Origin of the sequence: Prevotella sp. AM23-5 (genome assembly GCF_003473645.1) — a bacterium.
GTDB classification, from domain to species: Bacteria; Bacteroidota; Bacteroidia; order Bacteroidales; family Bacteroidaceae; genus Prevotella; species Prevotella copri_A.
The window spans coordinates 1-57,671 of the sequence record NZ_QUCG01000016.1 but is presented as its reverse complement, the minus strand read 5'-3'; the positions used below and the strand labels follow the sequence as shown (position 1 = coordinate 57,671).

The following is a 57,671-nucleotide window of genomic DNA, read 5'->3' as shown; positions in this document are numbered from 1 at the left end:
CGCCTTCATCTGTTCGATGTCTTGCAGATTCAGAGGAACGGCCTGCTCCCAAAGCTGCTCAAATTCCTGCTTGCAATATTCCACATCATCATAATCTTTCATCGCCACGTTCAACTCATATCTGTTACTAGGCATGATTCCCATACCGGAATCGGATAGATTAGAGGACCCCATGATAACCCAGCCATCAGAGTTTGGATTATGGTTTTCCGGGAGAAGAAGATAGAATTTGGCATGGAGGTTTTTGCTTCGATGGATACGCATCTCCAGTTTTTTGTCGATGATGTCCTGGCAAAACTGGAGGATACCTCTCTCCGTCTGCTCATCATAGCCTGCGTTTTTCACTTCTTCAACGAAATCGTGAGAATAGGCATCGACGACAGCTTGTTCATCAATCTGGCCGAAAAAGAGTTTGGATTGCTTACGGAATATGTTGTCGATATTGATACCTACCAATATCTGTATCTTTTTGACCTGTTCAAATTCCTCACGAAGCTTGAAATAGCCCGAACTTCGGAAATATCCTACTACTGCCTGAAAGGTATGAAAGTCAAGCATGTTGTGGGCTATTCCCTTGAACTTCTCGAACAGGGAATTATCAGGAGTATTATTAAAAAACTTAGTGCTCATCTGTCTGTATCTCCTTAGGCTATTGGCACTTCCGCCATTCCCCCAAGCAGAAACATTCTTGTTAGTTTGTATGGTTGCTACCAAAACAGAAATGGCGTAGGGAATCTATCACTCGCATTACCCTTGCCTTTCGAGGTCCTAGGAAAACCTTATACACCAAGGATAAGAAGCAACAGAAACCTACGCCAAACTTGCATATATAATAGCACAGGATGTACCCTATCCAAACGAATGGAAAGGGCACACCTATGCCTGTGTACATACACACATAAAGCGAAGGCGCCTACCGCTGTCTTCATCTGAGTGTAACTTTTGAAATTTCCTAGGTTTCGAAAGATCAGAAGAAAACGTAGTACACGTCTTTCTTAATTATGATAGGCCAAGCCATGGACTTTTACTTAGCCAGCGACTCATCGCCAGCCATCCACAGCAAGACAACTGCAAAAGTACGAAAAAGAATTGGCTTCACAAAATTTTAGGTCTTTTTTCTTGCATATCTCATTTACTTTTCTTATCTTTGCCACCAAATTAATAACAATAACATTAAAAAGGAGGTTATTATGCAAGCAACAAAGAACAATACAAAGGAGGAAACCATCAGAAAGTTTAAACAACTCCTAAAACATAAAGAGGAGATGCTCGAAAGAGCAAAACAATATGATGGCATTGACATTTATGCTAAATTTGCAAACGCATGAAAGAACTGTCTCTACATCACATTAACAGCAAATCACCTTATCGAGTTATCTGCTCAGATAAGGGTGATTATCTGTTTGCAACAGACAAGGGGATTAACTATACCATTTCTTTTACGGAAGAGTTTTCTCTTGGCGGTTGTATGAGCTATCAATTTTGCATACACAATGACAATAAAATCCATGACTCATACGATAATAAAATAAGCACAACGATTATTGCCATCATTGAGGAGTTCTTCCTTCAAAACTTGAATGTCTTACTATATATTTGCGACACAAGTGACAACCGTGAAGAAGTTAGAAATCGTTTGTTTATAAGATGGTTCAAGGAATATGCAGACCCACAAAAGTATACCATCCAGTCTGCTAACACAACCATTGAAGGTCAAGGATTCTACTCTTCTATCATTGTAGAAAACAGAAATCCACTATTAGATGATATCAAAGCTGATTTCGAAAAGTCGGCAAATGATTTAAAAGAGAAATAGTTCGACCTGTACGGTTGAAATTACCCAATACGCCCTGAAAGGGAAGAAGCTTTCAAAGAACCAAGCAATAAACAAAGCTTTTGCCCTTACAGGGCGTCTTATTGATTGCTATTATACCCAGGGCGATGCCCTGGGCTAAGAGCTTTTGGGCTTTCAGCCCGTTTCAACCGTACAGTTAGAAATAGTTTCTTGCAAATCCCAATAAAATAGTTGATGATTTACTTCTTAAACAGGCATCTTATACTCATGTCTCAGCCTCCAGATAGTTCATCATATCCTCCAATATATCAAAGTTCTTGACATTCTCCTTTTTTACTTCGAGGATGGCCTTATCTAATTCTGATTGTGACTTTTTCTTTTGTAACGTTGTATTCATAACACGATTAAACAATTAAGTTTGCTGCATTTATTCTTTTCTCTTCACCCAAACCTTGTGGCTGCCGCTGCCCATCGAACCTATCGGCGAAGTTCGGTCGGCGGTGATTTCCTTCAGTTCCATAGAGGCGGAAGTGCGGCTCAGGTTGTTGATGGAGGCATAATCGCCTAGGGTGAGGACTCCGTTCTTATCTATCACCTCCAGGGCACGGGCGATGCGCTCTTCCTTGGAATAAAGCTGCTTGCGAATCACCTTTACGCCACCCATATCTCGTTCCAGACCGCGATCGGTTTCCAGCTTCACACTCTTGAGAAAATCAGGAGATGCCTTGAAGTTGATGTCCTTCACGCCCACCTTACGATACGTCATCTTATCCTCTTCACTCTGCATTTCCGTAGGCTTATCGTCCTCGAAACCGAGGGAGAGGGAGAAGGTACCGATACCTTCCAGATTCACATTGTAGCCCATGGAGAGCATTTCTACCAGCATATCAGCCACATCTAGCAATACTGCCTCCGTGGTACTTTCCGAAATACCACGATGGTAGCCCTGCATCCTCTTGATGAACTCTTTTCTGGATAGTGTCCGATTGGTCACCATCTTGGGATAGACTCTGCGCTTGCCTGTGTTATGAACATCGGGCATCTCTTGCAACTTGTACTTTGTCATGACGATTCCTTTCTTATAAAGATTGTTATCACTCCTTATTGCAACAGCCACTATACCTAAGTGATTTCTTATTCACCATTCATCATAATGGTTCCCGTCTCTAAGGATAATTGTTACTAACCCTAAGGATAATTGTTACTAACCCTAAGGATAATTGTTACTACCCCTAATAGAAATCTCCGTTCAATAGTATTGAACCTACATTCAAAAGTATTGAACGCACATTCAAAAGTTCTGAACGCACATTCAAAAGTATTGAACGAAACTTTCTACTAGGCAAAAGTACATTTTTTCCTAATAACAACCAAGACTTTTCCTAAGATTAACACAAAATTAATACTGGAAGGAGGGAGAAAGGAGATAAGAGGAGGGAGAAAAGAAATAAAAGGTATAAGGAAATGAGATAAGGGGCATAAATGAAGAAAAGATGTTTATTATTTGGTGGTTTCACCATTTATTCGTATCTTTGCCAACAAAGAGAATATCACTTAAAAGAAAGGCGAGCAATTATGGCAAGAAAACTATATCCGATAGGATTACAAACTTTCGAACGAATCCGAGTAGAGGATAAGTTCTACATTGACAAGACGGAATATGTATATCGTATGGCACATACTGATGGTACTTATTTCTTCCTGAGCCGTCCACGCCGTTTCGGAAAGTCGCTGTTGCTAACTACCATGCAGAGCTATTTTGAAGGAAAGAAGGATCTTTTCAAAGGACTCGCCATCGAAAAGCTAGAAAAGGATTGGATAAGCTATCCGGTGCTGCATTTCGATATGAGCATGGGCAAACACATGGAGATAGCCCAGCTGGAAAGATATTTCGACCAGCAACTTGCAGAACAAGAGCAGAAATGGGGCATTACGAATCCGGCTGTTGATGCCAACGTCCGCCTCATCTCACTTATCCAGACTGCCTATAGGGAAACGGGCAAGCAAGTGGTAATACTGATTGACGAATATGATGCCCCTTTGCTTGATGTGGTGCACGAGGATGAAAAATTGGAAGAACTTCGCAACGCCATGCGCAATTTCTACAGTCCGCTAAAAGGATGCGAGAAATTGCTCCGCTTCGTATTCCTCACAGGCATCACCAAATTCTCTCAGCTCAGCATCTTCAGCGAATTGAACAACATCACCAATATCAGTATGGACGAGCCGTATGCCGGCATTTGCGGAATTACGGAAGATGAACTGGCGAACGGAATGCGGGATGACATAGAGGCACTTGCAGAAAAATTAAACCTGTCGTATGAGCAGACGTTAGCTAAGTTAAAGGATAATTATGACGGCTATCATTTCACATGGCCTTCTCCTGACGTTTATAATCCGTTCAGCTTATTAACCTGCTTTGCCAAGCAGAAGATTGATTCCTACTGGTTTGGTTCCGGCACTCCTACTTATCTGATTAATATGATGCGCAATTTCAACTTTCTGCCAGCGAACCTGGGCGAGAGTATGGAAGCTGGAAAGGATGACTTTGATGCTGCCACGGAAACCATGACCACCATCATGCCGCTGCTCTATCAGAGTGGTTACATCACCATCAAGGATTACGATGAAGAAACGGAACTCTATACCCTAGCCATTCCTAACAAGGAAATAAGAGTTGGATTGTACAGAAGTTTGTTGCCTCATTATCTGACCTCAAAGACGGCGATGTGCAATACCACCATCGCCAAGATGTCGGTGCTTATTAAACATGGAAAGATAGATGAAGCCTTACAGTTATTGAAATCGTTTTGGGAGACGGTGCCTTATTGCGACAACACCCATTACGAAGGTCATTACCAGCAAACGATGTATATCATCTTTGCCTTGCTCACGAATTTCAGGATTATAGTGGAGCAACATACGTCAAAGGGTAGAATTGATATAACCATGGAGACAGATGATGCTATCTATGTAATGGAGCTGAAGTTTGGAAAGACTGCTCAGGAGGCTCTTGAGCAGATAGAAAGCAAGCATTATGTCAATACCTTTGCCATGAGCGGCAAGGAAATTATCAAGGTAGGTATGAGTTTCAATATCAAAGAAAACAACACCATCGTGTTCGATTGGAAATCACAACAAATTTAGATGATAAAAATGATAAAAACGAAAAGCGTGCAGGCGACAATGATGTTGCCTGCACGCTTTTTCCTTTTATATTCATCTTATTTATTATTCATCCTACAGCCACGCTCCGAATCTTGCACTTGGCAATGGGGCGGCGAAGTAATAGTTCTGGTCGTTATTCTTATCCAGGAAATTCACCTGCTTCATGCCGAAGAATGGCAGGCCCTCTGGGAAGAGGCGGGCAAAATCGGTTACACCTCCAGAAAGAGCAGGACTGCCTGCCTGATATTCGAAATTCCAACTCTTGTCGAATGCCAATGGAGCACCCTGGGCTACATCATCAATTTCGCAATTGATATTCATCTTCTCGCTCTGAGTGAAGTTCTTGAAGAGAGGGTTGAGCTGACCTGCCACGCTGCTCTTGATATCGGCATCAAACCAGATGCCGAGTTCTGCATCCTTCGCCATCTGCGCTACGCCTGTCTCTGTAGATGCAAAGTAGTAGTTTGGTGTAAGACGACTGTGCTCCATATCAGCACCATCCTTCTTTGGCTGCTTCAGTCCGAAACGGGAATCGTAGATGAGGTTGTTCACGAAGACTGGCTTCGCTGCCTTCTCTACCCAGACAGAACCACCCTTCTTGTTCTTGGAACGGCGCCAGCCGCAGTTGACGATGGTGTTGTTGTAGGCGGTCATCTCAGAGAGAGGGATTACCTCGCTATTGCCGGCATTCGAAAGCTTGAAGGCGTTGGTGCAGGCGTTATAGATGATGTTGTTGGCTACATCGAGCTTGCAGCCCGCCTTCACGTTGATGGCCTCACCGCCATCGGCTGCATTTCCGCTATCGGCAAAGATATTGTTGATAATCACGCCGTTACCACCGGTAAAGTAAGTCTGGTCGTTGTAGTTGTCATGGAAGAAACTGTTGGCCATCACAAACTTGCCGTTCACATTACAGAAGTGGAAGGCTGGCACACCGCCATCGATGGTGGTCTTGAAAAGCTTGTTCTGGAAAGAAGCTGAACTCTCGGTAGGAGTAGCACCGGCATAGGCCACATCCACGTGGTTGAGCACCACCTCCTCAGAATTATATCCGCAGATGATGCCGCCCCAATCAGCAGGCTTCCTGGTATCAGAAGTAAAGACTACCGGTTTTTCGGCGGTTCCCAGGCAATAGAGATTGCCCAATACCACGATTTCTACCGGCACCTGAACCTCTGATTTGCAGGTAACGGTTACGCCCGGCTCAATGTAGAGCGATGCTCCTACAGGAATCTCAACGCTCTGGCTCAGGGTAGTATCCTTGGTCCAAACCACAGAACCGGCAGGATATTCTGCCACCTTCGTTGTGATGACATCCTTAGAACCCTGGTTCTCATTGCCATCACTTCCATTACCGCCATTATTCACGTAATCGTATGGATTGATATTATCGTTCTCGCAAGATGTGGAGAACATTGCAGCTGCTGCCATCAACAGCAAAGCAGCAAAAGTATTTATCTTTTTCATTTTTACAGTTTCTTGTTTTATAATTTGTATCTTACTCCCAGCAGGAAGGTTCTGCCATACTGATAAGTTCCCACGATGGTCTTATCGCTCTTCTGACCCTCATACTCCAGGTTGCTCTTGTTCACGGTCTTCAAGTATCTCTCGCGCTTGGCATCGAGCAGATTGTTTGCCTTGAAGAAGATGGAGATGCCGTTCTTGAATTGCTTCTCGGCACTCAGATCGAGACCGAACATCGCCTTGTCCCACTGGTCGGCATCCTTGAAAGGAGAAACCAGGGCGAGCTTGGTGCCCGTGAAGGAAGAGGCCAACTGAGCGTTCCAGCCATTCTCCGTATCCTTATATAATAAGGAGATGTTAGCGGTATGAGGAGCCTGGTTAACCAGCGGACGGGTCTGGGTTACGCCCGTCTTATACTCGGCACTACCCTCCTGGTACTCACGCTTCGAGGTGGTGATTTCTGAATGGGTGTAAGTATAATTCGCCTTCACTCCGAAGTGGCGGATGTACTTGATCACATCGATTTCGAAGCCCATGTTCTTGGCATTACCCAGGTTATCCGGCATGTAGTAGGCATCGGTTCCGGCGCCAATCTTGCCATCCGATGTTACGAACACCTGCTCTATAGGGTCTTTCAGATACTTATAGAATACGCCGGCAAGAATCTGCTCGGTCTTGCTTGGGAACCACTCCCAGCGCAGGTCGATGTTGTCGATGCGGGCACGCTTCAGGTTTGGATTACCCTTTTCCTGATACTCCTCGCCCTGAATCTGATAAGGCACTATCTCGTAGAAGCCCGGACGGTTGATGGAGCGATAGTAAGAGAGACGCACGTTCATCTTCCTGGTTGGCGTCCACTTGATGGATGCCGATGGCAGATAATCCCAGTAGCTCTGCTCTCCCACCTGTCCCATGTTGCGGAAGTGCTGGAGCATGGTGTAAATCTGGTTGGTGTGCTCGGCACGGAAACCGGCATTCAGTTCGCCCACCTCGCTCTTCAGGGTTACCATGGCGTAGGCACCGCCGATGTGCTCCTTGGAATCGTAGTTGAGCTGCGAAGCCTGAGAATAAGGGGTCTTGCAAACCCAATCGATGTTGGCATACTGGTCTAATCCGTTGCCATCCAGTTTCTGCGAAATGTCGGTAGGATTGAAGATGTAAGAATAATATCTGTTGCTGCGTTCCTTTCTGCGATACTGTGCGCCCGCCTTCCAGAGAGCCTCCACAGAGTTGGCGAAATGGGTATCGTAAGAGAGGTTGATGTAACCCGCCCAATCGGTATCCTTGTTGTGCTGGAATCGGCGCTCAGCACTCTTAGGCAGGGTCTTGGTGATGTTCTTTTCGCCTTCCCAGATGGAACCCGAAACGGCATCGCCGCCATTCTCGGCAGTTCTGCTGATGGAGTTGGTCAGGGTAACGTAAGTTCTATCCGGATCTTCCTCCTTAGCCTGCGAGAATACGCCCGACCAATCTACGGTAAAATCCTTGGTAAGATGATGCGTACCCTTCAGATTGGTGGCGAAGATGCTCTGGGTGGTTGAGAGAGAGCGCACCTCATCATCCTGGGTGTAGCTGTCGGCTCCGATGTATTCGGTGTTGACGCTATTGTTGTATCTGGTGCCCTTGGAATTGGTGCGCACATACATGTTGTACCATTCCAGCTTGTGGCCAGGCAGGGTTAAGTCGAACTTGGCATGAGCACCCGCAGTAAGGTCGTGGATGCTATAGTAGCGATGCTGCAGATTGGAAATGTACATGGCCTGTTCGCCTGAAGCCATCTTTACGGAATTGTAGGTGCGCTCGGTACCACGGAAAACATTCTGCACGCTTCCGGCAAGCATCACGCCCAGGCGATCGTTCCAGAAGCGGTTGCCGATGCTCAGACCTCCTATGAAGTTAGGAGCAGGAAGAGAATGACTCTTCAACTGAACAGGACCGTTCTTGAAATCGCTCATCTGCGCCTTGTAGTCTTTTCCGAAAGCCTCGTAAGGAGATTTCTTTGTATAATCAGAGCGGTTGCTGGTAAGATAATCCCTGCCATCCTTCCAGAAATAATCACTTGCTCCGATGGCAGCATTCGCCTGAATCTGGAAGCGGGATGGGGCATCCTTCATCACCATATCCACCACGCCGCCGGCTGCATCGCCTTCCATATCGGCCGTCAGGGACTTGGAAACCACGAGGCGGTCCATCAGGTCTGAAGGGAAGATATTCAATGGGATGTAACGGTTTTTATCATCCGGACTAGGAATCTTCACGCCGTTTACCAGGGTGTAGTTGTATCGCTTGTCCATGCCTCGGAGGATGGCGTAGGAAGCCTCGCCCGATGCATCACGCTCCATGGTGACACCTGATACTCGCTGCAGAACGCTCGCCACGTTGACATCAGGCGAAAGCTGGATGCTCTGCTGACTCATCACGTTGAGCACGTTGCCGGCATTCTTCACGGTTTCTATGGCGCTGCGGTCGCTGCGGTATTCACGATGACCGGTAACCACCACTTCGCCCAACTGCTTCAGGTCTTCATCCATCGCGATGGTCAACTGTCCATTCTTTCCCTCTTTTCCATCCTTGGAGAAGTCTTTAGCCACATCCACTACCATCTCCCTGGTCTTGTACGACATGCAGGAAACGATGATGGTAAACTTGCCTTTATCAGGCAATTCATGCAGGGTGAAAGTACCATCAAGTCCCGTGGTGGTACTCACGTTGGGCAGCTCCTTTACTCGGATTACGGTTCCGATGAGGGGCTCGCCCGTTTTGTTATCCTTGACTACACCATCCAGCGTGTGTGCCTGGATGGCGGAAGTTGCAGCGGCAAGAAGCGCCGCACTCAGCAAAAATCTTTTCATCTATATCACTATTGAATTCTTCACTCTTCATTCTTCACTCTTCACTTACTTTTGCTTTTTACTTACTTTTTGTAATCGTGTGAATGATTTTTCCATCCTTGTCAATCATCGACATTCTGAGCTGCTTCTTATCTGCTGTAAAAACAGAGAAACCATCGGCAGGACTGCAGAACACGGTGCCATCGATAGGCTTCACAGGACGAGCCAGAGATGAAGAGGAATTGACTACGTAGTCGATGTTGTCGCCCTTCTTCTGGATGTGCTGGAAGTTGTGGATGTGACCGCAGGCATAAATTGCCACATTATTATATTTATGGAGGATAGGCAGGAGGCGCTTCTGCATGTCGAGGCGCTCGCTCTCCTTCTTCGTGGTATAGGCGTAGATAGGATGATGGCCTACCACAATGACCCAGTCTTCCTTGGCATTCTTCAGGGTTTCGTCGAGCCAGGAGAGCTGAGCCTCAGCATCCTGCTTGCAGGCATCAGGATAGATTTCCGCATTCTTGCGGTAAGAATCGATAAGGGGTGTGGTGTCGAGGAAGATGACGCGCACGGTGGTTCCCTTGTGGTCGAACACCTTGGTGTAATATTTGGCAGGCATCATCCAGCGGCGGCTCACCTTGCCGTAGTCCATAAAAGCCTGGGTATTACCACGATACTCATGGTTGCCGCAAACCGGGAACCAGTTGAGCATCAGGTCGGGATGAGAATAAACCCATTCGTAATTGGTAAGCCACAGAGGATCCTGGGTGGAAGCCACGCCATTGAAATGGTGGATGTCGCCCACGGCAAGTACGCATTCCGGATCTACCGTACCCGCCATCTCGCCCATCAGTTCGGCGATAGGCTTCTGGTCGTAGTAGCCGTTGCGTCCCATATCATTGGTCATGTAGAGGGTGATTTCACCCTTCAGTTTCTGCCATTCGGCAGCATTCGCCTTCCAGTTAGGATTCTGCGGAATGGCGGTTGCTGCACTCTGAGAACAGGTTGTTAATGCTGTGTTTTGAGCCTGAGCAGTCAAGCCTCCGCCCAACAATAAAGCCGAAGCCAAAACTACAGTAGCTACTCTACCTTTCATCATAGCAAAGCCATTCATGCTGCTATGCTTACCCGATACTTTCTTTTCCATTTTTCTTTATCTGACTATAATACATTATTAAATATTGGTGATATCTTTCCCCTTCCGGGGTGGTATCTGTTATATTTCGGGTGCAAAGGTAGGGGTATTATGTGTCAATGAGGTTACAAGGATTTTAATTAGCAGATAAAAGATACTACAATCTTATTACGGGAGTTTCCCCCGATGCTTTTAGGGAAAATCATACGCTGGTTTATGGTTTTCCCTTTGCTTTTTTCAGCTATTCTCTCTATCTTTGCACCAGAAATAAATAAATGCAGTAATAACCCTTTAAAGAGAAGATCGTTATGAAAAGAATGATTATGACATTGGTTGCAGCATGGATGATGATTGCATCTATGAATGCTCAGAGACTGACAGATATTCAGGCTGAAGCCCGTTTTATCACAGATAAGATGGTGGTGGAACTGGGATTGAGCAGCGTTCAGCGCAACAGCATCCTGAACATCAATCTCAATTATCTCAATGGCATCCAAAGCTATCGCGACATCGATGCCTACGGCTGGCATTACCGCAACAAGCAGCTCAAGCGCATGATGACCGCCAGACAATGGAAGAGATTCAAGGACTCTTACTATTTCTATCGCCCTATCGGCTGGCAGAATCATGTGTATGTTCACCATATTTACACCAAGTATCCAAAGCATAACTGGGGACACGACAAGCGCCGCCCTCGCCCAGAGTGCAGCTACGGAAGACCGGGATGGCCAGGCGGTACCCATATAACTTATGGACCTGGAAAGCCAGACAAGCATCACAAACATCACAAGCATCACAAGCACGACAAGAAGTGGAAGCACGACAAGAAGAAGTGGAAGCACGATAGAGATTGGGATGATGACGATGATGATGACGATGATGATGATGATTGAGATAATGACTGGGATGATGACTAAGATTAAGATGAAATTAAGACAAACATTCGATGATAAAACAGAAGAAATCCAAGCTAGAGATCATTCTCCGGCTTGGATTTCTCGTTAAATAAAAACTAACTATGCCGACTAACTAATAACTAATCATTAATAATTACCATTCATTAATTACTAATCATTAATTACTAACAAAACGTCTTCCACAATCTGCTCATCGAGCAGGCGATTATCCGAAAGCAACTGCTGCACATCATATCTATCGTAGAGACCCTTTCTGATGCCGCCCACCATCACCTTCATTTCTGAAGTGCCATAGTAAGAGGCGATGCGCTCTCCGAAGCCGCCATCCTTCGATCCATCCTCCAGGGTTACCACCAACTGATGGTTTGCCTTCAGACTATCCAGCGTCTCGGCATCCACCTCATTCAGATAACGGGGATTGATGAGCGTTGCATCGATACCCTTATCAGCCAACAAGCGGACTACATTCTCGCCCTTCTGATAGAACGAACCGGCGGCGATGATTGCTACCTTCTCGCCCTGGTGCATCACCTTGTACTTTGCCTCGTAGCCATACTCAGCATCAACGGCTTCTGACGTATGAACCACGCCATTGCTTGGCACGCGGATGGCGATAGGTTTCTTATCCTGCAGAATGCTCCAGCGGAGCATGGCGAAATACTCCTCGCAGGTGGTTGGAGCCAGATAGATGAGCCCCGGAATGCTGCAGAGCATCGGAACATCGAAAAGGCAGATGTGGGTAATGTCGTTCATCGAGTTCACTCCGCCTCCTACCACGTTGATTACGGCTGGGTTGGAATTGATGCAGAGGTCTTGCGCAATCTGGTCGTAGGTACGTTGGATGAAGGTGCTGTAAACGGTCCATACCGGATGCAATCCGCCCTTCGCCATTCCCGAAATAATGGCCACCGCCTGCTCTTCGGCGATTCCCATATCAATGTGCTGCTTGCCAGCCAACTTTCGCTTATCGGCAGTAAAACCACCTGCGGTAGGAGTACCGGCGGTTACGGCGATGAGGGTCTTATCCTGCTTCATCTCGCTGAGCATCCAGTCAGAGAATAAAGTGCCGTAATCCTCTGTTGGAGCAACCTCCGGAATGGTTCCATCGGCATTCTTTCTTGGTCGGCTGCCATCTTCCAGGTTGAAAGGCATTCCCCAATGCCAAGCCTCCTTGTTGGCTACAGCTGGCGCAAATCCATGACCTTTTTCTGTGTGAATGTGAACCACGGTAGGCTTATCCGTATCCTTCACGCTCTCGAAAACCTGGATGAGTTTTTCTATGTCGTTACCCTCTTCCAGATACTTGTATTCAAAGCCCCACGCCTTGAACCAGTTGTGCTCGCAGGTGCCGTTGCTCTGGCGCAGGGCACGCAGGTTCTTATAGATTCCTCCATGATTTTCGGCGATAGACATTTCGTTGTCGTTCACCACGATGATGATGCCCGTGCCGAGTTCCGAAGCCTCATCCAGTCCCTCGAAAGCCTCGCCGCCCGAAAGGGAGCCGTCGCCGATAATGGCGATGATGTTCTCATCGGTACCCTTGACGTCGCGCGCCTTCTGCAAACCGGTGGCAAGACTCACGGAAGTAGAAGTATGTCCCACCTCAAAGTTATCATACTCCGGACATTCGGCAGGAGAAGAATAGCCCGAAATGGCATTCATGTCATCCACATCGCCGAGGAATCCCGCAGCTCGTCCGGTGAGCACCTTATGCGGATAGCATTGGTGGCTTACGTCAAACACGAGCTTATCCTTTGGCGCATTAAAAACGTAGTGAAGCGCCACGGTAGCCTCCACGAATCCCAGGTTCGGTCCCACATGACCGCCATGCTTGCTTACACGGTTCAGCACAGCCTGTCTGGTTTCATCAGCCACCACCTGCAGCTCCTTCAAATCCAGCTTCTTCAAGTCGGCTGGCGACTTTATCTTCTCAATATACATTTTCTTATATTTATAATTATGATTTCCGGGTGCAAAGATACAAAGAATCCAGAAAACATGCATTACCCAAACTACAGAAAATATGAATGATTTTCCGGAAAACTCATCTGGGAAATCAGCCTGCTGCCTTATCCCTATCCTTCAGAATTACAGCCATGTTATCCAGCGCCCAGTCTATCAGATGATCCATAATAGGAATAAGGGTTTCAGTACGGGGTGTGAGAGAATACTCCACTCTTGGCGGAACCTCGGCATAAGCCTTGCGGGTAACGTAGCCATCAGCCTCCAACGACTTTAACGTGCTGGTAAGCATTTTCTGCGAAATATCCGGAATCAGCTTACGCAGGGCATTAAACCGGAGGGGACCATCCTGATGAGATTTCAGGGTGTAGATTACCAGTAGCGACCACTTGTCGCAAACGCGAGCCAGGACATTACGGATGGGACAGTCCTGCACTACCATTTCTTTTATCATTCTTGCCATAATCAATCTTCTTATATTCTACTATAATATTCTGCAATAATCTATAATATTCTGCAAAACTCTGCAATATTCTGCAATAGGCTACAAAAGTAACTAATATCCGGAAAGATACCAAACATACCAAGTTAATCTAAGTTAATGCTTCTTTTTTCTTTCTCCCATTCCCACGCAATAGTTACCTCCCGGTAACCATCTTACCCCCAAGTGCCTTCTTGCAGGAACCAGTTTTTTTCAGTATCTTTGCAACGCAATTCAGAAATAAAAGCTGAAAGCAGAAGTATTCACAAATTCACAATAAGAAATAACATAAAGTGAAATAAAGAAAGAAAAATATAAATATTAAAAAATAACAGACAAGATGAAAGAAACAAAGATTATTGCAAAGGCTGAAAACTTCACAGCCACAGATTTTGGTAAGATGAGTGAATTCAAGGACTACACTTTAGAGTTGGGGCCTGAGATTAAGATTCCCGGAAAGGTATTCGGAGGTCAGAGCGTGAACGCTACTGGTGGCGAGTTCTCATTCCAGAGCTTTGCTCCTGGCACAGAGACAGGCTTCCTCCATACTCACAAGAACCACGAGGAACTGTATTTCTTCCTCAACGGCAAGGGCGAGTTCCAGGTGGATGGCAAGGTATTCCCAGTTCAGGAGGGAAGCGTGGTGAGAGTAGCACCAGACGGCAAGCGCTCCGTTCGCAACAACGGTACAGAACCGCTCGTGATGCTCTGCGTGCAGTATAAGGGCGAAACCTTTACAGCCGAAGATGCAACCGACGGCGTGATTCTGAATGATAAGGTGGAGTGGTAGGAACTACTCCACCCAAGATGCGCTTGGATGAACATACGCCGTCTTTTCTGGTTTGACTGCCAATTAAGTTTCCAAATTGCAAAATAAGTAGTTCAAAGAGCGAATAGCCCCATTTTGAGGCATTTTTAAGGCTGTAGTTGCGTGCTAAAGTTGTTTGACCAACTAATGAACACTTAACTATTCGCCAGAGTTAGTTAACGCCAACGGCAGAATATAACTACCCAAGGCTATTGTTTAATTTAAATAGAACCCACTTTTTCAAGTGGACTCATACAACAAATCATGAAGAAAAAAAATGTTATAATTCGACTGATTCGCAATGCAACTTTGCGAATTCATTATGCTGGAAAAGAGATACTTGTTGACCCCATGCTTGCCGAAAAAGGCACTTTGCAGTCGGCCCTCGGAGTATATAAGACACCAAGAGTACATCTTACGATGCCGATGAATGAAATTACGGATGGTCTGGATATGGTATTGCTGACACACAACCATATTGATCATTACGACCCGACAGTGAAACAGCATTTAGCGAAGAACATCCTGTTCCTGACACAACCGCAGGATAAAGAGGGTATTAAGCAGGATGGTTTTACCAATGTAGAAAGCATTGAAAAAGACAAAACCATTGGAGATTTAACCATTCATCGCATCCAAGGGCACCATGGCTTCGGACAGATTGGAGAAATGATGGGGCCAGTATCCGGCTATGTGCTTACCGCGTCTGGTTTCCCTACCGTATATATAATGAGTGACTGCAAGTGGGAGGAGTGTATCCGTCAGACCATAGAACAGTTTTCTCCCGATTACATCATAGTGAACAGTGGAGGTGCAATATTCCCTGAATTTTCTCGAACAGAAGGTTCTATTATTCCCGACGAACAGGAAGTTATGACCATGCTTGATGAACTTCCCGCTCACATCAAACTAATAGCAGTCCACATGGAAGCTACCGATCATGGGCAGACCACACGCGCAATTCTGCGTAACGAGGCCATGCATCACGAAATAGAAATGAGTCGCCTGATTATTCCTGAAGATGGAGAAACAATAATATTATGAGCGTCTGTATCAAATCACTTATAACGATGAAAACGTATGGATGGGAGTTACTGTGACTAGGGCTTCCGAGAAGAAACGGCTGAAGGAATTAAAAGGTCACATTCGCTCTAAACATTATCATGCTACTTTTGAACCTCTCTTCGAGGATGTTGGTGAGATAGATTTGGAGGGTTACGAATGGATTGTTATAGGAACGGAAACAGACAAAAGGAAAGGGAAAGTAGATGCCAATCCTGAATGAGTACGTCATATTGTAGAACAGGCGAAAAGAAATCACATTTTGGTATTTATGAAAGAAGACCTTTTGCCTATCATGGGAGAAGACCGAATGATTCAAGAGCTACCAGAACAATTTATAGAAAAAATATGGAAAAGGAAATAATCAGAGAAATAGATGTACAGAGTGTCATGACCAAATCTTCGCTGCCGGTCGGCGGGTATTCGGTCAATCCCTATGTAGGCTGTCCACACGCCTGCAAATATTGCTACGCCTCGTTCATGAAACGTTTCACAGGACATACCGAACCGTGGGGAGCATTCCTGGACGTGAAGAATTGGAAACCGATAAAGAATCCACACAAATATGATGGCGAGCGTATTGTGATAGGTTCTGTGACGGATGGTTACAATCCGTATGAAGAATCTTTCCGTCGTACGCGTAAATTGCTCGAAGAACTACATGGAAGTAATGCCGAGATTATGGTTTGTACGAAATCCGACCTCGTCCTGCGTGACCTCGATCTATTGAAAGGTTTTCCTAAAGTAACGGTATCGTGGTCGGTCAATACGCTTGATGAGCGGTTCCGCACGGATATGGACAATGCCGTGAGCATAGAACGTCGCCTGAAAGCGATGCGTCAAGTCTATGAGGCAGGCATCCGTACCGTATGTTTCGTTTCACCCATATTTCCGGGAATAACCGATGTGAAGGCGATTATTGGGGAGGTGAAAAATTATGCCGATTTGATATGGCTTGAAAATCTGAACCTGCGTGGACAATTCAAAGGAGGAATAATGACGTATATTCGTGAGAAATATCCCGAGTTCTTTCCGTTGTACGAAGAGATATACAACAAGAAAAAACTTGATTACTGGCAGGCTTTGGAACAGGACATATCCCAGTATGCACAAACACAAGGCTTTCCCTATCGGGTGAACGATTTGCCTTACGGACGCTCCGAAAAAGGTAAGCCTGTCATCGTGAACTATTTCTATCATGAGAAAATCAGGCTCAAAAACAAAGGGTGAATGCCGTAAAAGGATAATGGATATGGTCAAAGATGAGCCCGGACCCGATGATATCTCACATCAGGTATGAACAAAAATCCGCGATAAGGACAACCCACGCCGATTGACATTGTCGCCAACAATGACAGTGGTTTATCGGGGATTATTATCCAAAAGGAGTAAGTTTCTCAGATTTTATTTGTACTTTTGCCATGTCATTTATCGAATTCTCTTGTTTTTTTTGCAACACTAATATAAGTGAATTCTTTGACATAACAAAATCCTGAGCAACTTTTTGTTGCTCAGGTACTTAAAAAATATTATAAACTATAGTGTTGCGGAATTAAGGGATGCTCAAGCTTTTCCTTTTTCTTGAGCTTCTTCACCACTTCGGAATAGCTGTGGCGAATCAGGGCCTGGATGAAATCATCTTCCAGCGTGCCATAAAGGTTTACCTGATTCCAGTATTTCTTATTCCAATGCCATGCGCCTTCTATTTCGGGATGGACTTCCCGAAGTTCGAGGGCGTAATCGGCGTTACATTTCATCGTAACCCACTCGGGGCGCTCCAGGTCAACACAGGCAAAGATCTTGCCCAAAATGCGAAACGCCAAGGTCCGCTCATCAAAAGGAAAAGCCTCGGTTACGAGGGGAAGCGAGAGGCAATACTCTCTAACAGATTCTATATTCATTATTTCTTCACATCAAATTAATTATACATTTCGTCACATTATATTTTAATTCTACTTGCTGAGATGCAGCTTATCCATAAAACTTTCTGAGATGCAGCTTATAATTTCTCTTTGCTCAACAGAACTTACAACCATTTTTCTATTGTTTTTTGAACTTTAGGTGAACGATAAGGCTTATATTTCTGATAATCTATCTGAGATAAATCTGCATGGTCTGTATCATTCCAATCGGTCGTCGCAGAAAGCGTAGCAGCCAGTTCTGCATCAGATTTTCCAGCACGATGAATTCTACGATGTTTTCTCTGATGTGTCAACATATCCAGACACAACACCAAGGTTACTTTGTCATCAGACGAAGCAACAGCATCCATCACCTGATGGCGCAAAGCATCAAGCTGATGAGCAGAAGAAGTACGAACTGTTACCGGTTCTTCAACCTTATCACCAGAACCTTCTTCAAATGGGTTTATATAAGGTTTTACATCCATAATCTTAATCGTTTAAATTCAGATGCAAAGGTAAGGTTTTCTCTTTAAAGTACAAAGATTATTAGAACTTTTTTATTGTAATTGCCTCATTTATTCCTAAAATGCCGAATTACTTTCTACAACTTAGTTATTTTCATGATAGCTTGCAATAACTTCATAAATCTTGCAGCCTCGCCCCCATCCATCTGAACATGATGAAACTGGAAGGAGATGGGGAGCGTGGTTCGGAAGAAACCACGGCGATAACTCCCCCACATCAGCATAGGGTTGCAGAACAAATCCGTGTATTGATTCACGATACAATCAAGCTCCGTTCCTATCATCGCCGATGTTCCCACCACCATCGCATCCTCTAAAGAAGATGATTTGCATTCAGCAGCAGCCTCAGAAGTCAGACGGAGATAATCTTCATTAAACTTCTGAATATCATCAGAATAAGGAATGTCGCAGGAATTGATTCCTCCCTTCTTATTTTCCACAATTACGTTAATGGCGATAGAATCGTATTGCATCAATCGCCAGGATGAGCCGGATATTTTTTCCGGAAGAAGATAAAACTCCCTGGTTCTCGATGCAGCACAACCTATCGCCCAGCACAAGACCATATTGAATTTCCATCCCCTCTTCCTGCTTATCTTCAAAATTCGGGAAACGTCGAATGTCTTGGTCAGGGTTACCATCGGCATCGGCGACGACATCCATAATTCGAATGCCGCCGCCCTGGAAGTTTCTCTTGCATTTATCTCTTTCTTCATAACATTCTTCTTCTCATCAACTTTATTTCAAATCATACTTTATCCTCATTTTCTCCTTTATATGATAAGTTTTTTGCATCCCATTTGATGTAATGCGACTGCAAAGATAGGCATTTTTTTTAAAATAAAGGAATAAAACGAGAGTTTTTAGAGAAGATAGATTACTTTTTGATGGATAAACAGATGAAATTAAAAAGAAAAACTTTAAAATAACTCCCTTATGAGATATCTAAAAACAATCTTTTTGTAACTTTTTCAAGAAAATATTTGGTAGTTTCATAATTTTATTGTAGATTTGCAGCAGATTTTTAAAAGAAGGAGTGACTATGCAGAAGAAAAAAGATAAAAACCTGATGAAAACGGATGTGAAGCCGATGAAAAAAGGACTGCTATCCCAAATATTCCATCTCTATTACGATGGTTTCAGGACGATGACCCTGGGCAAGACGCTCTGGACCATCATCCTCATCAAGCTTGCCATCATCTTCCTGGTGCTCAAGCTCTTCTTCTTTCCGGATTTTATCAATACGAATTCCAAGAACGGAGACAAGGCTGGCTTCGTATCCAAGGAAATTCTGAACAGATAAAGCTCTGGATTTCAATCCCATACTATCGAATATTATCGAAAGAAATAAAATACAAAAACATTATATAATAACAATTTTAAAACCATTCAACTATGATGACAAATCTTTTGTTAGACATTACATCAGCCACCATCGACTGGTCGAGGGCGCAATTCGCACTCACGGCCATCTACCATTGGCTATTCGTGCCCCTCACCCTGGGACTGGCAGTAATCATGGGCATTGCCGAAACATGCTACTACCGCACCAACAAGCCGTTCTGGAAGCACGTAACCCGTTTCTGGCAAAAACTCTTTGGCATAAACTTCGCCATGGGTGTTGCCACGGGAATCATCCTGGAGTTTGAATTCGGAACCAACTGGAGCAATTACTCCTGGTTTGTGGGCGACGTATTCGGCGCTCCCCTCGCCATCGAAGGCATCCTGGCATTCTTCATGGAGAGCACCTTCGTGGCGGTGATGTTCTTCGGCTGGGATAAGGTGAGCCGGGGCTTCCACCTAGCCTCCACCTGGCTCACGGGACTTGGAGCCACCATTTCTGCCTGGTGGATTCTCGTAGCCAACGCCTGGATGCAATATCCTGTGGGGCAGGAATTCAATCCCGACACCATGCGCTTCGAGATGACCTCGTTCCTGGATGTGGCACTCTCGCCATTCGCCATCAACAAGTTTACCCACACCGTCACCTCCTCGTGGATCATCGGCGCCACCTTCGTAGTAGCCGTAAGCTGCTGGTATCTCCTGAAGAAGAGAGAAACCCAACTTGCCAAGGCGAGCATCAAGATGGGTGCCGGCGTAGGACTCATCGCTACCCTGCTGGCTGCGATGACCGGCGATAACTCCGCCTATCAGGTGGCACAGGTGCAGCCGATGAAACTGGCTGCGATGGAAGCCTTATATAATGGTGGAAAGGACGAGAGCCTTACGGCGATAGCAGCCGTTCACCCCTTCCGGCAGCCCGATTACGAAAGCGAGCAGGAGCCAGCCATGCGCATCGCCATCCCTAACATGCTCTCGTTCTTAGCCACCCGCACAGCCGATGGCTACGTGCCAGGCGTGAACGATATTCTCAAGGGTTACACCCGCGAGGATGGTACCCGGGAACCATCCGTGCAGGAGAAGATAGCCCGGGGCAAGAAGGCGATTGTTGCCCTGAAAACCTATCGCGAAACCAAGGCGCAAGACCAGCTGCCAATCTTGAAGGAGAATATGAAATACTTCGGATATGGTTACATCAAGGACGCCAAGGAACTGGTGCCGAGCATCCCTATCTGCTTCTACGCCTTCCGCCTGATGGTGGGAGTAGGATGCCTGCTCATCCTCTTCTTCGCCCTCAGCCTCTTCTTGGTTTATAAGAAGGAAATCGCCCAATACCGATGGTTCCTCATTTCCGCCATCATCATGATTCCGCTGGCTTACATCGCCTCAGAATCGGGCTGGATAGTAGCAGAAATCGGTCGCCAGCCTTGGACCATCCAAGACCTGCTGCCAGTAAGCGCCGCTATCTCCGACATCGAGGCAAGCAGCGTGGCAACCACCTTCTTCATCTTCCTGGCACTCTTCACCACCATGCTTGCCGTGGAAATCAGCATCCTGGCGAAGCAGATTAAGAAAGGACCGGAATACGAATAATCTCTCTGATAATCAATGTTTTTCAGAAAGATTTCGAAAAGAATCATAGGATAGTTTTTCAGTAAACAACAAAACCCGAAAGTATTATGACATACGAATTTTTGCAATCATACTGGTGGTTCCTCGTATCATTATTAGGAGCCCTGCTGGTGTTTCTCATGTTTGTACAGGGAGCCAACACCTTGATTTTCTGTTTGGGAAAAACAGAAGAAGAGCGTCGCCTCATCATCAATTCCACGGGCAGAAAGTGGGAGTTCACCTTCACCACGCTCGTCACCTTCGGCGGAGCCTTCTTCGCCTCGTTCCCATTGTTCTACAGCACCAGTTTCGGCGGAGCCTACTGGCTGTGGATGATCATCCTGTTCTCGTTTGTGATTCAAGCCGTGAGCTATGAATTCCAGAACAAGATAGGTAATTTTCTTGGACCGAAAACCTTTCAGATTTGCCTTATCATCAATGGCATCGTAGGTCCTTTGCTTCTTGGCGGTGCCGTAGCCACCTTCTTCAACGGCAGCAATTTCCTGATAGACAAGGGCAATATTACCAACAGTCTGCAACCCGTCATCAGCCGATGGGCAAACGCCAGTCATGGTCTTGATGCCCTGCTCGACCCATGGAACGTGGTGCTGGGACTTGCCGTACTGATGCTAGCCCGCATCCTGGGCATGCTCTACATCAAGAACAACATCGAGCACCAGCAGATTCAGGAGCGCTGCACCCGCCAGTTGCCATGGAATGCCCTCATTTTCCTATTGTTCTTCCTGCCGTTCCTCATCAGACTAATGATAAAGGATGGATTCAGCACTTCTTCCTGCATTACGATAGAGAGCATGAAGTATCTTCACAATCTTCTGGAGATGCCAATCCTATCAGCCCTATTATTAATAGGAATAGTACTCGTACTCTTCGGCATTTTCAAGTCATCGAGAAGCGTGGAGTATAGAAAGGGAATCTGGTTTACGGGCATCGGAACCGTGCTCACCGTGCTGGTTCTTCTGCTGATAGCCGGCTGGAACAATACCGCCTACTATCCGTCGAACATCGACCTTCAGAGTTCGCTCACCCTCGCCAACAGCTGCAGCAGCGAGTTCACGCTCCGCACCATGGCGATAGTTTCCCTCCTCATCCCGTTCGTCCTCGCCTACATCGTCTTCGCCTGGCGCGCCATCGACCGCAAGCGCATCACGCAGGAAGAGATAGAGCAGGGAGAAGCTTATTAACTGAAGTTTCGAGAGTTAGCCCCCGGAAGCCCAGTACCATTGACTACTCTTCTTTTCGGCACTTTCTGTTTTTACAGAATATTATTCTGCCGCAATCATCGTTTTCCGCATATTTCAGAATGTTTTCCTAAAAACGAAAGAATATTTGGCGGATGAGATTCTTCTTCTTACCTTTGCAGCCGAAAACGAATAACAACATAAAAAACAAGAGATATGAGTAGTATCAAAAACATCAAGACAAATGTGCTGGGCTATCCTCGCATTGGTAAGAAGCGTGAACTCAAGAAGGCTTGCGAAGCCTATTGGGCTGGTAAGATCAACCGTAACGAACTGGAGAATACCGCCAGAAATCTCCGCAGAGAAAACTGGAACTTGCTGCAGAAGGCAGGCATCGACCTCATCCCTTCCAACGATTTCTCCTACTACGACACAACCCTCGACCTCACCCTCACTCTCGGAGCCATCCCTTCGCGCTACAATAGTCTGAAGGAAGATAAGCTCCGCCTCTATTTCGCCATGGCCCACGGCGAGCAGAACGAGCAGGAAGATGTGATTGCGATGGAGATGACCAAATGGTTTGATACGAATTATCATTACATCGTTCCGGAATTTGTGAAGGATCAGGAATTCTCACTCTTCGATACGAAAGTGGTGGATGAATTCTGCGAAGCCCTGGAATTGGGCATCAAGACCAAGCCCGTGATTCTGAGTCCGGTATCGTTCCTTCTTTTAGGAAAGGAGAAGGAGGATATCACGGGAATGCAGGATGGTTTCCATCGCCTTGATCTGCTCGATAAGGTTCTCCCGGTTTACGTCGAACTTCTCAAAGCCCTGGAAGAGAAGGGAGCAGAATGGATTCAGATAGACGAGCCTTATCTCGCCCTCGACCTGGACGATGAGCAGCGCAACGCCATCCAGAAGGCGTTCGGTTACATCAGAGAGAACACCCGCCTCAAGATTATCGTAGCCACCTATTTCGATGGCTTGAAAGATAACGCAGATTTGGCGGTAAACCTGCCTGTGGAAGCCCTCCACATCGACCTGGCAAGATGCCCGGAGCAGTTGGATTCCATCCTCAACATCCTGCCTGCAGACAAGATTCTCTCGCTCGGCGTAGTGGACGGCCGCAACATCTGGAAGAACGATTTGGAGAAGTCGATCGAGCTAGTAAACAAGGCGAAAGGCAAGCTCGGAGCCGATAGAGTCTTCGTGGCAGGTTCCTGCTCGTTCCTCCACGTGCCATACGATCTGGCGCTCGAAACCAAGGAGCAGAATCTCCCTGCCGGCATCAAGCGATGGATGGCATTTGCGGCACAGAAGATAGAGGAACTGGCTGCCATCAAGGCGCTTGCCGGGAGTGAGACTAAAGAGGGATTCTCTCATCAGGAAAAGACTGCAGAACAAGACTACGCAGCAGGCATCCAGGCTTACTTCGCTGAAAATCAGAAGGATATTGCCGACCGAAAGGTTTCTTTCCTGATTCACAACCCAGAGGTGAAAGCCCGGGTTGACGCCTTAACCGATAAGGATTCGCAGCGCCATTCAGCATTCGAGGTGCGCCAGAAGATTCAGCATTCAGAGCTCCATCTTCCGCTCTATCCTACCACCACCATCGGCTCGTTTCCTCAGACCAAAGAGGTGCGCTCATGGCGTTCCAAGTTCAGGAAGGGCGAAATTTCGGCTGCCGAATACAATCAACTGCTGAAGGAAGAAACCCGAAAATGCATAGAATGGCAGGAGGAGATTGGACTGGATGTGCTGGTGCACGGCGAGTTTGAGCGCAACGACATGGTGGAGTATTTCGGCGAGCAGTTGGCAGGCTTTGCCTTCACCCAGAACGGATGGGTTCAGAGCTACGGTTCCCGCTGCGTGAAACCACCAGTAATCTATGGCGACGTGGAGCGCAAGCAGGCGATGACCGTGGATTGGAGCACCTTCGCACAGTCGTGCACCCAGTTGCCGATGAAGGGAATGCTCACCGGTCCGGTAACCATCCTCGAATGGTCGTTTGTAAGAAATGACCAGCCCCGTTCTCTCACCTGCAAGCAGATAGCCCTCGCCATCCGTGATGAGGTTTGCGACCTGGAGCGCCACAACATCAGGATTATCCAGATAGACGAGCCAGCCATCCGCGAAGGTTTACCTTTGCGCAAGTCAGGATGGGATGAGTATCTGAAATGGGCGGTAGAAAGCTTCCGGATTTCAGCCAGCGGCGTGGAAGACAAGACTCAGATTCACACCCACATGTGCTATTCTGAGTTTAATGATATTATCGAACATATTGCTGCGATGGATGCTGACGTGATCACCATCGAGTGTTCCCGTTCGCAGATGGAATTGCTGATTGTCTTTGCCGATTTCCACTATCCTAACGAGATTGGTCCGGGCGTCTACGACATCCATTCAGCCCGAGTACCAGAGACTCAGGAGATGGTAGATTTGCTGAAAAAAGCGGAAAGATTCATCGACAAGAGCAAGCTCTGGGTGAATCCGGATTGCGGTTTGAAGACCCGTGGCTGGGCAGAAACCAAGGCCTCGCTCATTAGAATGGTAGAGGCTGCTAAGGAATTGAGAAACGAATAACAAAGTTTGCAAAAGTATTGAGAATACGAATAACAATTTGCATAGTTTTTATCAACGGAATCCCGGGGCATTTCTCTATGTCTCGGGATTTTTTGTGTTCCAGCAACTCAAAGCCTTGAAATATTTTATCACCAATCTTTTGCCCATCCAAAGAAAAGCAGTATCTTTGCAGACATGAAACAGGAAATCATAGATAAAATCAACCGATTGGCAAGCCAGGACGAGCCTTTTCTCTTTGTCATCAACTATCAGGGCGACAAGGCGTTCATCCGCCAGCTATCAGATATAAATTCCGAAGAATGCCTCTTCGATTTCGAAGGAAGAGGGAATTCTTCTGATGAGATGAAAAATAATTCGGAAAAGATTGCGAAGATTTCTTGGCAGATAGCCCCACCCCTTTATGAGGATTACGAGCGAAGTTTCGACATCGTGAAGAACAACATCATGGCGGGCAACAGCTATCTCACGAATCTCACCTGCAAGGTTCCCGTAAGCTGCAATCTCTCATTAGAGGATATTTTCCATCGGGCAAAAGGAAAGTATAAACTGCTGCTCAGAAGAAAGAGAAATCAAACAGAAGATAAAGCTCAGCAGAAAGAAGAAGAATCGCAGAATAAAGCTGATAAGATGGAAGAAGAATTTCAGAACAAAACTTATCCGAAAGAAGAGAACATCGAAGAGATTTCAAATCCTTTCGTCTGCTTTTCGCCCGAAACCTTCGTCAGAATCAAGAACGGAAGAATCTACTCCTGTCCGATGAAGGGAACCCTGGATGCATCCCTCCCCGATGCTGAAAAACAACTGATGGAAGACCGGAAAGAGGCGGCAGAACACGCCACCATCGTAGATTTAATCAGGAACGACCTGAGCCGGGTGGCAGAGAACGTAGGAGTAGATAAATATCGTTACATCGACGTGTTGCACACCAACAAGGGCGACATCCTGCAAACCAGTTCAGAAATCAGCGGTCGCCTGCCCGAAGATTACCGGCAGCATCTGGGCGAAATCCTCGATGCCCAGCTCCCAGCCGGTTCCATCACGGGCGCCCCGAAGGATAAAACCATGCAGATCATCCACGAGGCAGAAGGCTACGACCGTGGCTTCTACACGGGCATCATGGGAATCTACGACCAGGGCGAACTCAATTCCGCCGTCATGATTCGATTCGTCGAAGAAGAAGCTTCGCCTTCCAAGACAGAAAAAGGAAAGAATCCTGAAGTAAGCCGAGAATTGTATTTCAAGGCAGGTGGCGGTATCACCTCGAAGAGCGATTGCCGGAAGGAATACGAAGAAGTGATTCAGAAAATCTATCTTCCGATTCAAGAAAATCCATCTTCCGAATATTAGGAAATCGATTACACAAAAAATTATGAGAATTATGAAACAGCAATTTGTAGAAACAATAAAAATCAAGAACGGCAAGGCCCTGGCCCTGCCCTATCATCAGGCAAGAATGGAGAGAATCATCCGCAGGTTCTTCCCATCCATTGCATCAGAAGAAACGAATCTTTCATCCCTCATTTCTCCCAAAGAAGAAATGAACCTTTACAAGGCACGAGTAGTTTATGGCGCCCAGGGCGTGGAAGCCATCGAGTATGCCCCCTACAAGATGAAGGAGATTCATTCCCTCAAGGTGGTAGAGGATGATTCCATCGACTACACCTACAAGAGCACAGACCGAAGTGCGCTCAACGCCCTGGTAGCCCAGAAGGGCGATTGCGATGAAATTATCATCGTAAAAAACGGCCTCATAACAGACACCTCCTTCACCAACCTCGCCCTTTTCGACGGCAAGAAATGGCTCACCCCCAAGCATCCTCTGCTCCAAGGAACCAAGCGTGCCCAGCTTCTGGAAGCCGGCATCATCGAGGAAGCCGACCTCACACCAGAAGACCTCAAGAAGGCAGAAAAAGTGAGCCTCTTCAACGCCATGATAGATTTCGGAGAGCGGGAAGTGGAAATCCAGAGAATCCTATAGATCAATCACTTCCAAATCATCCGGAACGAAGATTCTACCCTTGAAGTTCTCAGCAACTTCACGGGTATAATTTTCTTTACGGGTAGCAAGAGTCTTCTCCTCCGTATGATAAAGAATGAGATTCTTCACCCCCAGTTCCTCCGCCAGTTTTCCGGCATCAAGCGCCGTGCTGTGGCATTTCTCGTAAGGCTTGAACGTATCGCGGTCGGCATAAAGGCAGAACGCCTCGCACATCATCCAATCCGCCCCCTCAATGTAGCGGCGGTTCTGCTCATTATAAGGCTCATCGCCCAGACACGCCAAGACCAAAGGTTTAGCATGATTTTCAGATGCAGCTTTATCGGATGCAGCCTTATCTTCTGAAACATTATCTTCTGAAGTTCCTGGCAACTCAGCCCGGAATCCGAACTGCTTCTCCTTAGTAGATTGAATATCAAAGCATTCCAGCTTCATATCCCCCACCTCGAAACAATCGCCATCTTCCAGCTGATGGAACACCACCCTTTCAGCCACCTTCGCCAGTTGCTTCTTGGCAAGAATCATGTCGATAATGGTCTTGATCACCTTCATCACCTTGTCGTTTCCATACACATGCAGCAATCCCTCGTAACCCTTGCATTGTGCCACCATACGGATTACCCAGATCACGCCCAGCACGTGGTCGGTATGGGCATGGGTAACGAAGAGATGATGAATATCAGAAATCTGAACATTCGCTTTCTTCAGCTGCGAGAGGATTCCGTTTCCTCCGCCCGCATCCACCAGCAGCAGAGTGCTGGAAGTCTTGAGCAGAAAACAGGTGTTATAAATCTGGGAAACCGTAGCATTTCCCGTTCCGAGCATCGTAATTTGATTCATCTTTTCGCTATTTTCGTTATGATTCATATTTATTTTATCTCAATCTCCTCATCATCAGGAATAACAGCCTTAATACTCTCATCGTATTTTTCCTACTCCTCACTACTCAAGCATCGAACATCTGCCAATTTCGCAAGATGATCGAGCATCTTCTTTTGTTCCGCTAAAGGCAAATTTTTAAATACTTCATCCATTTCCATATACTTCAATACATAAATCCACTTTTCAAAACCACTCTCGCATTCTTCCTCACTCTTATTAAAGAAAGGAAGAGAAAGATAGATAAAACGAAGCTTGTCAGAAAAAATAGTGTCACTAGACTTCTCCCTCAAAGCAACGTCTGTCCTAAACTTTGTCACCTCATGCTCCTTTGGCATAAAATATCAGCAAGTCCTTGCTGAACTCTTGACCGAAGAGACGCTTGAAGCCCCAATCGGTAAAAGGGTTGATGTATCTACCCATAATTGATTATTTTAGATTCTATAAATCTGCTGCGAAGATACGCTATTGAAACTGCCAAGAAATTATAGGATTTTCTTTCTGACTCCGACCTTGACTCTCGTGCTTACAGCGTATAGCTGCTTAGCACATTATTGAATTATTAACGAACTATTGTAATAAGAAAACATTACCTTAATTTAATAAGGAAACAGCAGCGGCAGGACGAAGGTCATCACCACGCCGATGACAATCTGCAACGGCAAACCTACCTTTACATAATCCATAAACGTGTAGCCACCCGCCTTCATCACCAGCGCATTAGGCGGAGTTGAGAACGGAGAGGCGAAGCACATGCTGGCTCCCAGGGTTACCGCAAAGAGGAAGGAGTATGGACTCACCCCCACCTGCTGGGCTGCCACCAGGGCAATAGGCGCCATGAGAACCGCCGTGGCGGTATTGCTGATAAACATCGTCATCAGCGAAGTAGTGAAGTAGATGCCCGCCAGCAGAGCCGTTGGTCCCATCGCTCCCAGACTATCCACCAACCCCTGAGATACCAATGCCGAAGCACCCGTCTTCTCCAGCGCCGTTGACATCGGCATCATGGCGGCTATCAGCACGATGCTCTCCCAGTTGATGGTCTTGTAGGCAGCCTCCACGTTGCGGAAACATCCGGCAAAGACGGTGAGCAGTCCGGCGATGATGACCGCCGTAACCGGAGCCACCGGGATGAAATCGAACACCATCATGGCTATCATCAGCAGCATGATGGCAGCAGCCACAGGCGCCTTGTAATCCAGCAGAACCTTGTCGGCAGCCTTCTCCGGCTGATCCAGCACCACCCAGTTGGAAGTATCGGCAGTAAGATGCGCCAGGTTGGTCCATTCGCCCTGCACCAGCAGCATATCGCCCACGTGCAGCTTGGTGGCTATCAGATTATCCGTGATGTATTCGTTGCCGCTTCTGCCACCCTCCGAAGAAGAGGATGATGAACCTCCGCCTCGCTTCACACCCAGCACGTTGATGCCGAATCGCTTGCGCAGGTTGGCATCGCCAATGCGCAAACCGGCAAAGTTGGAGGTAGGCATCACAACGATTTCCGTCAGTCCCAGGTCGTAGAAATCTATCTTCACGTCCTTCATCCTCCTCAGTCCGTAATCCTGGGCAAAGCGCTGCATCTTCTGCTCGTCACCTATTATATATAGTATGTCGTGCTCCTGAATGGTACTGCTGCTCTTCGCCATGTTCTGGTTTACGTCCTGCACCAGTCCGAGTCTCGATTTCTTCTCGTTTCTAATCTCGATGATACTCACTCCGTATTTTTTCTGGATGCTGAGTTCCTTCAGGGTCTTTCCCACGATGTTCATCGGCTCGCCGTTTTCATCCTTGGCGGCAGAAGTCCGGTTGCCTGGCACGATGTAGCGATGCAGATTGTCGAGCAGGCGGTATTCATCCACCAGGTCGTCGAGCGACTTGGTTTTCTTCTTCTTTCCGCTCTGTTTCCTGCTGAGGAAGATTTTGCTGAGCGGCATGAGCACGATGATGCCGATGGCGATGACGATGATGCCCACTGGGAAGAAGGAGAAGAAGGCGAGCGGCTTGAATCCCGACTCGGTAAGCACCTCGTCGATAACCAGGTTGGGCGGTGTACCGATGAGGGTGAGCATTCCACCCAGGCTTCCGGCGAAGGCGAGCGGCATGAGGAAGCGCGACGACTGCATGCCCGAACCTGCTGCCAGGCTCATGATGATAGGCATCATGAGGGCCACCGTTCCGGTATTGCTCACGAAAGCTCCGATAAAGGAGGTTACGAGCATCACCAGCAGGAAGGTGATGGTTTCGTTGCCGCGCGAGAGTGCCATCAGTTTATTGCCCGTCAGCTTGGCGAGACCAGTCTGCATGATGGCTCCACCCACCACGAAGAGTCCGATCATCATGACGACGATGGGCGAAGAGAAACCAGCCAGAGCTTCGGCTGGCGTAAGAATTCCGAAAACCAGGAGTGCTGCCAGGGCTGTGAGCGCCACGATATCGGCTCTCACCTTGCCCCAAATAAACATGGCAACCGTAATGATCAAGATACTAAGCGTTATTGTCATGCTATAAAAAACTTTGAATTTTAAAAATATGATGCAAAGATACTTACTTTTTCTCGCTTTTTTCACTTCCATAATGCTAATTTTTCTAAATTTATAGCAGATTATAGGGGAAAACTGCACTTTATTCATCAGTTTTCAGTACCTTTGCCCTCAAATCAATCAATCAAATAAAAAGAAGACTTAATAATTCATTAGAAATGGAACAGAACAATGTAAAACCAGCTGATGGCAAGCTGGGTATTATGGTTGTAGGTTGTGGTGCAGTATCTACTACATTCATGACAGGTGTGCTGATGGCCCGCAAGGGACTTACCAAGCCAGTAGGCTCAATGACTCAGTACGACAAGATTCGTGTGGGCAAGGGCGCAGACAAGAAGTATCTGCACTACAAGGACATCGTTCCTCTTGCCAACCTCAACGACATCGTATTCGGCACCTGGGATGTCTATCCTCAGAATGCCTATCAGGCAGCCATGTATGCCGAGGTTTTGAAGGAGAAGGACATCAACCCTGTGCGCGAGGAGCTGGAACAGATTGTTCCGATGAAGGCTGCATTCGACAAGAACTACGCCAAGCGCCTGGACGGCGACAACGTGAAGGACTGCAAGACCCGCTGGGAGATGGTAGAGGCGCTGCGCCAGGACATCCGAGACTTCAAGGAGAAGAACGGCTGCTCTCGCATCGTTGTTGCATGGGCTGCATCTACAGAAATCTACGTACCGGTGGACATGGAGATTCACGGCACATTGGCAGCTCTCGAGGCTGCGATGAAGGCTGACGACCGCCAGCACATCGCTCCATCCATGTGCTACGCCTACGCTGCCCTTACCGAGGGTGCTCCTTTCATCATGGGTGCTCCTAATACTACGGTTGACATTCCTGCCATGTGGGAACTCGCTGAGAAGACCCAGATGCCTATCGCAGGCAAGGACTTCAAGACCGGTCAGACCCTCGTGAAGAGTGGTTTCGCTCCTATCATCGGCACCCGCTGCCTGGGCTTGAACGGATGGTTCTCTACCAATATCCTGGGCAACCGCGACGGTCTCGTTCTCGATGAGCCAGCCAACTTCCATACCAAGGAGGTGAGCAAGCTCTCTACCCTGGAGACAATCCTGAAGCCAGAGGAGCAGCCAGACCTCTACGGCCACGGCAACGACGAGGACACCCAGTATTATCATAAGGTACGCATCAACTATTATCCACCTCGCAACGACAACAAGGAGGGCTGGGACAACATCGACATCTTCGGATGGATGGGTTACCCAATGCAGATCAAGATCAACTTCCTCTGCCGCGACTCTATCCTTGCAGCTCCATTGCTGCTCGACCTCTGTCTGCTGAGCGACCTTGCTGCCCGTGCCGGCCGTTATGGCACCCAGCGCTTCCTGAGCTTCTTCCTCAAGGCGCCAATGCACGACTACACCAAGGGCGAAGAGGCTGTGAACAACCTCTACCAGCAATATACCATGCTGAAGAACGCCATCCGTGAGATGGGCGGTTACGAGGCTGATGAGGAAATCGACTAAGATTTTTCCGATAAAGGACTGAAGTGGATGATTTCACCCACACGCCCTGAAAGGGCAGAAGCTCCTAGCCCAGGGCAACACCCTGGGTACAAACAGCAACCATCAAGGCGCCCTGTAAGGGCAAAAGCTTCATTACCAACACTTTAAAGCTTTTGTCCTTACAGGGCGTATGTTTATAACACCGAACAACCCAGGGCGTTGCCCTGGGCTAGGAGCTTCTGCCCTTTCAGGGCGTGTGGAGCTTACTTGCAAGGGATGGAGCATACTTTCTGAGCATATGGAGCTTACTTGCAAATATTGACAAACATCTAATAAATATCAGAAGAATGACAAAGAAAGGTAAACATACCGTATTATTCATCTGCCTGGGCAACATCTGCCGTTCGCCTGCAGGCGAGGGCATCATGAAGAGCCTGGTAGAAAAAGCAGGACTGCAGGATGAGTTTGAAATCGATTCTGCAGGAATCGGAAACTGGCACGTAGGTCAGCTGCCCGACAGCCGCATGAGAAAATGCGGAGCTGAGCATGGCTACAATTTCAACAGTCACGCCCGCCAGTTCCAGAAATCCGATTTCGGGAGATTCGAAACCATCGTAGTAATGGACAACGAGAACTACCGCGCCATCACCTCCATGGCTTCCAGCCAGGCTGATAAGGACAAGGTGGTGCGCATGGCAGATTTCCTGACCCACCATCGTGAATACACCACCGTGCCCGATCCATACTACGGCGACTACAGCGACTTCGAGCTGGTAATCACGCTCCTGGAAGATGCCTGCCAGGGATTACTGAACAGCCTCGTAGAAGAATAAGAATTATACAGTAATCTCACCCGAACCATAGCAGCGATGATGATTCTCATCATACACCACGCAGAACTGGCCGGGAGCCACGCCGTGGATTGCCTCTTCTGAATGTATCATCCAGCGGCCATCTTCGAGTTTTTCGATGGTAGCAGGATGATACTCCGGCGTATGGCGAATCTTGAACGTTACTTTCTGCATCGCCACCTCGCGGGTGAGGAAATGGAAATCCTGCAATGGGAAATCTTTCTTGTACGCCGTCTGAGGATCGTAGCCGTGACTCACGTAGAGAATGTTCTTCTCCACATCCTTCTTGATTACGAACCAAGGTCCGCCGCCGAAGCCCAGTCCCTTGCGCTGGCCGATGGTATGGAACCACAAGCCCTTGTGGGTGCCGATTCGCTTGCCCGTCTCCATCTCTATCACGTCGCCCGGTTTCTCGCCCAGGTATCGGCGGATGTAATCGTTATAGTTGATCTGTCCCAGGAAGCAAATTCCTTGACTATCCTTGCGCTTGGCATTAATGAGATGTTCCTCTTCAGCTATCTCACGAATTTCATTTTTAATGTGATGACCGATAGGGAAAATCGCTTTTCGTAATTGCCAACTCTCTATCTGAGCCAGAAAATCGGTCTGGTCCTTTACGGGGTCAGGACTCGTGACGAGCCATTTATCGCCGTTTTCATCCGTTTCGGTCTGCGCATAATGACCTGTGGCGATGAGGTCGTAGTTGTGGCCCATCTTCTCATCGAAGGCACCGAACTTGATGAGTCGGTTGCACATCACATCAGGGTTCGGGGTGAATCCAGCCTTCACTTTGTCCATGGTGTAGCGGGTCACCTCGTTCCAGTATTCCTGGTGGCAGTCTATCACCTGCAGCTTGCAGCCATACTTGCGTGCCACGGCGGTAGCCATCTCCAGGTCCTCCTCAGAAGAGCAGTCCCATTCCTCCTTTTCTTCCGGTCCTATCTTGATATAGAAGCAGTCAGGGTGCAGGCCCAGTCGGGCAAACTCCCATACCACTACCGAACTATCCACGCCGCCCGAAAGCAGCACCGCCACCCTCTTGTCCTTTACCTCAGCAAGGAAGAGCTCGTCTCTGGTCTCCAGTTCCTTCTCTCTTGGAGTATCCGTTATCATCTTATTGTTATTATCCATTGTCTATTCGCTATTATTCATTTGTGAAGGCAAAGTTACAACAAATTCTGCGAAAAGCCGCCATCTTATGCCGAAAAATCTCATATTTCGCCTAAATGTTTTCTCCTGCGCTACATTCTCCCCGTTATCCGCTCCTTCCTCTATCGAAATTTTCAATAGCAGAAATCGACTCATTCCAACACCAATCCTTTTTTGCTTTCGATTTTATCCATACCTTTGCAATCGAAAATCAGAGAAATGCGGTTATAGTAAAAATCAATAACATAGTTTAATATAAGAACATGGATATCTTAAAAAATCTGTTTTATGGCTTCCCTGATCTGTGGGGAGGCGGAGTAGCCCACTCCGTGCTGATCCTGGCGTTGGTCATCACCCTGGGTTTGAGTTTAGGAAAGTTGAGAGTAAAGGGTGTTTCCCTGGGATTGGCATGGATTCTTTTCATCGGCCTCATCTTCGGTCACTTCTCTCTCAATCTCGATGAGCATCTGCTCCACTTCCTCAAGGAGTTTGGACTGATTCTCTTCGTCTATTCCATCGGTCTGGAGGTAGGACCAGGTTTCTTCGCTTCGTTCAAGAACGGTGGCAAGAGCCTCAACCTGCTCAGCATCATCGTAGTAGCGCTGAGTATCGTCACCACCCTTGCCATCTTCTCGTTCTCGGGAACATCCATCACCTCTATGGCAGGTATCCTCTCGGGTGCCGTTACCAACACCCCGGGACTCGGAGCTGCCCAGCAGGCATTCAGCGACCTGCGCCACATCGATGCTCCATCCATCGCAGCCGGCTACGCCATCGCCTACCCTATGGGTGTGCTCGGCGTCATCCTCTCCTTTATTATATTAAGGTATGCGCTGCGCATCAACAAGAGCGAAGAGGAAGCTGAAGCCAAGCGCGGTATGGGACACCTGGAGGCGATGACCCTGAACACCTTCTCGGTAAAGGTGACCAACCAGATGGTATTCGGCGACACAATTAAGCAGATGAGAGAAATTCTGAAGCGCGACTTCATGGTTTCCAAGATTATCCGCAAAGATAGCGATAAGCACGATGAGGTGGTAAACGGACAGACCCGAATCAACGAGGGCGACATCCTGCAGATTGTAGCCAACCCTACCGTAGAAGAGCCAGTCATCGCCCTGCTCGGCGAGAAGGTTCAGGTGAGCGAGGAGAAATTCGGTGAAGACCTGATTACCCGCCGCATCCGCATCACCAAGCCAGGCATCAACGGCAAGAGCATCAGCCAGTTGCAGATTCGTTCAAACCTCGGTGCCAACATTACCCGAGTAAACCGCAACGGTGTGGATCTGATTGCTACTCCACAGCTGAAGCTGCAGCTGGGCGACCGTGTTACCGTGGTAGGTACAGAGCTTGCCATCGCCCATACCGAGAAAGTTTTGGGTAACCAGATGAAGCGCCTCAACTACCCTAACCTGATTCCTATCTTCCTGGGCATCATGCTGGGTTGTATCGTGGCAAACATCCCATTCTTCATCCCTGGCATCAACGAGAACCTGCGTCTCGGATTGACCGGCGGCCCTCTGGTAGTTGCTATCCTGATAGGTTATTTCGGTCCGAAGTACAACCTCGTGACCTACAACACCATCTCTGCCAACCTGATGCTCCGTGAAATAGGCATCTGCATCTTCCTGGCTTGCGTGGGACTGGGCACCGGCGAACAGTTTATCCAGACCGTGGCATCAGAAAGCGGAATGACCTGGATTCTCTATGGCATCGCCATCACCATGATTCCAATCATCGTGGGCGGCATCATCGGAAGATACGTGTTCCACATCAACTATTATACATTGCTCGGAGTGCTGGCAGGCGCCAACACCAATCCATCTGCCCTGGCTTACGTACGTGAGCAGACATCAGCAGATGCACCATCTGTAGGCTATGCGAATGTTTATCCATTCGCCATGTTCCTCAGAATCGTAACCATTCAGATCATCATTTTCGTATTCGGATAAATATATGACAGAAAAAAACATGAAAATCTGCGATTGCGCAGACAACAGCAAGAACACCTGCAAGGAAATCGCAGAAACAGAACTCAGAAGGAAACTCGACTTATTATTACGTACAGGCAGCATTCTCATGGAGAGTGCTGCCGACACCTCGCGCATTATGCGTACGATGAAGCGTGCTGCAGCGTTCCTCGGTCTCGACGAACGCTACATGCACCTTTACATCAACTGGAATGTGCTGATGGTGAACTACAGCGACGAGGAGCATTCCTTCTCCAAATTCCAGCGTTGCGAAAAGCACGGCATCAACCTTACCTCCATTTCGCTGGTAAGCAAGCTCACCTGGCAAGCTATCAAGGATAACTATTCGCTCGAACAGTATGAGCAGGCACTCAACGATATCAAGTCCACTCCACGCAGCTTCACCCCATGGCAGGTGGCTATAGGCGGCGGATTTGCCTGCGGCGGATTCTGCATCCAGTTCGGTTGCGACTGGCCAGCATTCTTCTTCTGTTCCCTGGCAGCCATCCTGGGCTTCCGCCTGAGAATGTTCCTGCCTACCAAGGGCTGCAACAACTATGTAGCCATCGGTATTTCGGCATTCGTGGCAACGCTGATTGCGTGGCTCACCTCCTTCCTTTCGCTCAATCCAGCCATCGCAGCCGCCCTTCCGGGCTTCATGCATTCGGCTACCCCTTGGCACCCATTGATGGCGTGCGCCCTCTTCATCGTGCCGGGAGTTCCGCTGATCAACTTCGTGAGCGACATGCTCGACGGCTACATCGAGGTGGGAATGGTTCGTGCCCTGAACACCCTGCTGATGCTCTTTGCCATGGCATTCGGTATTGCCTTTGCCATCCAGGTGTGCCACATCGACAACTTCGTGAAGGATCTCACCATGACTCCTCACCACGAATACTGGGAGTTCGCCATCGCGGCAGCCGTATCAGCCATGGGCTTCTCTACCATCTTCAGCATACCTAGACGCCTGTTGCCAGCTGTGGCTGTGGGCGGTATCATCGCCGTTTGCTTCCGCAACTTCGTCAACCTGGGTCCATCCAATGGCAACATCGGTCTCGACATGGGCTTGAGCATCGGTTCGCTTGCCGGTTCTGCGCTCATCAGCGTCATCGTAATCAAGGCACGCCACTGGTTCCACACCCCTCACCAATGCATCACCATTCCTAGTGTCATCCCAATGGTACCTGGAGTCTTGATGTATCGTGCCCTGTTTGCCTTCATCGACATGCACGGCGTGGTAGGCGAGGTAACCGTGGGAATGAACAACCTGATCAAGGCTTCGCTCGCCATCATCTGCATCGCCCTGGGTGTAGCCATTCCTAATGTATTCTTCCGCCGCTTCATCGCCGACAACCGCAAGCGCAAGCTGCTCAACATGCTGGTGGAGAGAAAGAAGAAGAATGGCGAATTCGTGGATCTGCACGAAGTGGAAATCAAGTAAGAATCAGTGTTAATCTGCGTAATCTGTGGGACATTGAACCCCACGGATTACAGGATTTATCTGATTATTTTGCCCGAAAGCAGGGCTAATTAAAATAAAAGTTTTATCTTTGCACGCGTAATTATAAGACTAGTGAAAAAAGGAAAATGGAAATACGACAACTCAAATATTTTCTGAAGGTGGCCGAGACGCTCAATTTCTCGGAGGCATCGCGCAAGCTCTACATCACGCAGAGTACCCTCTCGCAGCAGATTTCGCATCTGGAGCAGGAAATAGGCTTGCCGCTCTTCGAACGTAACTCGCACGAGGTTTATCTCACCGAGGCAGGAAAGGAGCTTCTTCCCTATGCCCAGAATGCCGTAAACTGCACCATGGCATGCGTTGACCACATGAACGACCTGAAGGAGATGCTCACCGGCGAACTGAACATCGGCGTTACCTACTCCTTCAGCAACATCATGGCAGAAACGCTCATCGCCTTCCTCCATGCTTATCCTCACGTGAAGCTGAACATCCAGTACCGTTCGATGCAGGAGCTGATGGATGGATTGAAGAAGCGTGAGCTCGACCTTGTGCTTGCCTTCAAGCCAATCAAGACAGACAAGGCGATTGACAGCCGTGCCATCTTCAGCAACCGTCTGGCGGCGATCGTGAACGAGAACCATCCCCTGGCACGACTTTCATCCATCAAGCTCTCAGAGCTGGAACGCTACGACCTCATCCTTCCATGCAAGGGGCTGCAGGCTCGCAACGCCTTCGATTACCTGATAGAGGGCAAGGATCTCGACTTCAAGATCATGGTAGAGGTGAATAATGTGAACATCATCTTCGACCTCCTGCATCGCAGCAACCTGGTAACGGTTCTTTCAGAATCCACCACCATCCTGGAAAAAGGCATGAGAGCGATTCCGATAGATGCTGCCGACAACGAGATGGATGGCTGCATCCACATCCTGAAGGATGCGTACATGAAGAACTCGGCGCAGGAGTTCATCCGCATGCTGAGCCAGAGCACCAGCATCCTCGCCAATTTTGCGCTGAAGGATATTCTGAGATAGAATCGGGAAAGGACAGAAAGCTTTTGCCCTTTCAGGGCGACAGGCTTGCGTCCATAATTACCCAGGGCGGTGCCCTGGGCTAAGAGCTTCTGCCCTTTCAGGGCGTACCGAGCTAAAAAAACAAAGGCGTGCTGAGCACAAGAATAAAATGAAATAAAGGGAAGATTGTAATTCAATCTAAAAAGGCTGTCTCCGACTTGATTGCGGAGGCAGCCTTCATTTTTTTATTTCTAATAAAAGTTCTTGCTCTTTAAAATTGAGAATGCATTATTTTTTTGTTTAAGAGAATGCATTATTTCTTTCGGGCGATAATGATGGTTACACCAGCCAGGATAGCAAGGATGCCGATGGCAAGCTGGAAGGAGAAACTCTCGCCGAAGATACAGACGCCGATGATAACTGCCGTTACAGGCTCCAACGCTCCCATGATGGCAGCAGGAGTACTGCCGATGAGATTGATGGAAATCGTCATGAAGAAGAGCGACAGTACCGTTGGCAACAACGCCAGCTGGGCAGCATAGAGCCAATGCATAGGAGTCTGCAGCATCTGAATCTTCTCGCCTGCAATAAACGAATAGATGAACATCGTGATGAGTCCGAACAACAGGATGTAAAAGGTGAACTTGATGTTCGACATTCCCGGATTCTTCCATTGGTTCACGGAGATGATGTAGAGCGCATAGAGCAGGGAAGAACACATCACCAGCGCAAAACCAGCCGTGCTCAACTTATCGTTTCCATCGCCCTGATAAAGCAAGCCCACACCCGATACAGCCAGGAGGATAGCCAGGGTGGTGGACCACGTCACCTTCTCATGGAAGAATACCGTCATCAGAATCGCCGTCATAATCGGATAGACGAAGAGGATGGTACTGGCAATACCTGCCGCCATGTAGTGGAAACTCACATAGAGCGTGGCAGAAGAAAGAGAGAACATGCAACCCAGCGTAGCGAGTCGGATCAAGTGTCCCCACTTTACCTTGAAACTCTCCTTGCGGAACAGCATCACCACGGCAAACATCACCACAGCCAGGAGATAGCGGTAGATGAGTACCGAACTGGAATTGAATCCATCCCCATAAAGTTCCAACGTACCCAAAGGATTGGTACCATAACACACGGCGGCTACAACACCCGCCGCAAAGCCCTTAACTTTATTACTGCTTGTCATTGAACTAAAAATGCTTTTTTTATTTTACTAAGTTTTTTCTTATACCTTATTATATAATATCATTTCTTTCGAGAATCTATTCTGAGAATCAATATCGAGAATCTATTCTGAGAATTTATTTCGAGCTGCAAAAGTACTGTATTTTTTCGAGAGAAACTAACAAAATCGTATAAATCTCTTGCCATCTTTGAGAAAATCAGCCCGATTCTTGCTCTTTATCAAAATAAATCGTATCTTTGCAAAGATTATGTAGCAAAGCAGAAATCAATATGATACTAAACAATAAACATTTGTAACTATGGAACAAATTAAAAACGATCAGCTCACCGTTGAAATTTCAGCGCACGGAGCAGAACTCAAGAGCATCAAGGATGCTGATGGTAACGAATATCTCTGGGATGGCGACAAGGAATTCTGGGGCGGACAGTCTCCTCTCCTCTTCCCTATCGTAGGCGGATTGTGGAAGGGCGTTTACCGCATCGGCGACAAGGAATACTCCCTGCCACGTCACGGCTTTGGCAAACTCGTAGATTTCAAGCTCGTTGGCAAGACCGGCGACCGTCTTACCTTCGCCCTCATCGACAACGAGGAGACCTTCGAGAACTATCCATTCCACTTCAACCTCGCCGTTTCCTATCGCCTTGCCGGCAACGAACTCCACGTTATCTGGCACGTTGAGAATACCGACGACAAGGTAATCTACTTCCAGATTGGCGGTCACCCTGCATTCAAGGTACCAGGCTGCAAGAAGGGAGAGAAGCTGAAGGCATTCCTCAAGCTCGACAACGAGGCTCCTACCCGTCTCTTCGCTACCATCGGAGGCTGCATCGACCCTAACGCTCGCGAGACGGTCCAGACCGACAACGGTATCCTGGAGGTAACAGACGAATCATTCGCAGACGATGCCTACATCTTCGACAAGAGTCAGGTAAAGCAGATTTCCCTGCTCAACGAGAAGGGCGAGCCACACGTAACCGTAGAGTTCAAGACTCCAGCCGTAGGTGTCTGGAATCCAGGCAACCACGCTCCATTCGTCTGCATCGAACCTTGGTTCGGTACCTGCGACTGGGCTGAATACACCGGCGAGTTCAAGGATAAGTACATGATGAACAGCCTGCAGCCAGGTGCCAGCTTCATGAGTGAATACATCATCAGAATCGAAAAATAATGGAAGAAAAAGATAATTTGCAGCTCCCCGAGAACGCATTCCGCGAACTCAAGGACGGGGAGGAATACAAGCCGCTGATGTCGCCAGACAAGGTTTATCCTGAGGTAAACGGATGGTCGGTGACCTGGGGCATCGTGATGGCCGTCATCTTCTCTGCCGCCGCAGCCTATCTGGGCTTGAAGGTGGGTCAGGTGTTCGAGGCAGCCATCCCAATCGCCATCATCGCCGTGGGCGTAAGTACCGCCACCAAGCGAAGCAAGGCGCTGGGCGAGAACGTCATCATCCAGAGCATCGGAGCCTGCTCGGGTGCCGTAGTGGCAGGAGCCATCTTCACCCTGCCAGCCATCTACATCCTGCAGGCTAAATATCCCGAAATGACAACTTCGTTTATGAAGATATTCATGGCTTCTGCCCTGGGAGGCGTGTTGGGAATCCTGTTCCTCATTCCTTTCCGCAAGTACTTCGTAAGCGACATGCACGGTAAATATCCATTCCCTGAGGCAACAGCCACCACGCAGGTGCTGGTGAGCGGAGCCAAGGGAGGCGATCAGGCTAAGCCCCTGCTCATAGCCGGACTGGTGGGTGGTCTTTACGACTTCATCGTAGCCAGTCTGGGATGGTGGAACGAGAACTTCACTTCCCGTGTGGTAAGTCTGGGATGCGACCTTGCCGACAAGGCGAAGCTCGTGTTCAAGGTGAACACAGGTGCAGCCGTATTGGGATTGGGTTACATCATCGGATTGAAATACGCATTCTTCACCTGCCTGGGTTCGCTCGTGGTATGGTGGCTGATTGTGCCAGGCATGAGCGTCATCTTCCACGACAGCGTGCTCAGCGCCTGGGATCCCAGCATCGTGAAGACCGTGGGTGCGATGAGTCCGGAGGAAATCTTCCGTGCCTACGCACGCAGTATCGGTATCGGCGGTATCGCCATGGCAGGCATCATCGGCATCATCAAGAGCTGGGGCATCATCAAGAGCGCCGTAGGACTTGCCGCCAAGGAGCTGAAGGGCAAGAGCGATGTGGATGAGAACGTGAAGCGCACCCAGCGCGACATTTCTTTCAAGATTATCGCCATCGGTTCGCTCGTCACCATCCTCATCACCTTCCTCTTCTTCTGGTTTGGTGTGATGGATGGCAATCTGCTCTTCGCCGTCATCGCCATCCTGCTGGTGGCAGCCATCGCCTTCCTCTTCACCACCGTGGCAGCCAATGCCATCGCCATCGTGGGTTCCAACCCTGTATCAGGAATGACCCTGATGACGCTCATCTTCGCCTCTGTGGTGATGGTGGCAGTAGGCTTGCGAGGTCCTGGCGGAATGCTTGCCGCCCTGATTATGGGTGGTGTGGTTTGCACCGCACTCTCTGTGGCAGGTTCGTTCATTACCGACCTGAAGATTGGTTACTGGCTGGGTACTACGCCTAAGAAGCAGGAGGGATGGAAATTCCTCGGCACCCTGGTGAGTGCGGCTACCGTGGGCGGCGTAATGATGCTGCTCAACGAGACCTACGGATTTGCTTCCGGTTCTCTGGCTGCTCCTCAGGCGAATGCGATGGCTGCGGTCATCGACCCGCTGATGAATGGTGTGGGTGCACCTTGGGTTCTCTACGGCATCGGAGCCGTGATTGCCATCGTGCTCACTTACTTCAAGATTCCAGCCCTGGCTTTTGCCCTGGGTATGTTTATTCCGCTGGAACTGAACGTTCCGCTGCTGGTAGGTGGCGCCATCAACTGGTATGTTACTTCACGCAGCAAGGATGCCAAGGTGAATGCGGAGCGTGGCGAGAAGGGTACGCTCATCGCCAGCGGTTTCATCGCCGGTGGAGCCTTGATGGGTGTAGTCAGCGCCCTGCTGAAGTTTGGCGGCATAGAGGCCAGCATCGCAGAAAGCTGGTGGGTGAACCCAATGTCTGAGGTTTGCTCGCTCATCGCCTACATCTGCCTGATAGGTTTCTTTATCAGAGCCACCAAGAAATAATCTGATTAAAAAGAATAAAAACAAAAAGAGGGTGTGTCAAAAGTCCAAGACACACCCTCTTTTTCTTTTTTATCCCATTTCAGCAAATTCGGCAGGTTTCATGCCAAACTGCTTCTGGAAACATTTTGTGAAATAGCTAGGACTGCTGAAGCCCACCATGTAGCTCACTTCGCTGATGCGATAGTGCTTCTCACGCAGCAGGCGAGCAGCCTTCTTGAGTCTGATTACCTGAATCATCTCGTTAGGCGTAACATCAGCCAAACCGCGGATCTTGTTAAACAGCGAGCTTCGGCTCATTCCCAACTGGGCAGCCAGGAACGCCACGTTCATCTCCGGATTCGAGAGATTCTCCTCTATCACCTTCTCCATCTGTACCAGGAAATCATTATCAATCTTGGTTGGCGCAATCTCCTGGATAGGTTCCAGCGGCGTATGCGAGAACTTGCTCTTCAGCAGCCTGCGCATCTCTATCAGATGATTCACACTCGCCTCCAGATTCTTCATCGAGAATGGCTTTTCGATAAAGATGTCGGCTCCGCAGTTCATACCTTCTGCCTTGCTGGCATCATCGGTCTTTGCCGTGAGCATGATGAATGGCAGATGACTGGTCTTCGGATTCGTTCTTACATTACGGCAGAACTCAGGACCATCCATTTCCGGCATCATCCAGTCGCTCACTATCAGCGTTACATCACTTTTGTTCAGAATGCGCAGCGCCTGCTTGCCGTCTTCTGCCGTCAGCACCCGATAAGTCTTGGCGAAATGTGCCTGCACGAAGTTTCTCATGTCTTCGTCATCATCCACAATCAGCATCGTAGGACGATAACCCTTCTGGGCATCTTCCTCATTCTCTGCGGTTGATGCATCATCAGGATTTCCGTCTGCTTCCATCATCGTTTCATCCTCCTCAGAGATAGGATTCCTAGCCTCATCGCTCTCCTTCTCTACCACGGCATCTTCCTGGTTGACGGGCAGGGTGACGATAAAGGTGGCGCCCTTTCCTTCTTCCGATTTCACCTCAACCATTCCGTGATGAGCCTCCACCAGATTCTTCACGATGTTGAGTCCGATACCAGTTCCCGGCTTGTTATCGTGAGCCTGATAGAAGGCAGCAAAGATTTTATCCTGCTCATCAGGACTGATTCCCATACCATTATCCTCTACCGAGATGATGAAATGCTCGCCGTCTTCGGCAAGTCGGCACGAGAGATGCACGTAATCATGGGTGTACTTGGTGGCGTTGGTCATCAGATTACTGATTACCTTGGTAATCGCCTCGCTATCGATGATTGCCGAAAAATCGTCGGCAGGATAATCCACCTCCAATCGGGCTCCCTTCTGCTGCAGGGTTGGCTCGAACCGTTCTGCCACCGCATGCATCAGCTTGGAAATATTCTGCAATCGGAAATGAACCTGCAGTCCCTTCTGCTGCACCTTGTTGAAATCGAGCAACTGATTGACAAGCGTCAGGAGTCGCTGGGCGTTTCTGTCTATCACGTTCAGGGTCTGGTTCATCGCCTCGCCATCCTTCACACTCTCGCTGATTTTCTGCCATTGCTCCTTCAGGTTCTCCAGCGGTCCGATGATCAGCGTAACCGGGGTACGGATTTCATGGGCTATCATGGTGAAGAACTGCAGTCTGGCATCACGCATCTCCTGCTCCTGCTTCTCCTCTAATCGCTCAAGTTCCTCCTGATGGCGTTGTTTTTCTCTCTTCACCCTCGACTGGGTATAGAACCAGATGAGCCAGCCGATCATCAGCAGATACAGAATCTTGGCAGGCAACGACCACCAGAAAGGCGGATGCACCACAATCTTGAGCTTCGCTTCATTCTGCGACCACACGCCGTCGTTATTGGCAGCCTTCACTCGGAACGTATAGGTTCCGGCAGGCAGATTGGTGTAGGTGGCACGATGCTCGCTCGTGGTAACCCAGTCCTTGTCGAATCCCTCTAGCATGTAGGAATAGAGGTTCTTCTCCGGAGAAACATAACTCAAAGCTGCAAACGAGAGATTGATCATATTTTCATCATACGAGAGGTCCAGCTGCTCGATGTGGTTCAGCGACTCCGGCAATTTCTCGGATCCCACTTCCACGTGCTTGTTGAAAAGCTCAAGAGAAGTGATTGCCACCGGAGGCACCACGTGATTGATCTTTACCTGATAAGGATAGAAGGTATTGAATCCCTGCGTAGTGCCCAGATACACTCTGCCGTCTGAAGCCAGCAGGCGGGCATTCGGCATAAACTGGTCGCAGGTGAGTCCGTCATAACGGTTGAATAATAGCGTAGGTTCCCCCGGCACACACTTGATAAGTCCCTTGTCAGAAGAGAGCCACATCTCATCCTGATTGATGATGATGGAAGCAAAATCCTGACTAGGCGCATCGACGGCGATGCGGCGGAAGGAATCAGAGGATGGCTGATACTCGCACAATCCCATATTCGTAGCCACGAGAAGTCTGCCCTTGGAATCTTCCTGCACGCAGTTTACCTGATTGCTGCAGATAGAGGTGGAATCCTTCGCATCATTCAGATACTGCTTCCAGGTCTTGTTGCGTCGGTAGCACCAGAGTCCATTTCCCTGAGTAGCAAACCAGATGTTACCCTTCTTATCTTCCTTGATATCGATGGTAAGGCTGTTGAATGATTTCATTTTCTTGAAAATCTGCTTCTGCTCATCCAGCATACAGGCTCCGCTCATAGAAGTAGCCCAAAGCTGACGTTTGCTGTCTCTGAACAGGCAATAGCAGCTGCCGCTCAAGGTTTCGTCGGCTGAAGGAAAAGGCTTCAGCGCCCCGGAAGACAAGCTCATTCTGAAGATTCCGTTGCCATAAGTTCCTATCCAGAGATCATCCCCTTCTGCCAGTAATCCGTGCACATTATACCGTGCCACAGCCTGCTTGCCTGGGAAATCAACAAAGCTATCCGTTGCCGGATCAAAGCAATCTACTCCCGCATCATCGGTAGCTACCCAGATACGATGTCCGGCATCCTCGGCAAATCTTCCTACCACGTTACCTTTCTGTCCGCCAGTACCGGCAGAATGCATCTCGAATCGGTTTCTAATGGCAGGAGAAGGAATGTAACTTACTCCGCCATAGAAGGTTCCTATCCAAAGACCGCCCTCCTTATCCGAAGTGATGCCATACACGAATCGCTCGGCAGAACTGCGGCTCGGATTATCCACTTCTGAAACCATTCGCCAACTGCGTTTCTGGATATCGTATTCCACCATTCCATCATCGCTGCCGATCAGTACGTTGATATTCCGGTCGTTATAGAGCTTGTGGATGTGATGCACGGAATTGCTTACCGAGGCATTAATCAGCTGAATGGTGCTACCATCTGTATTCACCTGGAACAATCCATCGTTCCAGGTTCCCACCAGAATGCTTCCATCCGAATTGGCGAGCAAGGCTATTCCATAGAGCCTGGAGGCATCTCCCTTTAAAGGAACCATCTCAAAGCTGTCATTCGCCTTATTGAGTCGGACGAGTGATGAAGGAAGATGATTGCAGAGTGCCCATACCTGGTTGTTGACATCCACCAGGGTAGCCACTACTTCTCCCTTGCTTCCCTTAATCTGATAATTTCGACATTCATGGGTTATGAGATTGTATCTGAAGAGTCCCTGTCCCAGGGTAGAAACCCACACATTTCGATTGTCATCAACAGAGAAATAAGAGATGATGGAAGTAATCTTATCGCTTAATTTCTGAAACTGTTCGGTTTTAAAATTAAAGAGGAAGGCACCCTTGGAAGTTCCCACCAGCAGTCCTTCATCGCAGGCTTCCAGCGCACTCACATACTGGTCGAACTTCATCTGCGGGTTATAGAAATTCTGCACCTGATAGCCATCATACCGACAGAGGCCGTTATCGGTACCAAACCAGATGAATCCATTCTTATCCTGCACGATGCTTCTCACGGCATTGCTCGGCAATCCCGTGTTCATCGTGATGGTACGCACCAGCGGCTCCCTCACTATGTTTCTGCTCCAGGAAGAAGCAGGTGCCATCGCCATCAGGAAGACGGCTGCTAAGATTGTTATGATCTTTTTCATTGTTCTTGTCTTTTCGATTATTGGTGCAAAATTACAAAATTATATTCAAAAGAAAGAGTTCTTAGAAAAGAAAATGCCAAGAGATTAACCTATCATCATTATTTGCTGTTTACCTGATTCCATTTCGGCGGATTCACACCCAGCAGATTCTTCACGAAGAAGTCGTAGCGCTTGTGCTCGCCATAGAGTTCGCCCATGGTATGATGGGCTCCAGGAATCACCACGAGTTCAAAATCCTTGTTCGCCTTCTGCAGGGCATTCACCACCTGATAGGTGCTCGATGGATCTACGTTGTCGTCTATCTCGCCTACCACCAGCATCAGAGGGCGCTCCAGCTTATGGGCATTCTCCACGTTGCTGCACTCCACGTAGCTGGAATCAACAGGCCAGCTCATCCATTGCTCGTTCCACCAGATCTTATCCATCCGGTTGTCATGGCAGCCGCAGGCACTATAGGCAGCCTTGTAGAAATCGCCATGCAGCAATACGGCGGTAGTACTCTCTTGTCCACCAGCCGAACAGCCGTAGATAGCTACATTATCTGCATCCATATAAGGATACTTCTTGGCTGCTGCCTTGATCCAGAGTTCACGGTCTGGGAATCCGGCATCCTTCAGGTTCTTATAGCAAACCTCCTCAAACTTCTTGCCGCGATAGGAAGTGCCCATCGCATCGAGCTGGACTACGATGAAACCGAGTTCGGCAAGCGAAGTGGTGTACCAGTTGTATGGCATGAAACTCTTCGGAGTATAGGCATCGCCCGGACCCGCATAGATGTATTCGATGACCGGATATTTCTTATTAGGATCGAAATTGGTAGGGCGCTGGATGATGCCCCACATATCCGTCTTGCCATCTCTTCCCTTTGCCACAAACACTTCCGGAGCCACCCATCCATGCTTCTTCAGCGTAGCGATATCAGCCGTTTCCAGAGTCTTGACGAGCTTACCCGTCTGCGCATCCCGGAGCACGGTAACAGGAGCGGCATCCACCTTGGAATAGGTATCCAGAAGATAACGGTAATCATAGGTGTACTGGGCACTATGATTTCCCTCTTCAGGAGTGAGCGTCACCATATTCTTGCCATCCATACCTATCTTATAATAATGTACCAGGTATGGGTCCTCATTCTTGTTTACGCCACTAGCCGAGAAATAGATTTCTCTCTTCTCTTCATCTACACGCTGGATGCCGCGAACAAACCATTCGCCCTTGGTAATCTGTCGGATTACCTTCGACTTCTGCACATCGTAGAGATAGAGATGATTCCAGTTGTCGCGCTCGCTCATCCAGAGCAGTTGCTTGCCATCCTTGATAAACTGACGCCACAGACGACCATAGTTCACGAAAGTATTGGCACGCTCTTCTACCACGGTACGCAGTTTGCCGGTTTCAGCATTCATCGCCAGCATCTGATAGAGATGATGCCCACGCTGGTTGTACTCCATCGTCACCTCCTTGCTGTCTGGTGTCCATTGCATCCATTCCAGTTCATACTGGTTTTCTATCTGATGCCTGTCAGCCTCCACCTTCTTTCCGGTAGCCACATCGATGATGACAGGATAATGCTGTGGCAGGGCATCACCCGGCTTGGCATACTCCTGCTTGTGGAGAATAGGCTGCAGCTGGTCGGCAGGCGAAGATTCCACATAGTAAGCATAGCGCTTTTCTACCGGCACTCGCTTGCATACGAAGATGCGCTTGCCGTCTGGGCTCCATTGGATGCGGTTGCTGTAATAGCAGCCGATTGTACCATCCTGCGTAAGGATTCGCTTGGCCTCGGTATAAGGTTTTCCTGCCTTATGGAGCACCACGTTGTAACCTTCGATGTAGGCTTCCATCTTACCGTCTGGCGAAAGTACCGGATAAGCCTCTTTCTCCTCATCCACCTCCATCCAGTGGCGCTCGTGGCGTCTGCCAAACTGAGGCTTGTAGGCAGGGCGAGGCTTGATGCCCAGCGCCTTCTCCATCACTTCCTGCGAATCGTAAGTCTTCATCTCATCCTTGTCGGCATCATAGGAAACGAACTTCCTGCCCTGAGGAGTAGAAATCTGATAATGCAGTACGTGGGTGGAGTCGCACCAAGCTGATGAGCGTGCCCAATGGAACACGGAATCGGCAGAAAACTGATGACGTAGCGCATAGGCTCTGTTGTAATCTTCTAATGTGCCCTGTGCTGAAGCTGTAGCTGCCGGCATCGCCAGAACTGCGCTCAACAGCGAAAGAGCTAAAATCTGATTCTTCATTATGCTTGATATTTTACTTGTTGACTTCTTAAGTATTTTTCTCCAGTTAGGAAAATATTATTTCCCAGTATAGAAATCTGTGATGCGTCGGATGGCACGCTGGCAAACCGGACAGAAATCATCCACTTCGTTGATTCGCATACGGCAAACCTGCGCCGGACGGTAACATCCCTTGCTCTGGTTGCCCGCACCCTCGAACACACCAATCTTGAAGACGGCTTCGTTGAGTTTCTTCTGCTCCTTCTCATTTCTGACATTCTTATGATCCGGAAGTTTGGCAAGCGGCGTAGGAATCTTCACACCCTTCGGCATCATATCCGCCCACTTGCTCTGGAAATCCTTCAGCGTGGTGAGGTTAGGCTCCCAAGGCTCGGTATCATCAGGATACATCGGGTCGTACTCATCGGTACTGTACTCATCACCCAAGCCCGCATAGCCATGACCGAACTCATGTACCAGCACCTTCTTGAACGTAGGATGATCAGAGGTAGAAAGCGTAACCTGGTTGTAGATGCCGCCGCCACCATACGTAGGAGAATTCACCAATACGATGATCTGCTCGAAAGGCACATTACTCAAGGCATCATAGATGCGATGAATCTTGCTCGTGGTGAGATAACGGTTCGAATAAAAAGTATCGTAATGAGAGCAAGCCATCGTGTTCTTCCATTTCCCTTCGTGCGGAATACTTGGTCCCTCATCGAGCGATGGAGCTGCAACTGCCACCACGTTTAATCTCGACTTGAGTGAAGCGAATGGTTCGCGCTCGAAGATGGCATCGGCAGCCCGCTGCGCATCCTGATAGAACTTATCCATCTGGTCCTGGCGATAACCCTCGGCGATGATGGCGAGGTCCACACAGTCGGCAGCCTCTCCGCTCTTCACGATGTAGCGGTAAGGGATGCCATTCTCGCCCAATGGTCGGATGAGGATATCCTGGGGATTGATGGTATGGCGCAGTTCTGCGGTCACCTTCTGATGCGTATCGCTCAGGGTGATACTTACATCCACCGGCTTCTTCGGGAAAGGCACGAGGAAACTGCTCTCGAATGATTTCTGCAGATGCTTCGCCTCCTGTGTGAGCTGCCACTCCTGGAAGAGTGTAGAGAAGGTGTTTACATAGAGCACCTTGTTGGTGCCATATTCATACACGGTTACCTGTCCGTTTCCGTTCAGGAATTTCTCATCCAGTCTTGTCTTTCTTCCCGCCCAGGTAGGGTTGCTGTAAGCTTGTTCGAAATAGATAGCCTGGTTCACGCTATCGCCCGCCACGATATAATCCAGTCGCAGCGTCTTATCTTCGAAGTTGTCTTCGAACTTCTGTGCCTGCATCGGCATCGCCATCATCAAGGCGAGCGATGCAATCCATAATCCTTTATTCTTCATATTATATTTTTACAAAATTCCATTACAAAAAGAGATGCGCCATTACGTAAGCCTTTACAAATGTGTCATCAACCATTCTGCCAAAACCTTGCAGTAATGATTATGATCTTCTACGAAAGGCATGTGGCGGCTTCCCACAAAGAGTTCCCATTTACTGTTAGGCAAAGCATCATGCATGGCCTTGGCGATGGCAGGAGTACAAAGATCTTCACTACCACTAATTACCAAGGTAGGGATGTCGATGCTCTTCATCTTCTCCAAATACTCAAAATCCTTCAAGTCGCCAGTAGCATTTAGCTCATTAGGTCCCCAACCATAAATATACGACAAGGTACCAGCCTTTTTCTCTCTTCTCAGGCATTCAGGCGAGTCGGCAGTAACAGGTGCAGCACAATGTTGCTCCATATAGTGAGCAATTGCACTTTTGTATGCCTTACTGTCAAAATCCCCCGTAGCCTCAGCCTTGGCTATGGCTTTTTGCTCTTTTTCCGGTAAGTATTTTACCAAGCGATGTTGCTCCTTTACCCACATCGAAGCCGATGGATTGGTACTGGAGAGAATGAGTGAGCGAATCCCATCGGGATGACGTTCATAGACGTACGCCAAAGCCAACATACCTCCCCACGACTGTCCCAAGAGATGTATTTGGTCAAGATGTAAGTATTTACGGAGCGCATCTAGCTCATCCACCCACGTCTCAGTCTTCCAAAGTTCCGGATGACCTTCTACATACGATTTTCCACAGCCCAACTGGTCGTACATAATGACCTGATGGCCAGTCTCGGCAATTTGATCCAGCACCTCGAAATAGTTGTGGGTACTGCCTGGTCCACCATGCAGCAAGATGATAGGTGCCTTACCTTCCTGGCGTTCGCCCACAATTCGATAATAAACCTGATGTCCTCGGAAAGGCATGTATCCCTCCTCTACTTTCTGCTTTTGCCTGGTGAATGCAAAGTTCTTGGCACGCAACAAGTCTGTATAATCGCAAGTATAAATGTTTTGCTTCTTGTGCTTGCTTATCTGTAATTGAGTAGCAGGGAAATACTGTGCCAACAGATGATACATATCAGGATCCATCGCCTGCAATTCCTCACGGGTGTTAATCCAGTTATGCTTGCCGTCAGCACGTTGTACCTCTGCATTTACATTAAACCAGTCTTGTACAGCCTCGGCAAAATATTCCATCCCATTGTCCAATCGATAAGTATTGGCATAAATGCCACGAGCTTTCGCCTTGGCAAGAAGCGAGTCTAGCTTTTCATTGATGGTAGGATCCACCTGATAGATACCTATCAAATGAATGGAATGTGCAAACTCATGGATGAGGATATCCTCGGCATGATACTTATCTATTTGGTAAGCAAGGATGTTCTCTTCCGCACAGGTTGTGACAGGTACTTCCATCGTACCTTCCATTCCTCGAGCCCGCACATCCATATTCACCGTAGTGTCATTGATCATGAAATGATGTTCTGGGATGTCGGTCTCGCCCTCATATCTAGCCATAATAGCCACACGAGTTCCATGCTTTTTCATCGCTTCCAACACCTCTGGTTTTAACATACTCGTCATAGCATAGAGTGTATGATGCGCAGCCACTATACATGAGTCTGGCACTCGCCATGACGTTACGATCGGAATGCCATTCACATCCACGTATTTCTTATAAAATTTATCTAAATGCATAGATTTGGGTGGTGCCGTTATCTTGCATTCCGGGATGCGTAGCTCTGCATCCCCCGCATACTCTTTGAGTTGTTGTGCCTGCATCGGCATCGCCATCATCAAGGCGAGAGATGTCGATAATAAAGTCTTATTCTTCATTTCGATTGTCATTTTATGTTATTTATATTTCGCCACAAAAGTACTGATAATCTAGCTAAAACGGTCGCAATATCGTCTAAAATGATACAAATATCGTATTTTCCCAAAGAACATCTTAAAGATTCGTCAAAAATCACATCAGAATGATAGATTTGTGCAAAAAAACTTGGGAGATATTATAAAAAGTCGTATCTTTGCCAAAAGAATCTATAAAAAGAACAGATTATGAGATTATCAGAAGAACGATATATCAGCTTACTTACCGACTTTGGTTTCAAACGTATCTTTGGAACAAAGCCAAATAAAGACTTGCTCATCAACTTTCTAAATTCACTTTTTGATGGAGAGCAAGTCATTAAGGATGTCCGCTACCTCAATAGCGAGCACGTTGGTGATGTTTTCGCTGAGCGCAAAGCTATCTTTGACGTGTATTGTGAAAATGAGAAAGGAGAAAAGTTCATTGTTGAGATGCAGAACGCTTTTCAGAAATATTTCAAAGACCGTTCTCTCTTCTACTCTACATTTCCTATCAGAGAGCAAGCACCAAAAGGACAGGATTGGAATTTCAAGCTAGCCCATGTTTACACGGTAGCGTTGCTCAATTTTGATTTTAAGGAAGAAGCTTTCGACCAAAAAGAAATCAACCACGATGTTGGCCTGCTAGACAAAAAGACATTCAAGGTCTTTAACGACAAGCTTTCTTTCAAGTATATTGAGATTGCAAAGTTCAACAAAAGCGAGACAGAGCTAGAAACGCTGTATGACAAATGGCTCTATGTACTCAAGAATTTACCCAAGCTTGACAAACGACCGAAAGCTTTAAAAGAAAGAATTTTCACGAAGTTGTTTGAAGAAGCAGAAATCGCAAAATTCAGTCAACAAGAGCTACGAGAATATGAAGACAGCCTCAAGGCTTACCGAGATATAAAAAATTCGATCGATACAGCGAAGGAAGAAGGCAGAGAAGAAGGTATTGCCAAAGAAAAGTTGGCCACCGCAAAGCGTCTTCTCGGCATGGGGCTCACACAAGAGCAAGTTGCCCAAGGAGCAGGACTTTCAATAGAAGATATAGAGAGACTTATTTAAACAACAATAATACAGAAAACCATCCGATAGCATTAGTTATATCGGATGGTTTTCTGTATTATTATCAAACCTCATAATTAAAAGCATAAAAGATGCCTATTCCGCATTTTTTGCCTTCTTATGAAGCTTGAACGCCAACGAGAACATCACGTAACGAGGGATGGTATTATACCAAGTTTCGGTTCTGCCCTGAGCATTGACGGTATAAACCTTGTTGGTCAACTGGTGCAACAAGTCGTAAGCTTGAAGCTTGGCTGTAACATTTCCCTTGCAGAAGGTACGAGTCAACATGGCGTTCCATACCAAATCGTCGGTGTTCATCTCGTTACTGTTATAACCTTTTCGGGTAAACATAGTGAGGTCTGTCTGAATACCCACTTTCATCCAAGGGATGGTATATTGCAGTTCCGCGCCATATTGGAAATCACAGGCTTTGATGTCTTCAAAAATTTCCAGGTTACTACAACTGTACTTTCCCTCATACTTTCCCTTCACCTTCCATAGGAAATCCTTGAGCTGATAGGTCAGGCTTGCGCCTACTGATGGACTCCAGGTATTCACCTTACTCAGTTCTGCTCCCTTGTTATCGTAGTCGATGTCGAAATCCACGCTGCGCACATAACCCAGTTTTGCATCTGCCGAGAAACGGAAGCGATGCTGCTTGTCTATGGAACGTGAAAAGCCTGCAGCCAATTTGGCATCCCAGTTGCCGTTCACGTTGTCATTCCTATAGGTAAAAGCACCCGTCTTTGTATTATAAGAGGTGCGCGTACCCCATGAGTTCCTCACCAAATTAGCCTCCATAGCCACCCATCTGCTCAAGTCGGTAGAATCAGAACTCCAACTCATATAAGCTCCCAGATGATGGCGAATCAGCATCTTAAGGTCTGGATTATTGATACGAACAGCCAGCGGATTGGTATCATCGCCGTATGGCATCAGATCGGCAAAGTCAGGCTGTTTCATACTGAGACTATAATCTATCTGCTTAGAATTCTTGCCCCAGTTCGTATAAAAAAGCTGGGGCTGAAAAAGAAACTTTCTTCTCTTCGCCACCGTGTCCATATCCAGTCTCATATAGTGATACTGTTCTTGTTGCCACTCTAGAGGTAAGACAATTAGCAAGAATCCCTCATCACCTTGTCTGATTAACTGGAGTTCACTTTTGCAACTTTTTTTCCACAAATCTGAACTATAGGTATTGTCAGCATCCTGCGCCTTCATCCATTGGTCGGTAGTAGAAGGCAATATGCCTAACTCATCAAATCCCCCCTCATCCAAACGATCCAGACGATAGTTGGAATGATGGCGATTCTCATATTTCTGCATGAATGATAGGGGGATATTGATAACCCAACCATGAGATAAACTCAATTCATACCTCACTCCAAAACTATAATCATAGGAATGCTTGTGCTGGTCGCTATAGAGATTACGGACATCATCAACACCTTCAACTGCATAATTCATCTTATTGAGCGAATAGGTATCATTTGGCTTATTATGAGAAACGTCTATGCTTGAAGTAAAACTAATAGCATCACCCCACGAAAAGCGTTTTTTAAGGTCAAGCCTCGTACCCGCATAAAGATAATCAGCCTTAACGAGACCTTGGTTCAAACTTTCATTAATCAGTTGGTCACGATAAGTAGAAGTTTCAGTCGAAGATAGGGTCTTGGCATGGTCATAGCTCACATAGGAATTAGTATAGAGTGCAAACTTATCTGTAGAATGCTGGAATTCATCTTCCAGTCGCCAGCTGAAGTATTTATTCTTTTCCTTGGTAAACCCTTGTTTTGAGATATTGCCATCCTTGGCAAATACCTCCCCCTGACTTTCACTCTCTATCTTCTCTTCATTCCATTTTACTGTTGTTTGAAAATCGTTGTCGATGGTTTTCTCCTTATTACCGGAACGGACAGAAAGTCCTACCTCACGATTGGTCTTCACACCTTCCGAGAAACGAGAAGGAAGCCAATCGCCATTTTTCCTTGGAGTACCATCCTCATTCAGATTGTTGGTATTGGCATAGAGCATCGCATCATGCTTTTCTCCCATCAAGAGTCCGAAAGTACGTGCCGACCAACGGTCTTGGGTTCCACCACCAGCTTCCACGGTAGCTAATGCATTCTGTATATATTCACGTTTCAGGCTCAGATCCATCACATAGTCCCTGCCCTCACCTTTACTTATCTGCTCAGCCAAAGTGCGCTTCTTGTTAAACACCTTGATATCCTTCACCGTATAATAAGGCAGGTTTTCGAGCATCACCTGATTGTTGCCCTTGAAGAGTTTCTTGCCATTCAAGGTAAGAAAATCCACTTTCTTTCCATTCACGAAAATCTCTCCACCTTCCTTGAGTTCTACACCTGGCAACTGCTTGATGAGGGCATCCAGCATGGAACCTTCAGGCATGGCAAAGGCTGTCGCATCATATACAATCGTATCGCCACGATGCACCACCTGAATCTTGGTGGCTTTAACAACCACCTCATCCAGCTGCGCCTCGTAGTTCTGATTATCTCTCTTCATCAATATCTTAGGCAAGGCATTATTATATTTTCTGCCCTTAGGCTCAAAAGTATAGTTGATGGATGTATCGAAATAACCTGGATAAGTTGCTTTGAGGATATAATCCCGGCGAACCTTCTCCACAGGGAACTTAAAGAAGCTATCTTTATTATAAACTTCTGCCGACAAGGTATCTACAATAGTAGAATCCTTCAACATCAGAAATACCTTTGCACCTAATGGCATACGAGTAAAAGAGTCGTAAGTTCCACCATACAAGGCATAAAGCTTCTTGACTTTTTTTACCTCCCGGTTGGCTGTCTTTTCCTGTGCCAGCACAGAAAAACAAGAAAGCAACAACAAGAGGCTTATCATAAGTTGTTTCATAAACGGAAATATTAAGTTGTTCTTACTTCACTCTTACCTCATAAGGGAAACGGCGGGAAGAAGGATCGAGCGAATGATTCGCAGGAGCACCCATCACCACCAGATAGAGCGCCTTGAGAGGCTGGGACTTTGGAGCCACAAGCGAAACCTTTCCACTCATCGCTTCGCCCATCGGGCTGTAGATGCATTCATCGGTATCGTCAGTTACTCCCACCAAACCATAACGGTAACCGATGGTTCGTGCCATCTTGTCCTTAGATGCCTTGAACACCTTACCCTCGGCATCGAGGGCTCTAAAATCTACTATAACCTTCTTGCCAGCCTTCGGGATTTCCAACTTAATGGCATTGAAACCATAGTTCTCAGGAACCGAAGCTGTATCCGGACGAAGATAACCATTCTTCTGCTTCAGCATCCTGGTATCAAAGGTGCAGGCATAAGGTCGGGTCTCCTTACGGGCATAATCGAAATCGAAGTTCACGAGATGGCGGTAGCAGTCGAACATCTCATTATTAAACTGCTTCTGACTCATCTTATACTTCCGCTTGTAGGTAACAACCGGGTCCTCTCCTACTTTTCCTTCCCGATAGAGTTGGGCAATGCTTTCCAAACCATGCTTCTCAGCCCACCACTCTATCACGTATGGCGAATGATAGATGTTGTCCAGATGCAGATAACCCTTATGGGTAAGCTGTCTGAAGGCATCAAAATGATACTTCTCATCTGTTATCCAGTCGGGATTCACTCTCCAGAGCATCCATTGGGATGTCATCTCGAAGAAGCCACTTCCTCCCCAGGCTTCGCCCGTTTTGTCTGCCATAATCTGAAGTTGGAAACTGTGTCCCAACTCATGAGCCAGACAGTTGAGTTTTTGATCTTGAATACGGTTAGGTGTTACCCAGAGCGCTCCGATAAAGTCATCGTAAGTTCCGCCGTAAGCGGTTCCTTCCAGCGAATAGTTCACCATCACCATCATCTTATACTTGTCGCAGATGCTGCCCGGCAGAGAGAACTTCAGGGTGTCACGGAAGAAACGATAGAACCGTTCTACCTGAGTCTGCAGATTACCCAGGTCGAATTTCATGGGCTTACCTTCGAGCGAAGGAGGATTCTGCGGATTATCTCCGAATGGCTTTTCCCAGAAATACACGATATTCTGGGTCTGTGCACTATGTCGCCAGCACCATCTCTCATCATCCTTATTGAAATCATAGGGTTTCAGGGAGTCCGGTACGAAGATGAGTTTCTGTGGTGCAGAAACAGGATTTACGGGTCTGGTGGCAGGAGCCTCAGATGGATCCTGCTGCGCCAGGGCTGCAGTAGCCCAAGGCAAGGTTGCCGCTGTAAGTATCAGCGATAAGAAGATTCGTTTCATTTCGGTTATGATTTTTGCGTTATTTATATTTTTGCGTTATTTATTATTTTCGTTATTGATATTACGGCACAAAAGTACTGATAATCTAGCAAAAACGCTCGCAATATCGTCTAAATTGATATAAATATCGTATTCCTGCATCATTTTGATGTATAATATGATGAGATAAGATTATTGCTTGGTTTTCTTAAGCGGGTGCAAAGGTACTACTTTTTTGAATCCACCAAATTTTATAGGGATAAATTTGCAGAAAATATTTAAGGTTGATAATAAATCTCCTTTCACAGAATGTGGATTATGTTGAAAATAAGAGAGTTAAGTGTGAAAGG

Annotated in this window: 43 protein-coding genes (1 of these 43 running past the window's edge); 21 read left to right on the top strand and 22 right to left on the bottom strand. The window is 47.6% G+C overall.

Annotation, left to right across the window (positions count from 1 at the left end; translation table 11 throughout):
* Nucleotides 1–630 carry the beginning of a helicase-related protein gene (locus DW657_RS05925; protein WP_118311771.1) on the bottom strand. The gene continues 2,703 nt to the left of window position 1, outside the view, so 630 of the gene's 3,333 nt are visible here — the first part of the coding sequence; the start codon lies at nt 628–630; the stop codon falls past the left edge of the window.
* Nucleotides 631–1,324: 694 nt separating this feature from the next.
* Between DW657_RS05925 and DW657_RS05920 the strand changes: the two genes are divergently transcribed.
* Complete coding sequence (locus DW657_RS05920; protein ID WP_118311770.1) at nt 1,325–1,816, top strand: DUF6169 family protein; 492 nt, start codon at nt 1,325–1,327, stop codon at nt 1,814–1,816.
* A gap of 244 nt (nt 1,817–2,060) precedes the next feature.
* On the opposite strand, the gene DW657_RS18575 is transcribed toward DW657_RS05920, so the two are convergent.
* Nucleotides 2,061–2,192, bottom strand: a complete 132-nt coding sequence (locus DW657_RS18575; RefSeq protein ID WP_255415898.1) for a hypothetical protein — start codon at nt 2,190–2,192, stop codon at nt 2,061–2,063.
* Nucleotides 2,193–2,222: 30 nt separating this feature from the next.
* Nucleotides 2,223–2,861, bottom strand: coding sequence for a hypothetical protein (locus tag DW657_RS05915; RefSeq protein WP_118311769.1), 639 nt, complete (start codon nt 2,859–2,861; stop codon nt 2,223–2,225).
* Nucleotides 2,862–3,370: 509 nt separating this feature from the next.
* Here DW657_RS05915 and DW657_RS05910 point away from each other — a divergent pair.
* Nucleotides 3,371–4,942, top strand: coding sequence for an ATP-binding protein (locus DW657_RS05910; RefSeq protein WP_118311768.1), 1,572 nt, complete (start codon nt 3,371–3,373; stop codon nt 4,940–4,942).
* Between the two features lie 93 nt (nt 4,943–5,035).
* Here DW657_RS05910 and DW657_RS05905 read toward each other — a convergent pair whose 3' ends face one another.
* The 3 genes from DW657_RS05905 to DW657_RS05895 are packed head-to-tail and all read right to left on the bottom strand — an operon-like array spanning nt 5,036 to nt 10,408.
* Nucleotides 5,036–6,430 carry a hypothetical protein gene (locus DW657_RS05905; protein WP_118311767.1) on the bottom strand — a complete coding sequence of 465 codons (1,395 nt, stop codon included), beginning with the start codon at nt 6,428–6,430 and terminating at the stop codon, nt 5,036–5,038.
* Between the two features lie 17 nt (nt 6,431–6,447).
* Nucleotides 6,448–9,279: a TonB-dependent receptor gene (locus DW657_RS05900; RefSeq protein ID WP_118311766.1), complete on the bottom strand. Its 2,832-nt coding sequence runs from the start codon at nt 9,277–9,279 to the stop codon at nt 6,448–6,450.
* 58 nt (nt 9,280–9,337) lie between these two features.
* The gene (locus DW657_RS05895; RefSeq protein ID WP_118311765.1) at nt 9,338–10,408 is read right to left on the bottom strand and encodes a metallophosphoesterase; all 1,071 of its coding nucleotides are present in this window, start codon (nt 10,406–10,408) and stop codon (nt 9,338–9,340) included.
* Between the two features lie 296 nt (nt 10,409–10,704).
* On the opposite strand from DW657_RS05895, the gene DW657_RS05890 reads away from it, so the two are divergent.
* Nucleotides 10,705–11,289 carry a hypothetical protein gene (locus DW657_RS05890; RefSeq protein WP_118311764.1) on the top strand — a complete coding sequence of 195 codons (585 nt, stop codon included), beginning with the start codon at nt 10,705–10,707 and terminating at the stop codon, nt 11,287–11,289.
* A 174-nt stretch (nt 11,290–11,463) separates the two neighbouring features.
* Here the strand turns inward: DW657_RS05890 and DW657_RS05885 are convergent, their stop codons facing one another.
* A complete protein-coding gene (locus tag DW657_RS05885) occupies nt 11,464–13,254 on the bottom strand; it encodes a 1-deoxy-D-xylulose-5-phosphate synthase (RefSeq protein WP_118311763.1) in 1,791 nt (596 codons plus the stop codon).
* 115 nt (nt 13,255–13,369) lie between these two features.
* Complete coding sequence (locus DW657_RS05880) at nt 13,370–13,738, bottom strand: helix-turn-helix domain-containing protein (protein WP_117661482.1); 369 nt, start codon at nt 13,736–13,738, stop codon at nt 13,370–13,372.
* 358 nt (nt 13,739–14,096) lie between these two features.
* On the opposite strand from DW657_RS05880, the gene DW657_RS05875 reads away from it, so the two are divergent.
* The 4 genes from DW657_RS05875 (at nt 14,097) to DW657_RS05860 (ending at nt 16,856) form a co-directional block, all read left to right on the top strand.
* Nucleotides 14,097–14,546: a cupin domain-containing protein gene (locus DW657_RS05875; protein WP_117661481.1), complete on the top strand. Its 450-nt coding sequence runs from the start codon at nt 14,097–14,099 to the stop codon at nt 14,544–14,546.
* 282 nt (nt 14,547–14,828) lie between these two features.
* Nucleotides 14,829–15,608, top strand: coding sequence for an MBL fold metallo-hydrolase (locus DW657_RS05870; RefSeq protein WP_117661480.1), 780 nt, complete (start codon nt 14,829–14,831; stop codon nt 15,606–15,608).
* A 4-nt stretch (nt 15,609–15,612) separates the two neighbouring features.
* A complete protein-coding gene (locus DW657_RS18320) occupies nt 15,613–15,849 on the top strand; it encodes a DUF5131 family protein (RefSeq protein WP_262924334.1) in 237 nt (78 codons plus the stop codon).
* A 125-nt stretch (nt 15,850–15,974) separates the two neighbouring features.
* Nucleotides 15,975–16,856 (top strand): radical SAM mobile pair protein B, encoded by an 882-nt coding sequence (locus DW657_RS05860; protein ID WP_117661479.1) that lies wholly within the window; start codon nt 15,975–15,977, stop codon nt 16,854–16,856.
* 299 nt (nt 16,857–17,155) lie between these two features.
* On the opposite strand, the gene DW657_RS05855 is transcribed toward DW657_RS05860, so the two are convergent.
* The 3 genes from DW657_RS05855 to DW657_RS05845 all read right to left on the bottom strand — a co-directional run bounded on the left by DW657_RS05855 (nt 17,156) and on the right by DW657_RS05845 (nt 18,770).
* Nucleotides 17,156–17,527: an MmcQ/YjbR family DNA-binding protein gene (locus DW657_RS05855; RefSeq protein ID WP_118311762.1), complete on the bottom strand. Its 372-nt coding sequence runs from the start codon at nt 17,525–17,527 to the stop codon at nt 17,156–17,158.
* 125 nt (nt 17,528–17,652) lie between these two features.
* On the bottom strand, nt 17,653–18,015 hold the full coding sequence (locus DW657_RS05850; protein ID WP_118311761.1) for a hypothetical protein: 363 nt from the start codon (nt 18,013–18,015) through the stop codon (nt 17,653–17,655).
* A 116-nt stretch (nt 18,016–18,131) separates the two neighbouring features.
* Nucleotides 18,132–18,770 carry a CatA-like O-acetyltransferase, family 2 gene (locus DW657_RS05845; protein ID WP_117691651.1) on the bottom strand — a complete coding sequence of 213 codons (639 nt, stop codon included), beginning with the start codon at nt 18,768–18,770 and terminating at the stop codon, nt 18,132–18,134.
* Nucleotides 18,771–19,144: 374 nt separating this feature from the next.
* Between DW657_RS05845 and DW657_RS05840 the strand changes: the two genes are divergently transcribed.
* The 6 genes from DW657_RS05840 (at nt 19,145) to DW657_RS05815 (ending at nt 26,769) form a co-directional block, all read left to right on the top strand.
* Nucleotides 19,145–19,357, top strand: a complete 213-nt coding sequence (locus DW657_RS05840) for a DUF4492 domain-containing protein (protein WP_117661546.1) — start codon at nt 19,145–19,147, stop codon at nt 19,355–19,357.
* A 95-nt stretch (nt 19,358–19,452) separates the two neighbouring features.
* On the top strand, nt 19,453–20,988 hold the full coding sequence (locus DW657_RS05835) for a cytochrome ubiquinol oxidase subunit I (protein ID WP_117661545.1): 1,536 nt from the start codon (nt 19,453–19,455) through the stop codon (nt 20,986–20,988).
* A gap of 86 nt (nt 20,989–21,074) precedes the next feature.
* The gene (gene cydB / locus DW657_RS05830; RefSeq protein ID WP_117661477.1) at nt 21,075–22,208 is read left to right on the top strand and encodes a cytochrome d ubiquinol oxidase subunit II; all 1,134 of its coding nucleotides are present in this window, start codon (nt 21,075–21,077) and stop codon (nt 22,206–22,208) included.
* 213 nt (nt 22,209–22,421) lie between these two features.
* Complete coding sequence (gene metE, locus DW657_RS05825; protein ID WP_117661476.1) at nt 22,422–24,791, top strand: 5-methyltetrahydropteroyltriglutamate--homocysteine S-methyltransferase; 2,370 nt, start codon at nt 22,422–22,424, stop codon at nt 24,789–24,791.
* A 174-nt stretch (nt 24,792–24,965) separates the two neighbouring features.
* Entirely contained in the window at nt 24,966–26,138 is a 1,173-nt protein-coding gene (locus DW657_RS05820) for an aminodeoxychorismate synthase component I (protein WP_233546625.1), read from the top strand.
* 22 nt (nt 26,139–26,160) lie between these two features.
* The gene (locus DW657_RS05815) at nt 26,161–26,769 is read left to right on the top strand and encodes an aminotransferase class IV family protein (protein ID WP_367400143.1); all 609 of its coding nucleotides are present in this window, start codon (nt 26,161–26,163) and stop codon (nt 26,767–26,769) included.
* Here DW657_RS05815 and DW657_RS05810 read toward each other — a convergent pair.
* The 3 genes from DW657_RS05810 to DW657_RS05800 form a co-directional block, all read right to left on the bottom strand.
* Nucleotides 26,764–27,654, bottom strand: coding sequence for an MBL fold metallo-hydrolase (locus DW657_RS05810; RefSeq protein ID WP_233546624.1), 891 nt, complete (start codon nt 27,652–27,654; stop codon nt 26,764–26,766). The genes DW657_RS05815 and DW657_RS05810 overlap by 6 nt on opposite strands.
* Before the next feature lie 65 nt (nt 27,655–27,719).
* Nucleotides 27,720–27,986 (bottom strand): Rpn family recombination-promoting nuclease/putative transposase, encoded by a 267-nt coding sequence (locus DW657_RS05805; RefSeq protein ID WP_233546623.1) that lies wholly within the window; start codon nt 27,984–27,986, stop codon nt 27,720–27,722.
* A gap of 279 nt (nt 27,987–28,265) precedes the next feature.
* Complete coding sequence (locus DW657_RS05800; protein WP_118311759.1) at nt 28,266–30,167, bottom strand: SLC13 family permease; 1,902 nt, start codon at nt 30,165–30,167, stop codon at nt 28,266–28,268.
* Nucleotides 30,168–30,364: 197 nt separating this feature from the next.
* Here DW657_RS05800 and DW657_RS05795 point away from each other — a divergent pair, with 197 nt between their 5' ends.
* Complete coding sequence (locus DW657_RS05795; RefSeq protein WP_118311758.1) at nt 30,365–31,693, top strand: inositol-3-phosphate synthase; 1,329 nt, start codon at nt 30,365–30,367, stop codon at nt 31,691–31,693.
* Nucleotides 31,694–32,019: 326 nt separating this feature from the next.
* On the top strand, nt 32,020–32,505 hold the full coding sequence (locus DW657_RS05790; RefSeq protein ID WP_118311757.1) for a low molecular weight protein-tyrosine-phosphatase: 486 nt from the start codon (nt 32,020–32,022) through the stop codon (nt 32,503–32,505).
* A gap of 3 nt (nt 32,506–32,508) precedes the next feature.
* On the opposite strand, the gene mnmA is transcribed toward DW657_RS05790, so the two are convergent.
* Nucleotides 32,509–33,636, bottom strand: a complete 1,128-nt coding sequence (gene mnmA, locus DW657_RS05785; RefSeq protein WP_118311775.1) for a tRNA 2-thiouridine(34) synthase MnmA — start codon at nt 33,634–33,636, stop codon at nt 32,509–32,511.
* A 299-nt stretch (nt 33,637–33,935) separates the two neighbouring features.
* On the opposite strand from mnmA, the gene DW657_RS05780 reads away from it, so the two are divergent.
* The 3 genes from DW657_RS05780 to DW657_RS05770 all read left to right on the top strand — a co-directional run bounded on the left by DW657_RS05780 (nt 33,936) and on the right by DW657_RS05770 (nt 38,141).
* Complete coding sequence (locus DW657_RS05780) at nt 33,936–35,624, top strand: putative transporter (protein WP_118311756.1); 1,689 nt, start codon at nt 33,936–33,938, stop codon at nt 35,622–35,624.
* Nucleotides 35,625–35,643: 19 nt separating this feature from the next.
* Nucleotides 35,644–37,083: a threonine/serine exporter ThrE family protein gene (locus DW657_RS05775; RefSeq protein ID WP_369973466.1), complete on the top strand. Its 1,440-nt coding sequence runs from the start codon at nt 35,644–35,646 to the stop codon at nt 37,081–37,083.
* A gap of 146 nt (nt 37,084–37,229) precedes the next feature.
* Entirely contained in the window at nt 37,230–38,141 is a 912-nt protein-coding gene (locus tag DW657_RS05770) for a LysR family transcriptional regulator (protein WP_118311755.1), read from the top strand.
* Nucleotides 38,142–38,433: 292 nt separating this feature from the next.
* Here the strand turns inward: DW657_RS05770 and DW657_RS05765 are convergent, their stop codons facing one another.
* Entirely contained in the window at nt 38,434–39,312 is an 879-nt protein-coding gene (locus DW657_RS05765; RefSeq protein ID WP_118311754.1) for a DMT family transporter, read from the bottom strand.
* A gap of 298 nt (nt 39,313–39,610) precedes the next feature.
* On the opposite strand from DW657_RS05765, the gene DW657_RS05760 reads away from it, so the two are divergent.
* Together DW657_RS05760 and DW657_RS05755 are read left to right on the top strand one after the other, a co-directional pair.
* Entirely contained in the window at nt 39,611–40,480 is an 870-nt protein-coding gene (locus DW657_RS05760; RefSeq protein WP_117661458.1) for an aldose 1-epimerase family protein, read from the top strand.
* Nucleotides 40,480–42,459 carry an OPT family oligopeptide transporter gene (locus DW657_RS05755; protein WP_118311753.1) on the top strand — a complete coding sequence of 660 codons (1,980 nt, stop codon included), beginning with the start codon at nt 40,480–40,482 and terminating at the stop codon, nt 42,457–42,459. The genes DW657_RS05760 and DW657_RS05755 overlap by 1 nt, the downstream gene beginning before the upstream one ends.
* 69 nt (nt 42,460–42,528) lie before the next feature.
* Here DW657_RS05755 and DW657_RS05750 read toward each other — a convergent pair whose 3' ends face one another.
* The 4 genes from DW657_RS05750 to pepI all read right to left on the bottom strand — a co-directional run bounded on the left by DW657_RS05750 (nt 42,529) and on the right by pepI (nt 51,983).
* Complete coding sequence (locus DW657_RS05750; protein WP_118311752.1) at nt 42,529–46,524, bottom strand: ATP-binding protein; 3,996 nt, start codon at nt 46,522–46,524, stop codon at nt 42,529–42,531.
* Nucleotides 46,525–46,622: 98 nt separating this feature from the next.
* On the bottom strand, nt 46,623–48,722 hold the full coding sequence (locus DW657_RS05745) for a S9 family peptidase (protein ID WP_233546626.1): 2,100 nt from the start codon (nt 48,720–48,722) through the stop codon (nt 46,623–46,625).
* Nucleotides 48,723–48,827: 105 nt separating this feature from the next.
* Complete coding sequence (locus DW657_RS05740) at nt 48,828–50,156, bottom strand: M64 family metallopeptidase (RefSeq protein WP_118311750.1); 1,329 nt, start codon at nt 50,154–50,156, stop codon at nt 48,828–48,830.
* Nucleotides 50,157–50,210: 54 nt separating this feature from the next.
* Entirely contained in the window at nt 50,211–51,983 is a 1,773-nt protein-coding gene (gene pepI / locus DW657_RS18310; RefSeq protein WP_233546620.1) for a proline iminopeptidase, read from the bottom strand.
* A gap of 225 nt (nt 51,984–52,208) precedes the next feature.
* Between pepI and DW657_RS05730 the strand changes: the two genes are divergently transcribed.
* A complete protein-coding gene (locus tag DW657_RS05730; protein WP_118311749.1) occupies nt 52,209–53,069 on the top strand; it encodes an Rpn family recombination-promoting nuclease/putative transposase in 861 nt (286 codons plus the stop codon).
* A gap of 96 nt (nt 53,070–53,165) precedes the next feature.
* Here the strand turns inward: DW657_RS05730 and DW657_RS05725 are convergent, their stop codons facing one another.
* Both DW657_RS05725 and DW657_RS05720 read right to left on the bottom strand, forming a co-directional pair.
* Nucleotides 53,166–55,967, bottom strand: a complete 2,802-nt coding sequence (locus DW657_RS05725) for a hypothetical protein (protein WP_147381892.1) — start codon at nt 55,965–55,967, stop codon at nt 53,166–53,168.
* Nucleotides 55,968–55,989: 22 nt separating this feature from the next.
* The gene (locus DW657_RS05720; RefSeq protein WP_118311747.1) at nt 55,990–57,342 is read right to left on the bottom strand and encodes a DUF6055 domain-containing protein; all 1,353 of its coding nucleotides are present in this window, start codon (nt 57,340–57,342) and stop codon (nt 55,990–55,992) included.
* Between the last annotated feature and the right edge of the window lie 329 nt (nt 57,343–57,671).

Excerpts from the sequence above, each read along its gene's own strand:
- DW657_RS05820 (WP_233546625.1), top strand. The coding sequence starts at position 24,966 with ATGAAACAGGAAATCATAGATAAAATCAACCGATTGGCAAGCCAGGAC.
- DW657_RS05745 (WP_233546626.1), bottom strand. The coding sequence starts at position 48,722 with ATGCCGGCAGCTACAGCTTCAGCACAGGGCACATTAGAAGATTACAAC.
- mnmA (WP_118311775.1), bottom strand. The coding sequence starts at position 33,636 with ATGATAACGGATACTCCAAGAGAGAAGGAACTGGAGACCAGAGACGAG.
- DW657_RS05875 (WP_117661481.1), top strand. The coding sequence starts at position 14,097 with ATGAAAGAAACAAAGATTATTGCAAAGGCTGAAAACTTCACAGCCACA.
- DW657_RS05720 (WP_118311747.1), bottom strand. The coding sequence starts at position 57,342 with ATGAAACGAATCTTCTTATCGCTGATACTTACAGCGGCAACCTTGCCT.
- DW657_RS05765 (WP_118311754.1), bottom strand. The coding sequence starts at position 39,312 with ATGACAAGCAGTAATAAAGTTAAGGGCTTTGCGGCGGGTGTTGTAGCC.
- DW657_RS18575 (WP_255415898.1), bottom strand. The coding sequence starts at position 2,192 with ATGAATACAACGTTACAAAAGAAAAAGTCACAATCAGAATTAGATAAG.
- DW657_RS05760 (WP_117661458.1), top strand. The coding sequence starts at position 39,611 with ATGGAACAAATTAAAAACGATCAGCTCACCGTTGAAATTTCAGCGCAC.
- DW657_RS05790 (WP_118311757.1), top strand. The coding sequence starts at position 32,020 with ATGACAAAGAAAGGTAAACATACCGTATTATTCATCTGCCTGGGCAAC.
- DW657_RS05860 (WP_117661479.1), top strand. The coding sequence starts at position 15,975 with ATGGAAAAGGAAATAATCAGAGAAATAGATGTACAGAGTGTCATGACC.
- DW657_RS05855 (WP_118311762.1), bottom strand. The coding sequence starts at position 17,527 with ATGAATATAGAATCTGTTAGAGAGTATTGCCTCTCGCTTCCCCTCGTA.
- DW657_RS05800 (WP_118311759.1), bottom strand. The coding sequence starts at position 30,167 with ATGACAATAACGCTTAGTATCTTGATCATTACGGTTGCCATGTTTATT.
- DW657_RS05905 (WP_118311767.1), bottom strand. The coding sequence starts at position 6,430 with ATGAAAAAGATAAATACTTTTGCTGCTTTGCTGTTGATGGCAGCAGCT.
- DW657_RS05755 (WP_118311753.1), top strand. The coding sequence starts at position 40,480 with ATGGAAGAAAAAGATAATTTGCAGCTCCCCGAGAACGCATTCCGCGAA.
- DW657_RS05850 (WP_118311761.1), bottom strand. The coding sequence starts at position 18,015 with ATGGATGTAAAACCTTATATAAACCCATTTGAAGAAGGTTCTGGTGAT.
- DW657_RS05775 (WP_369973466.1), top strand. The coding sequence starts at position 35,644 with ATGAAAATCTGCGATTGCGCAGACAACAGCAAGAACACCTGCAAGGAA.
- DW657_RS05885 (WP_118311763.1), bottom strand. The coding sequence starts at position 13,254 with ATGTATATTGAGAAGATAAAGTCGCCAGCCGACTTGAAGAAGCTGGAT.
- DW657_RS05840 (WP_117661546.1), top strand. The coding sequence starts at position 19,145 with ATGAAAAAAGGACTGCTATCCCAAATATTCCATCTCTATTACGATGGT.
- DW657_RS05725 (WP_147381892.1), bottom strand. The coding sequence starts at position 55,967 with ATGAAACAACTTATGATAAGCCTCTTGTTGTTGCTTTCTTGTTTTTCT.
- DW657_RS05845 (WP_117691651.1), bottom strand. The coding sequence starts at position 18,770 with ATGAAGAAAGAGATAAATGCAAGAGAAACTTCCAGGGCGGCGGCATTC.
- DW657_RS05730 (WP_118311749.1), top strand. The coding sequence starts at position 52,209 with ATGAGATTATCAGAAGAACGATATATCAGCTTACTTACCGACTTTGGT.
- DW657_RS05910 (WP_118311768.1), top strand. The coding sequence starts at position 3,371 with ATGGCAAGAAAACTATATCCGATAGGATTACAAACTTTCGAACGAATC.
- metE (WP_117661476.1), top strand. The coding sequence starts at position 22,422 with ATGAGTAGTATCAAAAACATCAAGACAAATGTGCTGGGCTATCCTCGC.
- DW657_RS05750 (WP_118311752.1), bottom strand. The coding sequence starts at position 46,524 with ATGAAAAAGATCATAACAATCTTAGCAGCCGTCTTCCTGATGGCGATG.
- DW657_RS05795 (WP_118311758.1), top strand. The coding sequence starts at position 30,365 with ATGGAACAGAACAATGTAAAACCAGCTGATGGCAAGCTGGGTATTATG.
- DW657_RS05915 (WP_118311769.1), bottom strand. The coding sequence starts at position 2,861 with ATGACAAAGTACAAGTTGCAAGAGATGCCCGATGTTCATAACACAGGC.
- DW657_RS05870 (WP_117661480.1), top strand. The coding sequence starts at position 14,829 with ATGAAGAAAAAAAATGTTATAATTCGACTGATTCGCAATGCAACTTTG.
- pepI (WP_233546620.1), bottom strand. The coding sequence starts at position 51,983 with ATGAAGAATAAGACTTTATTATCGACATCTCTCGCCTTGATGATGGCG.
- DW657_RS05895 (WP_118311765.1), bottom strand. The coding sequence starts at position 10,408 with ATGGAAAAGAAAGTATCGGGTAAGCATAGCAGCATGAATGGCTTTGCT.
- DW657_RS05835 (WP_117661545.1), top strand. The coding sequence starts at position 19,453 with ATGACAAATCTTTTGTTAGACATTACATCAGCCACCATCGACTGGTCG.
- DW657_RS05900 (WP_118311766.1), bottom strand. The coding sequence starts at position 9,279 with ATGAAAAGATTTTTGCTGAGTGCGGCGCTTCTTGCCGCTGCAACTTCC.
- DW657_RS05780 (WP_118311756.1), top strand. The coding sequence starts at position 33,936 with ATGGATATCTTAAAAAATCTGTTTTATGGCTTCCCTGATCTGTGGGGA.
- DW657_RS05810 (WP_233546624.1), bottom strand. The coding sequence starts at position 27,654 with ATGAATCATAACGAAAATAGCGAAAAGATGAATCAAATTACGATGCTC.
- cydB (WP_117661477.1), top strand. The coding sequence starts at position 21,075 with ATGACATACGAATTTTTGCAATCATACTGGTGGTTCCTCGTATCATTA.
- DW657_RS05770 (WP_118311755.1), top strand. The coding sequence starts at position 37,230 with ATGGAAATACGACAACTCAAATATTTTCTGAAGGTGGCCGAGACGCTC.
- DW657_RS05880 (WP_117661482.1), bottom strand. The coding sequence starts at position 13,738 with ATGGCAAGAATGATAAAAGAAATGGTAGTGCAGGACTGTCCCATCCGT.
- DW657_RS05890 (WP_118311764.1), top strand. The coding sequence starts at position 10,705 with ATGAAAAGAATGATTATGACATTGGTTGCAGCATGGATGATGATTGCA.
- DW657_RS05920 (WP_118311770.1), top strand. The coding sequence starts at position 1,325 with ATGAAAGAACTGTCTCTACATCACATTAACAGCAAATCACCTTATCGA.
- DW657_RS05815 (WP_367400143.1), top strand. The coding sequence starts at position 26,161 with ATGAGAATTATGAAACAGCAATTTGTAGAAACAATAAAAATCAAGAAC.
- DW657_RS05740 (WP_118311750.1), bottom strand. The coding sequence starts at position 50,156 with ATGAAGAATAAAGGATTATGGATTGCATCGCTCGCCTTGATGATGGCG.